This window comes from Streptomyces sp. NPDC044921 (assembly GCF_056432865.1).
In genome coordinates, this window is the sequence record NZ_JBWKIF010000020.1 from 57,672 (window position 1) to 115,342 (window position 57,671).

Annotated in this window: 45 protein-coding genes (2 of these 45 cut by a window edge); 13 read left to right on the plus strand and 32 right to left on the minus strand. The window is 72.1% G+C overall.

Translation table 11 applies throughout. The features are described from left to right. On the minus strand, nt 1-914 hold the start of the coding sequence (locus AC07DA_RS27545; RefSeq protein ID WP_479130889.1) for a DNA gyrase/topoisomerase IV subunit B. Its footprint begins 1,210 nt before the window's first position; only the first 914 of its 2,124 coding nucleotides appear in the window; the start codon lies at nt 912-914; its stop codon lies beyond the left edge, outside the window. A gap of 441 nt (nt 915-1,355) precedes the next feature. Here AC07DA_RS27545 and AC07DA_RS27550 point away from each other — a divergent pair, with 441 nt between their 5' ends. After that, nucleotides 1,356-1,586 (plus strand): DUF7455 domain-containing protein, encoded by a 231-nt coding sequence (locus AC07DA_RS27550; RefSeq protein WP_479130890.1) that lies wholly within the window; start codon nt 1,356-1,358, stop codon nt 1,584-1,586. A gap of 271 nt (nt 1,587-1,857) precedes the next feature. Here the strand turns inward: AC07DA_RS27550 and AC07DA_RS27555 are convergent, their stop codons facing one another. The 7 genes from AC07DA_RS27555 to AC07DA_RS27585 form a co-directional block, all read right to left on the minus strand. Continuing rightward, the gene (locus tag AC07DA_RS27555) at nt 1,858-2,688 is read right to left on the minus strand and encodes a S1 family serine peptidase (RefSeq protein ID WP_479130891.1); all 831 of its coding nucleotides are present in this window, start codon (nt 2,686-2,688) and stop codon (nt 1,858-1,860) included. 186 nt (nt 2,689-2,874) lie between these two features. Next, the gene (locus AC07DA_RS27560; protein WP_479130892.1) at nt 2,875-4,413 is read right to left on the minus strand and encodes an RNA polymerase sigma factor; all 1,539 of its coding nucleotides are present in this window, start codon (nt 4,411-4,413) and stop codon (nt 2,875-2,877) included. Nucleotides 4,414-4,840: 427 nt separating this feature from the next. Further along, on the minus strand, nt 4,841-5,728 hold the full coding sequence (locus AC07DA_RS27565) for a FadR/GntR family transcriptional regulator (protein WP_479130893.1): 888 nt from the start codon (nt 5,726-5,728) through the stop codon (nt 4,841-4,843). Between the two features lie 161 nt (nt 5,729-5,889). After that, nucleotides 5,890-8,040 (minus strand): ABC transporter ATP-binding protein, encoded by a 2,151-nt coding sequence (locus tag AC07DA_RS27570; protein WP_479130895.1) that lies wholly within the window; start codon nt 8,038-8,040, stop codon nt 5,890-5,892. Between the two features lie 247 nt (nt 8,041-8,287). After that, the gene (locus AC07DA_RS27575) at nt 8,288-9,046 is read right to left on the minus strand and encodes an NUDIX hydrolase (RefSeq protein WP_184589838.1); all 759 of its coding nucleotides are present in this window, start codon (nt 9,044-9,046) and stop codon (nt 8,288-8,290) included. A 131-nt stretch (nt 9,047-9,177) separates the two neighbouring features. Continuing rightward, entirely contained in the window at nt 9,178-11,097 is a 1,920-nt protein-coding gene (locus tag AC07DA_RS27580) for a glycogen debranching N-terminal domain-containing protein (protein WP_479130896.1), read from the minus strand. Between the two features lie 665 nt (nt 11,098-11,762). Next, on the minus strand, nt 11,763-13,517 hold the full coding sequence (locus tag AC07DA_RS27585; protein WP_479130897.1) for a DUF4192 domain-containing protein: 1,755 nt from the start codon (nt 13,515-13,517) through the stop codon (nt 11,763-11,765). Nucleotides 13,518-13,659: 142 nt separating this feature from the next. Here AC07DA_RS27585 and AC07DA_RS27590 point away from each other — a divergent pair, with 142 nt between their 5' ends. Both AC07DA_RS27590 and AC07DA_RS27595 read left to right on the plus strand, forming a co-directional pair. Further along, complete coding sequence (locus AC07DA_RS27590) at nt 13,660-15,825, plus strand: RecQ family ATP-dependent DNA helicase (protein WP_479130898.1); 2,166 nt, start codon at nt 13,660-13,662, stop codon at nt 15,823-15,825. Nucleotides 15,826-16,156: 331 nt separating this feature from the next. Continuing rightward, on the plus strand, nt 16,157-16,771 hold the full coding sequence (locus tag AC07DA_RS27595; protein WP_311688392.1) for a hypothetical protein: 615 nt from the start codon (nt 16,157-16,159) through the stop codon (nt 16,769-16,771). Nucleotides 16,772-17,215: 444 nt separating this feature from the next. Here the strand turns inward: AC07DA_RS27595 and AC07DA_RS27600 are convergent, their stop codons facing one another. The 3 genes from AC07DA_RS27600 to AC07DA_RS27610 form a co-directional block, all read right to left on the minus strand. Then, on the minus strand, nt 17,216-17,845 hold the full coding sequence (locus tag AC07DA_RS27600) for a hypothetical protein (protein WP_479130899.1): 630 nt from the start codon (nt 17,843-17,845) through the stop codon (nt 17,216-17,218). Between the two features lie 68 nt (nt 17,846-17,913). Next, a complete protein-coding gene (locus AC07DA_RS27605; RefSeq protein ID WP_479130900.1) occupies nt 17,914-18,615 on the minus strand; it encodes a ribonuclease HII in 702 nt (233 codons plus the stop codon). Nucleotides 18,616-18,696: 81 nt separating this feature from the next. After that, on the minus strand, nt 18,697-19,314 hold the full coding sequence (locus AC07DA_RS27610; RefSeq protein WP_479130901.1) for a TetR/AcrR family transcriptional regulator: 618 nt from the start codon (nt 19,312-19,314) through the stop codon (nt 18,697-18,699). A 186-nt stretch (nt 19,315-19,500) separates the two neighbouring features. Between AC07DA_RS27610 and AC07DA_RS27615 the strand changes: the two genes are divergently transcribed. Next, nucleotides 19,501-21,051, plus strand: coding sequence for an MFS transporter (locus AC07DA_RS27615; RefSeq protein ID WP_479130902.1), 1,551 nt, complete (start codon nt 19,501-19,503; stop codon nt 21,049-21,051). A 460-nt stretch (nt 21,052-21,511) separates the two neighbouring features. On the opposite strand, the gene AC07DA_RS27620 is transcribed toward AC07DA_RS27615, so the two are convergent. The 3 genes from AC07DA_RS27620 to AC07DA_RS27630 form a co-directional block, all read right to left on the minus strand. Beyond that, the gene (locus AC07DA_RS27620) at nt 21,512-22,417 is read right to left on the minus strand and encodes an ADP-ribosylglycohydrolase family protein (RefSeq protein ID WP_479130903.1); all 906 of its coding nucleotides are present in this window, start codon (nt 22,415-22,417) and stop codon (nt 21,512-21,514) included. A gap of 12 nt (nt 22,418-22,429) precedes the next feature. Beyond that, entirely contained in the window at nt 22,430-23,089 is a 660-nt protein-coding gene (locus AC07DA_RS27625; RefSeq protein ID WP_479130904.1) for a histidine phosphatase family protein, read from the minus strand. A gap of 168 nt (nt 23,090-23,257) precedes the next feature. Further along, nucleotides 23,258-23,863 carry a YdbC family protein gene (locus AC07DA_RS27630; protein ID WP_479130905.1) on the minus strand — a complete coding sequence of 202 codons (606 nt, stop codon included), beginning with the start codon at nt 23,861-23,863 and terminating at the stop codon, nt 23,258-23,260. A gap of 154 nt (nt 23,864-24,017) precedes the next feature. Here AC07DA_RS27630 and AC07DA_RS27635 point away from each other — a divergent pair, with 154 nt between their 5' ends. Continuing rightward, nucleotides 24,018-24,551: a TerD family protein gene (locus tag AC07DA_RS27635; RefSeq protein ID WP_479130906.1), complete on the plus strand. Its 534-nt coding sequence runs from the start codon at nt 24,018-24,020 to the stop codon at nt 24,549-24,551. A 118-nt stretch (nt 24,552-24,669) separates the two neighbouring features. Here the strand turns inward: AC07DA_RS27635 and AC07DA_RS27640 are convergent, their stop codons facing one another. Both AC07DA_RS27640 and nrdR read right to left on the minus strand, forming a co-directional pair. Next, nucleotides 24,670-27,561, minus strand: coding sequence for a vitamin B12-dependent ribonucleotide reductase (locus AC07DA_RS27640; RefSeq protein ID WP_479130907.1), 2,892 nt, complete (start codon nt 27,559-27,561; stop codon nt 24,670-24,672). 164 nt (nt 27,562-27,725) lie between these two features. Continuing rightward, nucleotides 27,726-28,286, minus strand: a complete 561-nt coding sequence (gene nrdR / locus AC07DA_RS27645; RefSeq protein WP_479130908.1) for a transcriptional regulator NrdR — start codon at nt 28,284-28,286, stop codon at nt 27,726-27,728. A 632-nt stretch (nt 28,287-28,918) separates the two neighbouring features. Between nrdR and lexA the strand changes: the two genes are divergently transcribed. Beyond that, nucleotides 28,919-29,698: a transcriptional repressor LexA gene (gene lexA / locus AC07DA_RS27650; RefSeq protein ID WP_171145262.1), complete on the plus strand. Its 780-nt coding sequence runs from the start codon at nt 28,919-28,921 to the stop codon at nt 29,696-29,698. 237 nt (nt 29,699-29,935) lie between these two features. Here the strand turns inward: lexA and AC07DA_RS27655 are convergent, their stop codons facing one another. The 4 genes from AC07DA_RS27655 to AC07DA_RS27670 form a co-directional block, all read right to left on the minus strand. Continuing rightward, nucleotides 29,936-31,915 (minus strand): ATP-dependent DNA helicase, encoded by a 1,980-nt coding sequence (locus tag AC07DA_RS27655; RefSeq protein WP_479130909.1) that lies wholly within the window; start codon nt 31,913-31,915, stop codon nt 29,936-29,938. A gap of 363 nt (nt 31,916-32,278) precedes the next feature. After that, nucleotides 32,279-33,169, minus strand: a complete 891-nt coding sequence (locus AC07DA_RS27660; RefSeq protein ID WP_479130910.1) for a GNAT family N-acetyltransferase — start codon at nt 33,167-33,169, stop codon at nt 32,279-32,281. 105 nt (nt 33,170-33,274) lie between these two features. Beyond that, nucleotides 33,275-35,380 carry an IucA/IucC family protein gene (locus AC07DA_RS27665; RefSeq protein WP_479130911.1) on the minus strand — a complete coding sequence of 702 codons (2,106 nt, stop codon included), beginning with the start codon at nt 35,378-35,380 and terminating at the stop codon, nt 33,275-33,277. Between the two features lie 115 nt (nt 35,381-35,495). Then, entirely contained in the window at nt 35,496-36,935 is a 1,440-nt protein-coding gene (locus AC07DA_RS27670) for an aminotransferase class III-fold pyridoxal phosphate-dependent enzyme (protein ID WP_479130957.1), read from the minus strand. A 455-nt stretch (nt 36,936-37,390) separates the two neighbouring features. Between AC07DA_RS27670 and AC07DA_RS27675 the strand changes: the two genes are divergently transcribed. Together AC07DA_RS27675 and AC07DA_RS27680 are read left to right on the plus strand one after the other, a co-directional pair. Next, nucleotides 37,391-38,614: a trypsin-like serine peptidase gene (locus tag AC07DA_RS27675; RefSeq protein ID WP_479130912.1), complete on the plus strand. Its 1,224-nt coding sequence runs from the start codon at nt 37,391-37,393 to the stop codon at nt 38,612-38,614. Nucleotides 38,615-38,847: 233 nt separating this feature from the next. Continuing rightward, entirely contained in the window at nt 38,848-40,053 is a 1,206-nt protein-coding gene (locus AC07DA_RS27680; RefSeq protein WP_479130913.1) for a trypsin-like serine peptidase, read from the plus strand. An 86-nt stretch (nt 40,054-40,139) separates the two neighbouring features. Here the strand turns inward: AC07DA_RS27680 and hflX are convergent, their stop codons facing one another. The 6 genes from hflX to miaA form a co-directional block, all read right to left on the minus strand. Next, nucleotides 40,140-41,633 carry a GTPase HflX gene (gene hflX / locus AC07DA_RS27685; RefSeq protein WP_365741095.1) on the minus strand — a complete coding sequence of 498 codons (1,494 nt, stop codon included), beginning with the start codon at nt 41,631-41,633 and terminating at the stop codon, nt 40,140-40,142. A 160-nt stretch (nt 41,634-41,793) separates the two neighbouring features. Next, complete coding sequence (locus AC07DA_RS27690; RefSeq protein WP_479130914.1) at nt 41,794-43,344, minus strand: M1 family metallopeptidase; 1,551 nt, start codon at nt 43,342-43,344, stop codon at nt 41,794-41,796. A 91-nt stretch (nt 43,345-43,435) separates the two neighbouring features. After that, nucleotides 43,436-45,643, minus strand: coding sequence for a RelA/SpoT family protein (locus tag AC07DA_RS27695; protein WP_479130915.1), 2,208 nt, complete (start codon nt 45,641-45,643; stop codon nt 43,436-43,438). Nucleotides 45,644-46,023: 380 nt separating this feature from the next. Continuing rightward, nucleotides 46,024-46,896, minus strand: coding sequence for a diaminopimelate epimerase (gene dapF, locus AC07DA_RS27700; RefSeq protein WP_479130916.1), 873 nt, complete (start codon nt 46,894-46,896; stop codon nt 46,024-46,026). Between the two features lie 100 nt (nt 46,897-46,996). Beyond that, nucleotides 46,997-47,527 (minus strand): hypothetical protein, encoded by a 531-nt coding sequence (locus AC07DA_RS27705; RefSeq protein ID WP_479130917.1) that lies wholly within the window; start codon nt 47,525-47,527, stop codon nt 46,997-46,999. A gap of 108 nt (nt 47,528-47,635) precedes the next feature. Continuing rightward, nucleotides 47,636-48,574, minus strand: a complete 939-nt coding sequence (gene miaA / locus AC07DA_RS27710; RefSeq protein WP_479130918.1) for a tRNA (adenosine(37)-N6)-dimethylallyltransferase MiaA — start codon at nt 48,572-48,574, stop codon at nt 47,636-47,638. A 182-nt stretch (nt 48,575-48,756) separates the two neighbouring features. Between miaA and AC07DA_RS27715 the strand changes: the two genes are divergently transcribed. Next, nucleotides 48,757-49,026: a hypothetical protein gene (locus tag AC07DA_RS27715; RefSeq protein ID WP_479130919.1), complete on the plus strand. Its 270-nt coding sequence runs from the start codon at nt 48,757-48,759 to the stop codon at nt 49,024-49,026. Nucleotides 49,027-49,052: 26 nt separating this feature from the next. After that, entirely contained in the window at nt 49,053-49,505 is a 453-nt protein-coding gene (locus tag AC07DA_RS27720; RefSeq protein WP_479130920.1) for an antitoxin, read from the plus strand. A 100-nt stretch (nt 49,506-49,605) separates the two neighbouring features. On the opposite strand, the gene AC07DA_RS27725 is transcribed toward AC07DA_RS27720, so the two are convergent. The 4 genes from AC07DA_RS27725 to AC07DA_RS27740 all read right to left on the minus strand — a co-directional run bounded on the left by AC07DA_RS27725 (nt 49,606) and on the right by AC07DA_RS27740 (nt 53,713). Further along, nucleotides 49,606-50,325: a class III extradiol dioxygenase subunit B-like domain-containing protein gene (locus AC07DA_RS27725; RefSeq protein ID WP_479130921.1), complete on the minus strand. Its 720-nt coding sequence runs from the start codon at nt 50,323-50,325 to the stop codon at nt 49,606-49,608. An 85-nt stretch (nt 50,326-50,410) separates the two neighbouring features. Then, nucleotides 50,411-51,937, minus strand: coding sequence for a tRNA (N6-isopentenyl adenosine(37)-C2)-methylthiotransferase MiaB (gene miaB / locus AC07DA_RS27730; protein ID WP_479130923.1), 1,527 nt, complete (start codon nt 51,935-51,937; stop codon nt 50,411-50,413). Nucleotides 51,938-52,013: 76 nt separating this feature from the next. After that, nucleotides 52,014-52,670 (minus strand): response regulator, encoded by a 657-nt coding sequence (locus AC07DA_RS27735; RefSeq protein WP_479130925.1) that lies wholly within the window; start codon nt 52,668-52,670, stop codon nt 52,014-52,016. Continuing rightward, nucleotides 52,670-53,713, minus strand: a complete 1,044-nt coding sequence (locus AC07DA_RS27740; protein WP_479130926.1) for a sensor histidine kinase — start codon at nt 53,711-53,713, stop codon at nt 52,670-52,672. Before AC07DA_RS27740 ends, AC07DA_RS27735 begins: the two co-directional genes overlap by 1 nt. Before the next feature lie 123 nt (nt 53,714-53,836). On the opposite strand from AC07DA_RS27740, the gene AC07DA_RS27745 reads away from it, so the two are divergent. Then, nucleotides 53,837-54,322: a cation:proton antiporter regulatory subunit gene (locus AC07DA_RS27745; protein WP_479130927.1), complete on the plus strand. Its 486-nt coding sequence runs from the start codon at nt 53,837-53,839 to the stop codon at nt 54,320-54,322. A 4-nt stretch (nt 54,323-54,326) separates the two neighbouring features. Beyond that, nucleotides 54,327-55,550, plus strand: a complete 1,224-nt coding sequence (locus AC07DA_RS27750; protein WP_479130928.1) for a cation:proton antiporter — start codon at nt 54,327-54,329, stop codon at nt 55,548-55,550. A gap of 95 nt (nt 55,551-55,645) precedes the next feature. Here the strand turns inward: AC07DA_RS27750 and AC07DA_RS27755 are convergent, their stop codons facing one another. Further along, a complete protein-coding gene (locus AC07DA_RS27755; protein ID WP_479130930.1) occupies nt 55,646-56,053 on the minus strand; it encodes a pyrophosphohydrolase domain-containing protein in 408 nt (135 codons plus the stop codon). A 95-nt stretch (nt 56,054-56,148) separates the two neighbouring features. On the opposite strand from AC07DA_RS27755, the gene AC07DA_RS27760 reads away from it, so the two are divergent. Then, nucleotides 56,149-57,150, plus strand: coding sequence for a TAXI family TRAP transporter solute-binding subunit (locus AC07DA_RS27760; RefSeq protein ID WP_479130931.1), 1,002 nt, complete (start codon nt 56,149-56,151; stop codon nt 57,148-57,150). Nucleotides 57,151-57,281: 131 nt separating this feature from the next. On the opposite strand, the gene AC07DA_RS27765 is transcribed toward AC07DA_RS27760, so the two are convergent. Continuing rightward, nucleotides 57,282-57,671, minus strand: the 3' end of a protein-coding gene (locus AC07DA_RS27765) for a sensor histidine kinase (RefSeq protein WP_479130932.1). 1,017 nt of this gene lie beyond the right edge of the window; only the last 390 of its 1,407 coding nucleotides appear in the window; its start codon lies beyond the right edge, outside the window; it ends in the stop codon at nt 57,282-57,284.

Consider the following 57,671-nt stretch of genomic DNA (forward strand, 5'->3'; position numbering starts at 1 on the left):
GTGACCTGGGTCGGGGTCATCTGGCCGTGCTCGTCCAGCACCGGGACGGTCTCCCTGAACGTGCCCTGACCGGAGAACCGGAGGACGTCGCAGACCGGCTTGTCGCTGGCCAGGTACTCGCAGAACTCGCTGATGCCGCCGTCGAAGCGGAAGGACTCCTCGCCCTTGCTGCCGCCCTGGCCGAGCCCGTACTCGTCACGGACCACGATGGTCAGGCCGGGCACCAGGAAGGCGGTCTGGCGGGCACGCTGGTGCAGCGTCTCCAGGTCGAGCTTGGCGTCCTTGAGAAAGATCTGGCGGTCCGCCCAGTACCGCACGCGCGTGCCGGTGCGGGACTTGGGGATCTTCTTCGCCTTGCGCAGGCCGCTCTTCGCCTCGAACTTCGCGTCCTGGCCGGTGCCGGCGAAGGCGCCGGGGACACCGCGCCGGAAGCTGATCGCGTGCGTGTGCCCCCCGCGGTCCACCTCGACGTCCAGCCGGGCGGACAGGGCGTTGACCACGGAGGCGCCGACGCCGTGCAGACCGCCGGAGGCGGCGTACGAGCCGCCTCCGAACTTGCCGCCGGCGTGCAGCTTGGTCATGACGACCTCGACGCCGGACAGGCCGGTCTTGGGCTCGACGTCGACCGGGATGCCCCGGCCGTTGTCCCGGACCTCGACCGAGCCGTCGTCGTGGAGGACGACCTCGATGTGGTCGCAGTAACCGCCGAGGGCCTCGTCGACGGAGTTGTCGATGATCTCCCAGAGGCAGTGCATCAGACCGCGGCTGTCGGTCGAGCCGATGTACATGCCAGGGCGCTTGCGTACGGCCTCGAGCCCCTCGAGGACGAGCAGGTGCCGCGCGGTGTAGTTGGAACCGTCCCGGTCTGCTCCTGCCAGCAGAGCTGTGGACGGCACGGACGTCTCGGCGGTCACGCGGTTCGCTCCTCGCTGAATTTCAGATGGGGCCCTCGTGGGTAAGGGCGCGGCTTCAGTCACCGGTGAGAGGGTACCCAGGCCTGGTAGAGCCCTTGTAACGCCACCCTCGCCGGAAACTCAGACTAGTCCACGGTCGCATGCCTGTTCGATCCTTCGATGGAGTGAAGTCCACATCACGTTCCCTTCCAGGCATGAACCATTTAGGCTCCGGGCACGTCCTCATGAACAACCGGCAACCCAGCCGGGAGGACCGACCACCGATACAACGCGAAGCCCCGTAAGACACATAGACACGCAATACGGCACATTCGCCGCCAACCGGCAGCAGACAGCCGCCTCGGAAGATTCTTTCGAGGAAAAGCCACGAGCGGGAACGTTTTGGGGCTGGTTGGATGTTGACCCTGGTACGACAGCTCGTCGAGCTAGAGAAGAGGCGACGTGACTACTGTTCTGACCCCTGCGAGCCAGTTGACGGCCGCTGATCGCTGCGACCGCTGCGGCGCCCAGGCGTACCTGCGCGTCGTCCTGCTCAGCGGCGGAGAGCTGCTCTTCTGCGCCCACCACGGGCGCAAGTTCGAGCCGGAACTCAAGAAGATCGCCGCTGAGATACAGGACGAGACGGAGCGGCTCACGGCCGTTCCCGCGAACGCCTCCGAAGAAGAGCGCTGACACTTCGCGTCCGACGACGAGCCAGCACGGCACAGGCCGGTGAGCGGGCGGCTGCCTCTCCCAGAGGCAGCCGCCCGTCCTCGTCCTGCCGCAGCCGCACGTGCCGCGTCGGACGCCCCACACACCTTTCCCGCCCGGCCCCGGGGCCGCTGCCCTTCGGGGCCCGGGTGCTGCTTCCAGGCCGGGCACCCGCCAATCCCGGGCCGGGCCGGTTTCCTTCCGGCCACCGTCTCCGGGACCCGGTCCGTCCCCTACCAGCCAGGGCGCCGCGTCAGTCCCAGCCGAGCGTCCGCATGATCTCGGACACCCGCATGTACACGCCGGGGCTGCCGGCCCGTCCGCAGCCGATCCCCCAGGAGACGAGGCCGATCAACCGGCCCTGAGCGACCAGCGGCCCTCCGCTGTCGCCCTGACAGGCGTCCCGGCCCCCTTCGGGCTCGCCCGCGCACACCATGCTCCTGGCGTCGTAGGTGCCGTCGGCACCGCCCGGGTAGGCCCTCTCGCACAGCGCGTCGGGGAGCACCCGCACGCGTGCCGCGCGCAGCGCGCTGGGGTACTCCCCGGCGCCCGAGACGTCACCCCACCCGTACACCGTCGCGGCCCCGCCGGGCGCGTACGCCGGGTCGCCGTGGGCCGCCATGCCGATGACCGAGTCGGCGGGCAGCGGCCGGGCCAGGGTGAGCACGGCGAAGTCCCCCCTGTTGCTTCCACCGTCGTAGGCGGGGTTCACCCACGAGGAACGCACGGCGATCTCCTGCCCGTCACGGTCCGAGAGCAGGTCCGTGCGTCCCGTTATGACCGTCAGGTCCTTCACCCGCTCCGGGGGGCCGCCCAGCACCGCGCTGTCCAGGCAGTGCGCCGCCGTGAGCACGGTGGTGCGTCCGACCGCCACGCCGCCGCAGAACTGTCCCGCGCGCGTACCCCCGAACCGGTCACGGCTGGACAGCGCCACGGTCCACGGACTCTGCGACACGTCGACCGGGAAACCGCCTATGACTCCCCGGTCGGCAGCCACGGAGGCGGTGGGACCCGATGACAGGGCGGCTGCCGCGGTGGCCAGGGCCAAGGGACGGATCAGGGCTCGGACCGGGCGACGACGCATACGTACTCCTCACTCCGTGATGTCGGTGAGACACCCAGGGTGATCCACCCGGCAGTGGCCCGCACCCGCGGAGAGCCGGCGCCGCGCACCCGTGGGGGCCTGCGCCCCGCACCCGCGGCCGGGCGGGCACGGCGAAGGCCCGGCCCCTGTGGGGGGAACCGGGCCTTCGGTGCCGAACGACCCCGATCAGTCGAGGTAGTCGCGCAGCACCTGCGAACGGGACGGGTGGCGCAGCTTCGACATCGTCTTGGACTCGATCTGGCGGATCCGCTCACGCGTGACGCCGTAGACCTTGCCGATCTCGTCGAGGGTCTTCGGCTGACCGTCGGTGAGACCGAAGCGCATCGAGACGACGCCCGCCTCGCGCTCGGACAGGGTGTCGAGGACGGAGTGCAGCTGCTCCTGGAGGAGCGTGAAGCTGACCGCGTCGGCCGGGACGACCGCCTCGGAGTCCTCGATGAGGTCACCGAACTCGCTGTCGCCGTCCTCGCCGAGCGGGGTGTGCAGCGAGATGGGCTCGCGGCCGTACTTCTGGACCTCGATGACCTTCTCCGGGGTCATGTCGAGCTCCTTGGCCAGCTCCTCCGGGGTGGGCTCGCGGCCCAGGTCCTGGAGCATCTGGCGCTGCACACGCGCGAGCTTGTTGATGACCTCGACCATGTGCACCGGGATACGGATGGTGCGGGCCTGGTCGGCCATCGCGCGGGTGATCGCCTGGCGGATCCACCAGGTGGCGTACGTGGAGAACTTGTAGCCCTTGGTGTAGTCGAACTTCTCGACCGCGCGGATCAGACCGAGGTTGCCCTCCTGGATGAGGTCCAGGAAGAGCATGCCGCGGCCGGTGTAGCGCTTGGCCAGGGAGACCACCAGGCGGAGGTTGGCCTCCAGCAGGTGGTTCTTGGCGCGGCGGCCGTCCTCGGCGATGATCTCCAGCTCGCGCTTGAGCTTCGGGGCCAGCTTGTCGGCGTTGGCCAGCTTGTCCTCGGCGAACAGACCCGCCTCGATGCGCTTGGCGAGCTCGACCTCCTGCTCGGCGTTGAGCAGGGGGACCTTGCCGATCTGCTTGAGGTAGTCCTTGACCGGGTCGGCGGTGGCACCGGCTGCGGCGACCTGCTGCGCGGGCGCGTCGTCCTCGTCCTCGTCGGAGAGCACGAAGCCCGCCGCCTCGGTGCCCTCGGGCTCCTCGCCGGCCTTGCCGGGGGCTGCCTCCTCGAGCACCTCCTCCTCGAGGAGCTCGATGTCGTCCTTCTTGGCGCTGGTCTTCTTCGCCGCCGTCTTCTTGGCGGGGGCCTTCTTCGCCGCCGTCTTCTTGGCGGTGGTCTTCTTCGCGGCCGCCTTCTTGGCGGGCGCCTCCTCCTCGGCGGCGGGCTCGGCGGCGGGCGCCGCCGGCGTGGCCGTGGCAGTGGTCTTCCGGGTGGTCACCGCCTTGGCCGCGACCGTCTTGGTGGCGGTGCGCTTGGCGGGACTCTTCGCTGCGACGCTCTTTCGGGTGCGCTTGGGCTCTGCGGCACTGACCATCAGCGTCACACCCTCTTCCTCGAGGATCTGGTTGAGGCTGCGCAGTACGTTCTTCCACTGAGTGGCCGGAATCTGGTCAGCTTCGAAGGCCCGACGCACGTCATCGCCGGCGATCTGCCCCTCAGCCTTTCCCCGCTCAATGAGCGCCATGACAGAGACGGACTCGGCGATCTCCGGCGGGAGCGTACGGGATGTGCTGGCCGACACGAACAACCTCTCGGAACGTTGGAAAACGGCTTCCGGCCCCGTCCACAGGGACAGGAGCCGACCGCCGGCTTGGGGATGGGCCGACGGCGCGGGCGGGGGCCGGGAAGATGCACAGCGCCGTGAACGGCGTCCGTATTCCCTCCGCGGCTGTCACCTCTTAGGTCATCGCGTTCTTCCCACGAGCGTTACGCCCAATCCGCGTGGCCCGAGTCACACCCCGTAAGGGAACAGAAGTGGTCAGACGCGGACAGATGAGGTCACCTCCGGCACCACCCCGGCCGCTCCGGTGGATCTACGGCCCCTTCGCGCCGTCGGACCCCGCGGGATCACCAAGGATCCCACGGGGTCCGACGGGAGGCGGATCACCGAGCGGGCGATGCCACAGGAGGGGGGTGGCACACCCGACCGCGCCGCCCGTGGAACGCGGTCAGTGCTCGCGGGGGGCGGGCACCACGCGTTCCACCTCGGGGTGGACCGTGAGCAGTTGCCGCATCGCCGCCTCGGCCCCGGCTCCGTCGCCCGTGGCGAGGGCGTCGCAGATGCGGCCGTGGTGCGCCAGGGACGCCTCGTTCGGCCGGTCACAGCCGGCGACCGGGCCCCCGGAGACCTGGAGGGCCGCGGAGACGATGCCGGAGAGGTGCTCCAGCATGCGGTTGCCCGCGATCTGGATCAGGAGCGAGTGGAACTCGGAGTCGGCGCGGGAGAAGGTGAGCGCATCACCCTGGGCCAGCGCGTGGCCCATGATCTCGACCATGTCCATGAGGCGCTGCTGCACGTCCTCGCGCCCGTGACCGGCGGCGAGGCGGGCGGCGAGCGGCTCGATCGTCCAGCGCAGCTCGCTCAGCTCGCGGCGCTGGTCGTCGCGCTGCGGCCCGAAGGCCCGCCACTCGATGATGTCCGGATCGAGGAGGTTCCAGTCACTGACGGGGCGCACGCGCGTGCCCACGTTCGGCCGGGCGCTCACCAGGCCCTTGGCCTCCAGGACGCGGAGCGACTCGCGGACGACGGTGCGGGAGACCTCGAAGCGCTGGCCGATCTCCTCGGGCACCAGCGGACGGTCGGCGCCCAGATCGCCGGAGACGATCATCTGACCCAGCTGCTGAACGAGTTGGCCGTGCAGCCCGCGCCCGCGGCTGCCCGCGGCGCGCCGGCCGACACGGCCCAGCTCCGGGTCCCCGCCGTCCCAGGCAGGGGCGCCGACACGGTCGACGGCGGGCGCCTCGGCGTAGGGGTAGCGGTCGAGTTCGCCCGGGCTCGTCAGGCCGGTGTCAGCGGAGCGGGCGGCGGTCATCATGGTGTGCGCAAGGGTACTCACGACTCCTTTGTCGGCGCCGTCTCCAACTCCCTTGAGGTCTTTGGTGAAAAGCACACGAAAGGGTGATCGCTCACCCCGTCGCAATTGACGCCTTATCGGAAAGAAATGGGCGTTCTGCGGGGAGTTGTGCGCATGGCCGGACTAAGGGTTACGGACAGTCGTCACCGGAAGCGGCTCCGCAGGCCGGTGACCAGGTAGGCACAGAGCAGGGTGGCCAGCGACAACGTCAGTGCACCGCCCACGGGTTGGGAAATGACCCGCAGCGCGGCCTCGAGATAGCGCTCTCCCCCGAAGGGCCAGCGCGGCAGCAGGGCCTCGCGCAGCCGCATGGGGAGCCCGGCCGCGGTTCGCACGGACGGACCATGGAGGAGCTGGTGTACGACGGGGACGACGAGCAGGGGCACGGCGGCCACGGCGGCCAGACCGGCCGTGGCGGACCGGAAGACGCCCGCGGCCAGCACCCCGGCCCAGGCACAGCCGACCACCAGTCCGATCCAACTCGCGCTGAGCGGGAGCCAGTCGGCGGGAACCCGGGCCAGCTCCCCTCCGTAGACGAGATAGAGCACTTCCGCGTCGCAACCGACGGTGAGGATGGCCAGCGCCAGCGCGGTGACCGAGGTGACGAGCAGTTTGGCGACCAGCAGCCCCAGCCGGCGGGGCACGGTGCCGCGGTCCGCCGCCAGGGCGGGGTGGCGGAACTCGTCCCCGAAGGCCAGCGCGCCGAGCAGGCCCGCGCCGAGCGCCGCGGGCGGCAGCGGCAGCTCCTGCGGCCAGGCGGCCAGCAGGCGCGGCTGCGGGGTGTGCCCGATGCGGGCGAGCACGACGGCGGTCACGGCGGACACGACGAGCACGACGGCCCCGGTGACGAATCCGGTGCCGATCCCGGCCGCACGCCGGATCTCGTACCGGAGGGGGCGAAGGGGACTGGGGGCGGGGCGGACGGAGATGGGGGGCGGCAGAGGGGGCAGGGAGTCCAGGGTGCGGAGGGTGCGGGCATCGAGGGCGGGAGTGGTGCTGGTGACGGGAGATGCGGTGGAGCCCGGCGGCCGGAGGCCGGAGCCGTCGGGCTCCACGCCGACGGAGGAAGGCAGCTGAGCGCGGGGTTCGCCGCGCCCGGCATCCCCGCCGACGCGTGGCTGCGACGGAACGCCCGGGCCGCCGGCCGCCTCGCCGACGTCCGTGGACGAAGAAGACGGCGGCGGTGCCGGCTGAGCCGCCGGGACCCCGTCTCGAGGATGCTCGGCCGAGACGGTGCCCGAGGACCCGTGGGGCTCACCGGCGTGCCGGTCCGGCCCGCAAAGGGCTGACGCCTCCTGGGCCTCTGGCTCCGGGGCTTCGGTGGGGGTGTCCCAGTCGAGGGTGGGACGCCGTGCCACGGTGACGGTTACGGGCTGCGCCGCGGTCCGGCTCGGCACCGCCGGAGCGGCTCCCGCACCGGGCCCCATGTCGCCGATCTCGTCGGCGAGTTGGTGGACCACGATGCCGTGACGGAACGCGGTCTCCCCGACGTCCGCGCAGCTGCTGCCGTACACGGAGAGGCGGTTGCCGCCCTCGCGTACGACTTCGACGGAGCGCTGCGCGGTGCGGGCCTGTTTGGTCAGGAGAGTGGCGAGACGGGCCGCGTGTGGGCTGCGCACGGCGACCCTGGGACGCAGCCGGGTCCGCGAGAACTCCGCGGCCTCCTGGTCGGCGACGAGCCTGCCCTGTTCCAGGGTGACGACGCGGTCGGCGGTACGGGCGGCCTCCTTGGGGTCGGCCGTGGTGAACAGGACCGTGCCGCCCTGTGCGGCGTGGGCCCGCAGCATGCCGTGCAGCCAGTTGCCCTCGCGCGCGGAGAGCCCGCTGGCGGGGTCGTCGAGGACGAGGGTGTGCGGGTCGGCCAGCAGGACGCAGGCCAGGCCGAGTCGGCGGTCCATGCCGCGCGAGAGGGTGCCGAGACGTTCCTCCCGCAGGCTCACGAGCCCGACCGCCTCGAGGACTTCGTCGGCTCGCCGGGCCGGCACCCCCGCCGCGGCGCACAGCATGCGCAGATGACCGCGGACCGTCCGGGCCGGGTGACCTGGTACGTCTCCGAGCAGGACGCCGACCTCACGTGAGGGGTGGGCGATGCGGTGCAGGGGCCGGCCCCTGAAGTAGGTGATTCCCCGGCCCTGTTGGAGTTCGAGCATGAGTCTGAGGACCGTCGTCTTGCCGGCGCCCGGCGCACCGAGCAGCGCGGTGACGCGACCCGCTCGCGCCTGGAAGGAGACGTCGTCGGCCGCGGGTGGGAGCTCTTTGCGGGGGTTGCTGGTCAGTCCGAAGGCCTCGATCACCCGCAGCAAGATAGCGCGCTATGTCCGTTTTTCCGGGCATCCGGTGGCCCCTCGCACGGTCCCTGGGACGGGGCTCGGTCCCAGGCGTGACGCCGACCACGCCTCGAATCACACCTCGACGCCCCCTCGCCCCGCCACCTCAGCACGCGGCGGCCTCGCCCGCCCCGGGACGGGTCTCGTTACCACGCGCGTCCCCGTCGGCGGCGGCGTGCAGCTCGCCCAGGTCCCGGCCCGGCCGGGCCCGAGATCACACCTCGGGGCGCAGCATCGGGGGGTTGAGCAGTGTCGCCCCACCCGCGCGGAACAACTGCGCCGGGCGGCCGCCCTGGCGGGTGGTGGTTCCGCCGGTGGGGACGAGGAAGCCCGGCGTGCCCGTCACCTTGCGGTGGAAGTTGCGCGGGTCGAGCGCCACGCCCCACACCGCCTCGTAGACACGGCGCAGCTCCCCGACGGTGAACTCGGGCGGGCAGAACGCCGTGGCCAGCGACGAGTACTCGATCTTCGAACGGGCACGTTCGACGCCGTCCGCCAGGATCTGCGCGTGGTCGAAGGCGAGCGGCGCGACCGGCTCGGCGTCCCGTCCGTAACCGCCCTGCTGCAGCAGTTCCTCCACCGGAGCCCAGCGCGCGTTGCTGGCGTCACCACCGGCCCTCGGCGCCGGCAGATCGGGCGCGAGGGCGAGATGGGCGACGCTGACGACCCGCATCCGGGGGTCGCGCTTGGGGTCCCCATAGGTGGCCAGCTGCTCCAGGTGAGCCCCGTTGTCCTGAGCCGGGACGGCGGGGTCGTGGACCCGCAGCCCGGTCTCCTCGGCCAGTTCGCGCGCCGCCGCCTGCGCCAGGTCCTCGTCGGCCCGCACGAAACCACCGGGGAGTGCCCATCGCCCCTGGAACGGCGGTTCACCCCTGCGTACCGCCAGCGCGCACAGGGCATGGCGGCGCACGGTCAGCACGACCAGGTCCACGGTGACGGCGAAGGGCGGAAACGCTGACGGGTCGTAGGGCATGCCGCGATCATAGTCGTCTGCCTGACGATAAACACTCCCTTCACCGGTCGCCTCGCCTACTGATCCGCTTCGGTCCGGAATGGTGCCGGCTGTCCGCGCCCGGTGATCCGAAGATGACAGGTCGTGGCAGGTCACACCCCCAGTTGCAGTCCGTCGGCCGCCTCTTCGACCATGGCGAGACCGAGTCGGCTGACCCGCACGGAGAACGGGGCACCGGCCACGCGCAGACCGGTGAAGCCGATCTCGCCGAGGGGCGCACTGCGCAGGGGACGCAGCGTCACCGTCCCGGCCGGGGCGTCGGGCCGGATGCCGGCGAGGGTGGTCAGCAGCAGCACCCCGGAGGCCGCCGCCGTGGCCGCGGGGCGGCAGGCCGCCGGGTGCGGGAGCGGGGCGCTGCCCTCCGTGCGCTGCTCCCCCGCGTACATCTCGGGCAGACGGTGGGCGAAGGACGCGGCGGCCGCGAGGGTGCCGCGCAGCAGCGCACTCGCCTCCTTCTCGTAGCCGGCGGCCGCCAGTCCCGCGACACCGACTGCGGTCTCCTGGACCCGTACGGCGCCCGCGCGGTGCCCGAACGGGTTGAAACCGGGTTCCTTCGCCCCCAGTCCGCGCAGGCCCCAGCCCGAATCCATGACCGGGCTGCCGAGCAGCCGGGCGAGGTGCTCGGTCTGCACCTTGTCGAGCAGTCCGGGGGCCATCACTCCCCCGCCCAGCAGGCCCGTGTCGAGAAGGTGGGCCGCGGCCGCGCTCAAGTGCGGCACCGGCCTGCCGTCCGGCGCCCGGGCCGCCGCAGGCCGTCCGCCTCCCAGGTCGTCCACCCAGAAGTCCCGGCGGAACGCGGTCCGTAGGGCCTGCGCCCACTGCCGGAGTCCCGCCCCTCCCCTGCGTCCGCAGGCGTCGAGCAGATCGGCACCGAGCAGCGCGGCCCGGTGCGCGTGTGCCTGTGTCTCACAGCGGGTGACGCCGCCAGGGTGCGGGTCGCGCACGTAAGGGTCGTCGCCCACGTGGGTCCGCAGCCAGTTCAGGCACCGCTCCGCGGCGGGCAGCAGGGCTTCCGTCTCCTGCTCGGAGAGGCCCCAGCGGCGGGCCTCGGCCAGCAGGACCGGGAAGAGCAGCGTGGCCTCCGTGCCGGTGCAGTGCGGTGGCAGGAGCGGGCCGGCGTCCCGTCTCGGTCCGGGGATCATCCCGGCCTGCGGACCCGGGCCGGTGAGCTGGGTGCGGGCGAGGATGCGCAGTGTTCCCGCGGCCAAGCCGGTGCCGAGGGGCAGGACCATGCGGGCAGCGAGGAGCGCGTCGGCCGGGGCCATGCCGCAGCGCCAGGGTGCCCCTGCCGCGAGGTGGGTGTCGGCGGGGTGGGCGGTGTCACGCAGCAGGAGGGCCTGGAGGTCCTCGATGCTCGTCCGCAGCAGGGCAGGTGCTGTGGGGTCGTCGCCTTCGACGTGCGCCGCGGCGAGAGGGCTGGTCGCCGCACGCCCCGCGGCGCGGAGGGGGCCCGCGCCGTCCGGCCGCACCCGCAGTTCCACGCTTCTGCTGCCGCCCGCCGGCAGGTCCAGCTCCCAGCGCAAGAGCCCGGCCGAGGCGAGTGCGTCCGAGGGAGGCGGTTCCGCGGTGACGGACGCGTTGCCGGTGGCGCAGGTCCAGCGCAGGCCGGAGTCGTGCACGCTGGCGGGAAGTTCGGGACCCGCCCGGCCGGAGGCGAGCGCCCCGAGATCGGCGAGGTCCGTACCCAGGGCCACTTCGACCGGCAGGCGCAGTGGGCGGGAAGCCGCGCTGTGCAAGGTGATCCGCTCGGTGCCGTCCGCATGGCGGTTGCGTTCCACCAGCACGTCCGGGTCCGGGCCCGACTGCGGGGACGTGCGGAGCGTGCCCACGAAGCGGGCACGGTCGGCGGCGACCATCCGGGCTTGCACCGGGAGGGGTTCGCGTCCCGCCACGCGGATCTCGCAACGGGAGAGCACGCGTCGGCCGGCGCGGTAGAAGCCCTCCAGTCCCCGTCCGGTCAGCTGTCCTTGCTCCGTCGAGATGGCCAGGCCGGGAAGGGCGACGCAGATCATCGCCGTGTGGACGGGCGGTAGGTCGGCCGACCAACGGGGTCCGGGAGCGGGTCGCTGGGGTTCGCGGGCGGGCCGCTGGGGTCCGGGGATCGTCGCGTCCCGGGCAGGCGGGGGAGGCACGTGTCCCGCATGCGTCGGGGCCTGTCCTTGGGCCAGCGGTTTTGAAGGGGACGTGTGTGGCGCCGGGGGCGGAGGTGATGTCTGTGGTGTCGTCGGGAGCCTGGGTGATGAGGTGAGGACGGCATCGCCAGGGGACCGAGGCCCGAAGCCGTCGCCACGGGCCCCTGCGCGCGGGGGTACGCCGACGTCCCCCGGCTGCGGTGCACCCGGCCCTGGCTGGCGCCCGGAAGTTGACTCGCGCCCGGAACCTGGCGTGCGCCCAGAGGGCGACTCTGACTCGGCGGTCGGACGCGGCGGGCCGGGAAGGTGTCGGTCGTCGGCGGCGGAGGGCGGAGTCGGCTGGTGCATGAGAAGGCTTCCTCTGCGCTCTGTGCGCCTCGATCGGGTCCGGTGCCGGAGGGCTCCGAGGCGGAGGGCTCCGACTGGGCGGGGGCGATGCGGCGTCACGGCCGGTCCGGGCGTTCCGCCACTCAGGTGAACGGTGAGGACGTCTCCGGGGTCACGCCCGGGCCCCGGCCCCTTGTCCGGCCGGGCCCCCCGGGCCCTCACTCCTCGCCCTCCGCGCCCTGGCCGGGACGCGGGCCGTCCTGTCCCGTGTCCCGGCTGGGCAGGACCGCGTTGTGCGATCCGTGGGCACGCGAGCTGCCCGAGCGCGCGGTGCCGGACCGCCCGGTGTTCGGTGACGTCGTGTGGCCGGGGCGCACGGGAGCTTCGCCGGCACCGGCAGGGCGCGTGGGGTCCGTCGGCGTACGCCGGTGGGACGTTCGCGGGCTCGGGGCCCGGTCGGCTGCGCGGGAACGGCCGGAGGCCGTACCGGCGGAACGGGGGCGGGGGCGTCGACGAGGGCTCGCCGTTGCGGGCGAGGGGACTGAGTCGGTCCGGGAGGGTGCTACTTCCGCCACCGCGTCGACCGCTCGAGCCTCCGAGACGTCCTCCCGTGCTCGCGGGTCCTCGGCCCGGGCACCGGCTCCGGCGGCCACCGCCCGCCCGCGACCCGCGCGCTCCGATCGCAGGCAGCGTCGGATCGACTCCGGTTCGAGCCCTTCGTTGCAGGCCTGGTGCAGGAGGCGTGCGAAGAGGTAGTCGGGATCCGCTCCCAGGGCCATGGCGAGGGCTTCCCGTGCCTCCAGTTCGTCGCCGGTGGACCAGGCGACCCAGCCGGCGAGGGTGAGAGGTGCGGCGGCGTGTTCGCCGTAGGGGCCGACACAGCGGCGGGCCAGGGTGCGCCAGAGGCGCAGGGCGTGTGCGGCCTCGTCGCCCTCCATCCACTCGGCCGCCCGGTCACGGGTCGAGCGGTCCTGGAGGCCGAGGATCAGCCGGGCGGCCTCGCCATGTCCGATCAGTTCGTCGTCGCGGAGGTCCGCCAGCAGCGTGCCGGAGACAGGCTGTGCCCCGGCCAGGCGGTCCAGCATCCGTTCCGCGAGGCTGAGTGTCTCGTCGGCCACCTCGTGGCGGCCGGCCTCGTCCAGGAGGCGCGGGACGAGCGCCATGCTGGCGGCGTCCAGCGCGGCCTCCTGCTCCAGGGCGGCCGCGTTCTCCCAGGGCTGCAGCCGGGCCCGCAGCTCCCGCAGCGTGCCGCGGACCTGGATCCCGGCGTAGGCGGCCGCGGCGGCGAGTACGGAGGTGCCGGGCAGCCCCATGGGCGCTCCCTCGGGCGAGCAGCAGACCGGGTTGTCACAGCAGTACGACCAGTAACGCCCTTCCGAGATGCACAGGGCTTCGACCACCACCACGCCGAGCGAACCGCATTCGACGCGCAGCCTCTGGGCCAGTGGCCTGAGCCGCTCCATGACCTGGCGGCCGGTCCGGCCCTCCTCCGGCTCCTGGCACAGGAAGGCCACCATCGATTCGGGGCGGGCTCCTCTGCGCTCGCTGCCCTCCACCAGGCCGTGTGCCAGCTGCCGGGCGGCCGCCGGCCAGTCGTCCGCGTGGGCGGGGATACCGAGCCGGGCCCGGCCCCCGAACCGTCCGTGGCCGTCCTTGTCGTGCAGGGCGACGAGGACGATGCTGTCCTCCGGCCGGTAGCCGAGCAGGTAGGGCAGGGCGTCGGCCAGTTCGGCCGGCGTGCGCAGGGTGACCTGGTGCTCGCTGCCGTGGCCGCCGTATGCCTGGGGCCCTGGGACGTGCAGGCCTGCACCGTCACACGCCCGATTGTCCCCGTCGCCCGTCCGTCGCTCTCCGTCGCCGGCCCGCTTCTCCTGTCCGCTCTCCCGTCCGCCCGCTGCGTGAGCGCGATGCTCCCCGGACGGGCCGATGTCGCCGTTTTCGGGGGATCCAGTCGTTTCGCCGTGGTTCGTCATGCGAAGACGATCTCGCGGATCTTCAGGCTCCGCTTCGCCCTGTGGATAAGTTCAATCAGGGACACGTCACCCAGGACGACGCGGCGACCGCTGTCCACAGGCACCGCGCCCGCTGTCACCGCCGTCCTGTTGTATGGGACGCATGGAGCACACGAGCAACGCGGATCTCAAGGCTGCGGCCGACGCCGTCCTCGCCCGTCTCGTCGGGGACGCATCGGGGGCGGCCCGGCTGCGCGAGGACCAGTGGCGGGCCATCGAGGCGCTGGTCGCCGAAAGACGCCGTGCCCTGGTCGTCCAGCGCACGGGGTGGGGCAAGTCCGCGGTGTACTTCGTGGCGACCTCGCTGCTGCGGGCACAGGGCAGCGGTCCGACGGTGATCGTGTCCCCGCTGCTCGCGCTCATGCGGAACCAGGTCGAGGCGGCGGCCCGCGCCGGGATCCACGCCCGGACCATCAACTCCTCCAACACCGAGGAATGGGAAGCCGTTCAGGAGGAGATCACCGCCGGCCAGGTCGACGTCCTGCTGGTCAGCCCCGAACGGCTCAACAGCCCGGACTTCCGGGACCAGGTGCTGCCCCGGCTCGCGGCCGCCACCGGGCTCCTGGTCGTGGACGAGGCACACTGCATCTCCGACTGGGGCCACGACTTCCGGCCCGACTACCGGCGGCTGCGCACGATGCTCACCGACCTGCCGCCCGGTGTGCCGGTGCTCGCGACCACCGCCACGGCCAACGCGCGCGTGACGGCCGACGTCGCGGAGCAGCTCGGCACCGGTGGCGGCTCGGACGCCCTCGTGCTGCGCGGGCCGCTGGACCGGGACAGCCTGAGTCTGAGCGTGCTGCGGCTGCCGGACGCCGCGCACCGGATGGCGTGGCTCGCCGAGCACCTCGACGACCTGCCGGGTTCGGGGATCATCTACACGCTCACGGTGGCCGCGGCCGAGGAGGTCACCGCCTTCCTCCGGCAGCGCGGCCACACGGTCGCCTCCTACACGGGCAAGACGGAGAACGCCGATCGCCAGCAGGCCGAGGAGGACCTGCTCGCCAACAAGGTGAAGGCGCTGGTCGCCACCTCGGCGCTCGGCATGGGTTTCGACAAGCCCGACCTGGGCTTCGTGGTGCACCTCGGCTCGCCCTCCTCCCCCATCGCCTACTACCAGCAAGTGGGACGTGCGGGACGCGGTGTCGAGCACGCCGAGGTGCTCCTGCTGCCCGGCAAGGAGGACGAGGCGATCTGGAAGTACTTCGCGTCGCTCGCCTTCCCTTCCGAGGACCTGGTGCGCCGCACGCTCGACGTCCTCGCCCGCGCGGAGAAGCCGCTGTCGCTGCCTGCCCTGGAGCCTCTGGTGGAGCTGCGCCGCTCCCGCCTGGAGACGATGCTCAAGGTCCTGGACGTGGACGGCGCGGTGAAGCGGGTCAAGGGGGGCTGGATCGCGACCGGGCAGCCGTGGACGTACGACGCCGAGCGGTACGCGTGGGTGGCGCGTCAGCGCGAGGCCGAGCAACAGGCCATGCGCGCGTACGCGTCGACGACCGACTGCCGCATGGAGTTCCTGCAGCGCCAGCTGGACGACGAGGCCGCCAAGCCGTGCGGCCGCTGTGACAACTGCGCGGGTGCGCGCTTCACCGCCGACATGTCCGCGGAGGCGCTCGACGCCGCGCGCGTGGACCTGGGGCGTGCTGGTGTGGAGGTGGAGCCTCGCCGGATGTGGCCGACCGGCCTGCCGGCGATCGGGGTGGACCTCAAGGGGCGCATCCCAGCGGGTGAACAGGCCGCACCGGGGCGGGCGTTGGGCCGCCTGTCGGACATCGGCTGGGGCAACCGCCTGCGGCCCATGCTCGCTCCCCAGGCTCCCGACGAACCGGTACCGGACGACGTGGCGAAAGCCGTGGTCGACGTCCTGGCCGACTGGGCCAGAGGTCCCGGCGGCTGGGCTTCGGGGTCCTCGGACGCCCCGCCGCGGCCGGTCGGCGTGGTCACCGTGGCGTCCCGCACCCGGCCCCGGCTGATCCACTCCCTGGGAGCACGTATCGCGGAGGTCGGCCGGCTGCCGCTGCTGGGCTCGGTCGAGTACACCGGTGACACCCACCCGGGCCCCCGCAGCAACAGCGCCCAGCGACTGAAGGCACTCGACGGCACCCTCACCGTGCCGCCCGCGCTGGCTTCCGCCCTCGCCGGAGCCCAGGGCCCGGTCCTGCTGGTGGACGACTACACGGAGACCGGCTGGACCCTCGCCGTCGCGGCCCGCCTGCTCCGGCGATCCGGCGCGCAGGGGGTGTTGCCGCTGGTTCTGGCCGTGCAGGGCTGACGCCCGTCCGCTCCCGGCCCACGCACACGACACCGGCCCCGTGCCTCCTCGCGCACACCTCTGGACGCCGCACGCCCCGTGGCGTACGAACGTGTCGTGCTCGAACGCCCCATGCGTGGCTCGGTGGCACACGGGGTGGGGATATTAGCCGCGCACCATCTGATAACGGTCGGCTGCCTCAATTGCTCGTTGCCGCATTCAAGTTCGACAGGAAGAATTGAGGTCCGCTCCCCGCACGGCTCGTCCGCCGCCCGGAAGGGCTTCCCTGCGGTGCGCGCTCCCAGGAATCCGACCCCGCCCGCAGTGTGGGCGCGTAGCCGAAGGGAGGACCGTGACCTTCGGATTCGCTCCGGCCTCGGCAGCGGCGTCGACATCCGCCGCTTCCGCCAACCGCCTGCTCGAACCCGCGGAATGGGCCGCAGCGGGGATCCCCCTGCTGCGCAGCCCCCGCGAGGTGGTCAGCGGACTGCACGCCCGGCACCATCCGCAGCCGGCGACCGCCGTCATCGCCGTGCTCGACCCGGACGAGCGGCTGCGGGCGAGTGCCTCGTTCGTCCGCCGCCCGGCCCCGGCGGACGGCTGGATGTTCCGCAACGTGCTGCTGGCCCAGCTGCGCCGCATCATCCCGCACGACCTGCGGCGCCGCACACCGGTGCGCACGGCGGTGCTGCTCTACTGCCGTGAGGGCGACGCGCGGTGGACGGAGGAGGACGGTGCGTGGATGTGGGGGCTGCGGGACGCGTGCACCCTGCACGGGCTGCGGTGCGGGGCGTACATCACACTGACCCGTGACGGCTGGCAGGTCCTCGGCGAAGACCGCGGCGGTCGCCGCCCGCACTCCGCCTCGGCGCCTGAGCCGTTCGCCACGTCGGAGGCTCCGCCACCGCAGCCGCGGACCGGTGGCGCGGCCTCGGAGATACTGCGCCGCGCTGCGGCGGCTCGCTGAGGCCTCGGCCGGCACTCACGCACGCCTCCGGGCCGCGCCCAGGGCGCGGCTCATCACGACTCCCGTGCCTGCCCCGCTCCGAGAGGGCGAGGCACTCCTCTGCCGACACGCCGACGCACGGGCACGGGCACGGGCACGGGCACGGGCACGGGCACGGGCACGGGCACGGGCACGGGCACGGCGAACCGGCGATACAGCCCGCGGGAAACCCCTCCGCACAAACCTGCGGGGACTCTTCGGCAACCTGCGGGAGCCCCTGCTGCACAACCCGCGGGAGCGTCCCCGCGCGGCCCGCGCAAAACCTGCCCGTGCGTGCGTCAGTACTCACTCTCGACGCCGAGGCGTCCCGCGCCCAGCGCAGGCTGAACCGCCCACCGTGCGAGATCCGCCGAAGCGGCCTGGCGAAGTCAGCCGTCGTCGCCCTGGCGGGCGCCGCGGCGCGGCTCAGACGCCCGCGCCGAGCACCGCGTTGATCCGCTGCGGGTCTCCGCAGACGATCAGCAGGGCGTGGGCCCGGGAGTGGGCCAGCGCGAGCGCGCTCGCCGCCGCGGCCTCGGAACCGCCGTTGACGGCGACGACGACCACCGGGCGCGACGCGGCGCGGGCCGCGACGGTGCCGTCCGCGTAGAAGACGTCGTCACGGGCGTCGTGCTGGGCCCAGTAGGAGGCTTCACCGAAGGACAGCTCGTGGGTGGCCCACGGGTGCTGCTCACCGGTCGTGATCACCAGGATGTCACCGGGGGCACGACCGGAGTCCAGCAGCAGGTCCACGGCCTCCTCGGCGGCGTCGAGCGCGCCTTCCACGGAAGCCGGGATCAGCTGGATCTGCGGTGTGGCCGGGGCGGCGGCACCGGTGTCGGGGCCCGGCGAAGCGGGCTTCGCGGCCACGTCACGCGGGGTTCGCTGCACCGGCGGCGCGGGCCGGAGAGGTCCGGGACGACCGGGACGCGACGGAGCCGCGGGACGGGGGCCGGGTACGGGACGGGGGGTCGGCGCGGTGCGGCCGCTGGCCGGAGTGGCGCGGGGACCCTGGGCGCTCTCGTGAATCTGAGGCTCCTCGGGAATGAGAGGCATGGGTTGATATTTATCAAACGTTGGTACGACCCGCGTCGGCGGGTGGCGCATGCGTGCGGACGAAACGGTCAGAAATCGAAGCCCAGCTGACCCTCGATTTCCGGAACACTTCCGTCCGTCCAGCTGCGGACCTTCTTGAGGTGCCGCCACTGGGGCAGCGCATCAAGATACGCCCACGACAACCGGTGGTAGGGGGTGGGGCCCCGCTCCGCCAGTGCGGCCTTGTGCACGGGTGACGGATACCCGGCGTTGTCCGCAAAACCGAAGTCTGCATGGTCGATACCCAGTTCGGCCATCATTTTGTCGCGCTGAACCTTGGCGATCACCGAGGCCGCGGCGACCGCCACGCACGACTGGTCGCCATTGATGACCGTACGGACCCGCCAGGGAGCGCCGAGATAGTCGTGCTTGCCGTCGAGGATGACGGCGTCGGGGCGGACCGGCAGGGCGTTCAGAGCACGCTCGGCCGCGAGCCGCAGAGCGGCGGTCATGCCCAGATCGTCTATCTCCTCGGGAGAGGCGTGCCCCAAGGCGTACGACGTCACCCACGTCCGCAGCGTCTCGGCGAGTTCGGTGCGTCGCTTGATGGTGAGCAGCTTCGAGTCCGTGAGGCCCTCGGGCGGTCGGCGCAGCCCGGTGATCGCCGCGCAGACGGTGACGGGGCCGGCCCACGCGCCGCGCCCCACCTCGTCGACACCTGCAACGATCTTTGCGCCGGTCGTGGCCCGAAGGGAGCGCTCGACGGTGTGAGTAGGCGGTTCGTACGGCATGGCGCCCCTACATTACGCCGCCCCCGACCGCCCGCGACACCCTGGCCCGCCCTACGGCGCCAGGACCCTCACCGACTCGTGTCAGGAACCGTCCGGCCGCAGCAGCGGAACCATCAACTGGTCGATCATCTCCTCGACTTCATCGTCCCGCCATTCGCAGGAGCACATCTTGGAGCGATACATCATCATGGCCGGGATGGCGTCGCAGACGTACCCGTTCGCAGCGTCGGGACGCACCTCTCCTCTCGCGATGCCGCGCTCGATCACTTCCCGCAGCATCTTGAGGGTGGGCTCCACGACACCTTCGAAGATGACTGCGTGGAAGCGCTCGGCCTGACTGGTATCGCACTCGTGAATCACCGCGCGAAGCGCGAAACCGGGGCGGGAGAACATCGCGTCGCGGGCCCGCAGACACAGCGCCAGGAGGTCCTCGCGCACGCTCCCCTCGTCGGGCGTCTCGTCGAACCGGGGCAGTCCGGCCCGCAGGGCGTCGGCGACGAGGTCCTCTTTGGAGGGCCAGCGGCGGTACACCGCGGCCTTTCCGGTCTGAGCGCCGGCGGCGACGCCTTCCATCGTCAGACCGTTCCAGCCGACGGTGCTGAGTTGGTCCAGCGCGGCGTCGAGGATCGCGCGTTCGAGCACGGCACCGCGGCGGCGGGCCGTCTGAGCGGGGGCGTCCGCCCAGCTCGGGGTAACCATCGGACTGTCTCCAACGAGCAGAGGGAGCGGGGATTCCGGGGATGCGGAGCGCGCCGGACGGCACCACGGGGGATGTACCGAACGACGCGACCTTAAGTGAACGCTTGCGTTCACTGTCGGGGACTCACTACCGTTGACGCGACAGTGAACGCGAGCGTTCACTAAGGCACTCGTGGGGGACCCATAGTGACAACCTCTCCATTGCTCAAGGACCAGAAGAAACCGGGTGCGGCCCGCCGGGAGGGACACCCCGGCATCGCGCTCACGGTCATCGCGGCCTGCCAACTCATGGTGGTACTCGACGCGACGATTGTGAACATCGCGCTCCCGCACATTCAAGACGCGCTCGAGTTCAGCACCACCGACCTCACCTGGGTCGTCAGTTCCTACACGCTCACCTTCGGCGGTCTGCTGCTCCTCGGCGGCCGCGCCGGCGACATCCTCGGCCGCCGCCGGGTCTTCATGGCCGGCATCCTGCTGTTCACCCTCGCCTCGCTGCTCGGCGGGCTCGCCCAGGAACCCTGGCAGCTGCTGGCCGCGCGCGTCCTGCAGGGTATGGGTGGCGCGATCGCGTCGCCCACTTCGCTGGCCCTCATCACCACCACGTTCCCCGAGGGACCGGAGCGCAACCGGGCCTTCGGCGTCTTCGCCGCCGTCTCCGCCGGCGGTGGCGCCATCGGCCTGCTCGCGGGCGGCATGCTCACCGAGTGGCTCGACTGGCGCTGGGTGCTCTTCGTGAACGTGCCGATCGGCATTTTGATCGCGGTCCTCACTCCGCTCTACATCGGCGAGTCCGAACGGCACTCCGGCCGCTTCGACATCGCGGGCGCGGTGACCTCGACCGCCGGCATGGCATCCCTCGTCTACGGCTTCATACGCGCGGCGGACGAGGGCTGGCGGGACAGCCTCACCATCGGCTCCTTCGGTGCCGCGGTGGTCCTGCTGGTGGCGTTCGCGATCGTCGAGTCGCGGGCCAAGGAGCCCATCACCCCGCTGCGGATGTTCGCCGACCGGAACCGCTCGGGGACCTACGTCATCATGCTGAGCCTGGCCGCGGCGATGTTCGGGATGTTCTTCTACATCGTGCTGTTCGTGCAGAACGTGCTCGGTTACACGCCCATCGAGGCGGGGCTGGCCTTCCTGCCGGTGACGGTCGTGATCGCGCTGGGCGCCGGGCTGTCCCAGCGGTTCCTGCCCGTGCTGGGTCCCAAGCCGTTCATGGTCGTGGGATCCGCGCTCGCGATGATCGGCCTGGCCTGGCAGGCACTCATCAGCTCGGACAGCTCGTACGTCGGGGGCATCCTCGGCCCGATGCTGGTGTTCGGCTTCGGCATGGGGCTGAACTTCGTGACGTTGACGCTCACCGCCGTCTCCGGTGTCGCCCAGCACGAGGCGGGCGCCGCGTCCGGGCTGCTCAACGCCACGCAGCAGGTGGGCGGAGCGCTGGGCCTGTCCATCCTGACGACGGTCTTCGGCACGGCGACCAAGAACGAGGCCGAGAAGCAACTCCCGCAGTTCATGGCCGAGGGCTCCGCGCAGCAGAAGGCGGAGTTCGCCAGCACCCACCAGCTGCCGGCACCGTGGGGGCACGAGGTACTGGCCCAGGGCATCTCCGCGGCTTTCATCCCGGCCGCCGCGATGGCCGTCCTGGCCGTCGTCACGGCCTGGCTGGTGATCCAGGTCCGCAAGAGCGACCTGGAGGCACTGTCCGGATCGGCCGGACCGGGGGTCGGCTGACGCGGGGCCGCCCGGGGCCGGTCCCGACGGCTCGCCGGCAGGACCGGTCCCGGCCTGCCGGAAGCCGTTGAGCCGGTTCGCGTCCGCACCCTTCCGGAGCCTGCGGACGACGGCGCTCCAGCAGCGAAGCAGAACCACGGGCAACACCTTCATGATCACCCCCCCCTTGCGCGCGAGCACCGACTCCCGGCTGAGCGCCTTGACATCACGCGCAGCGGTTGTGGGAGCAACGAGCGGGTGGTCACGGAGAGTTCCCGATGCGTACGGAGAGTTCTCAGCAGTCTGTGTACGGAGACCCAGCGGTCACCCGCGGCCGCCGCGCTCGGAGGGGGAGAGCCCTCACTCACCGACGCTTATGTGCAACCGGGCGAGCGGGCCCCTGCCTGCACACCCAGAGCACGGAACGGAGGACGGCGCATGACCCGCGGCCGGGCGAACGACGCGGCTTGGCCGAGGTCGCCTAGACCGACGTGGGCACCCAGTCCGGAAGGGCCTCGGTCCGCTCCACCCACGCCGCGGGTGGCCTCCCCGCCTTGCCCGAGGCGATGACGCCGCCGACGATGGCGCAGGTCGTGTCGACGTCACCACCGGCCTGGGCGGTGGTCCAGAACGCCTTCTCATAGTCGCCGAGAGCCCTCGCGGCCGACCAGAGGGCGAACGGCACGGTGTCGTGGGCCGTCGTCCGACGCCCGCAGCCCAGCACCGCCGCGACCGTGGCGGCGTCGCCGTAGTCGAGCATGTCCCGGGCCCGGCGCAGCCCCGCACCGACCGCGCTCTTGGGGACCAGGTCGATCACCCCGTCGAGGAGCGCTTCGGCGCCGGGCGGCCCACTCGGCGCCGCGGCGAACGCGGCGGCCGCGGCGACGGCCATGGCGCCGACGACGGCTTCGCGATGCTGGTGGGTGGTGTAGGCGGAGATCTCCGCCTGGTGGGTCGCCTGCTCGGGGTCGTCCGCGTACCAGGCGCCGAGCGGGGCGATCCGCATCGCCGCGCCGTTGCCCCAGGACCCCTGGCCGTTGAAGAGGGCGGCGGCGAGCTCACGCCAGTCTCCGCCCTCCCGGACCAGCCGCAGGAGGCGGTTGACCGCGGGGCCGTAGCCCCGGTCGAAGTCGTGGTGCTCGGCGAAGGACCGGGCGAGCGCGTCCTGGTCGATGCGGTGGTGCGCGGCCAGCACGGCGACGACGGAGGCCGCCATCTCCGTGTCGTCGGTCCACTGCCAGGGGCCGGGCGGGATCTCGCGGCGCTTGAGCAGCGGGTAGTTCACCGGCACGAAGTACTGGGAGCCCAGGGCGTCCCCGACGGACAGCCCGCGCAGGGCGGACAGGGCGCGGTCCAGGCGCACGTCGGGGGTGAAGTCGGAGGTCATCGCCCTGCCACTCTATCCGGAGATCCCGTACGGCTCGGGATCCCGCCAGCGATCGAACGGCCGGTCCAGCGTGTACTTGCCGTCGTCTCCCAGAACGAGCATCCGCACCTCGCCGTTCCCCGGATTGGAGAGCGACTCGAATTCCGCGACCGTCCAGTGGAACCAGCGCATGCAGAACAGCCGCATGGCCAGCCCGTGCGTCACGATGAGGACGTTCGGCGGATGGTCGGGATCCTCGAAACTGCGGAACAGGCTCTCCAGGAAGCCGCCCACCCGGTCGTAGACGTCGGCACCGGACTCACCCTGGGCGAAGCGGTAGAAGAAGTGGCCGTAGGCGTCCCGGTAGGCCTTCTGCAGGCGTACGTCGTCGCGGTCCTGCCAGTTTCCCCAGTCCTGCTCGCGCAGCCGGGGTTCCTCCCGTACTCGTAGGAGGGCGGGGTCGAGACGGAAGGCGCGCAGCGTCTCGTGGGTGCGCCGGTACGGGGAGACGTAGACGCTCACGCGTTCGCCGCCGAACAGCTCGCGCAGCTGCTCGCCCGTCGCCTCCGCCTGCCGCCGACCGCGGTCGGTCAGGGCCAGGGCGTGGTCGGGTTCGCGTTCGTACACGGAGTCATCAACATTGCCCGTTGACTCGCCGTGCCGGACAAGGACGATGCGCCGTGGTCGTGCCATGCCGAAACCCTAGATCGGGTGGGGGCCCGCCGAGCACCCGGGCGGTCCGCATACAGCGTAGGTCACACGGATTCTCCACCTGCACGCGCGCGGGGCCGCTGCATCGCCCTGGGGCGTCGCCGCGGCTCACGCCGGCCGCGCGCGGTGGCCGGGGCGAGGACCAGTGCGTCAGACGGTCCAGCTCGGCTCCATGTCCACGACGGCACCCGTCATCGCCGCCACGTCCGCTTCCGTCTGGGCCCGCAGGGCGAGCCGCTCCACCCGCTCGGTGCGGTACTTGCCGTGTTCGGCGGCGGACCTCCACATCGACAGCACCAGGTACTCGTTGCCCGGTGCCTCGCCGAACAGCCCGCGCACCATGCCGGGCGAGCCGGCCATCGCCGGGTTCCACACCTTCTCCTGCATCAGCACGAAGTGCTCGGCCCGTTCCTCGTGGACGCGGCAGAGCGCGACGCGCAGCAGATCGGCGTCCGTGAAGCGGGGCTCGAAGCCGGTCTTCACGTCGAAGCGGTAGTCGAAGAGCCTGACCCGGGCGTCCTTGAAGGTGCCCGACTGGGCCGACGCGAGCCGGTCGTGGGATCGCGCCATGAACGAGTCGTAGAAGGCGCGGCTCTCCCAGAACGCGAAGATGTGCGCCACGTCCGGCCGCCCCCGGCTCCAGCCACCCCCCTGCGCGCGAAACCCCGGCTCCCCCAGAAGCCCCGCCCACTTCCGCTGCCCCCGCTCGAACCCGCGGCGGTCCACCACGGTGCAGCGAATCCACTTGACCAGCACCGCGCCATGGTAAGGCCAGGAGCGTGGCACCGGTCACTCCCGGCCGGACCGCTCCGCCCCGCGCGCACCCGCGCGCGTGGCAGGATGGACAAACAGTCGTGAGCGCCCGTCAGTTGGGGTGGACGGGCGGGTCGGTACGGGGAAGGGGACGCCGGTGGACGGGCTCAACAAGGGGTTGCGCAAGGTCGAGATCGCGGTGCGGTGGGATCCCAGTCCGGCGGGACAGCCCTCCACCGACCTGGATCTGGTCGCGGCGACGTATCCGGCGGACGATCCGTACGGCGAGCCCGCCTACGTGGTGCACTTCGACAGCCGCTCCCCCGACGGCACGATCTATCTCAACCGGGACAGCAAGGACGGTCAGGGCTTCGGCTTCGACGAGGTCATGATGCTGGAGCTGGAACGGCTCGACCCCCGCTACGCGCGCGTGCTGGTCGGCGTCGTCATCCAGCAGCGCCCGGCGGAGCGCACCTTCGTCAGCGTCGTCAACCCCGGGCTGCGCATCCGCGAGGGGTACGACGTCCTGGCCGAGGACGACTTCGCCGGTGTCCTGGGGGCCACGGCGGCCACGGTCGCGGAGTTCGTCCGGGAGGGCACCGGGCCCTGGCGCTTCCGTCCCGGTCTGCGCGGCTTCGAGGGCGACCCCGTGACGTTCACCAGGACGATGGGCACGGCGGGCCGGCCCTGAGACAAGTCCTGCGGCGCGTCCCCACGGACGTTCCGTGGGGACGGGGGCGAGGAGGAACGACGAAAGGGGCACCAGCCCGCGGGCGGTGCCCCTCCGTCATCGGCTCAGGCGTCCGGCGTCAGCTGCAGCCGCTGGTCGAGCCGCAGCCCTCGCAGATGTAGCAGGAACCGGCGCGCTGCATCTTCGTCCCGCAGGAGAAGCACAGCGGGGCGTCGGCCTGGATGCCCAGCTGCATCTCGACCAGTTCGGCACTGGTGTGGGCCTGCTGCGGGGCGGGCTTGGCCGCCTCGTCGTTCTTGGGCGCCGTGACGGCCTTCAGCTCCTGGGCCCGCGGCGCCGACTGGGCCAGGCCCTCGACGTCGACCTCGTCCTCGGACGGCTCGTAGGAACCGGTCTCCAGGTGACGCTGGCGCTCCTCGGCGGAGTGGATGCCGAGGGCGGAACGCGTCTCGAAGGGCAGGAAGTCCAGCGCCAGGCGGCGGAAGATGTAGTCGACGATCGACTGCGCCATCCGCACGTCCGGGTCGTCCGTCATACCGGCCGGCTCGAAGCGCATGTTCGTGAACTTCGAGACGTACGTCTCCAGCGGCACGCCGTACTGGAGGCCGACCGAGACGGCGATGGAGAAGGCGTCCATCATGCCCGCGAGGGTCGAGCCCTGCTTGGACATCTTCAGGAAGACCTCGCCGAGACCGTCGTCCGGGTAGGAGTTGGCCGTCATGTAGCCCTCGGCGCCGCCGACGGTGAAGGACGTGGTGATGCCGGGACGTCCCTTCGGGAGGCGCTTGCGGACCGGGCGGTACTCGACGACCTTCTCGACCGCGGTGCGGATCGTCTCCTCGGCCTTCTCGGTGATCTCCGCCTTCTCCTTCTCCTTGGTCTTGGCGGAGAGGGGCTGGCCCACCTTGCAGTTGTCGCGGTAGATCGCGAGGGCCTTGACGCCGAGCTTCCAGGCCTCGAAGTAGATCTCCTCGACCTCCTCGACGGTCGCCGTCTCCGGCATGTTGACCGTCTTGGAGATGGCGCCGGAGATCCACGGCTGGATCGCGGCCATCATGCGGACGTGGCCCATCGGGGAGATGGCCCGCTCGCCCATGGCGCAGTCGAACACCTCGTAGTGCTCGGGCTTGAGGCCCGGGGCGTCGATCACGTTGCCGTTCTCGGCGATGTGGGCGACGATCGCCTCGATCTGCTCCTCGAGGTAGCCGAGGCGGCGCAGGGCCTGCGGCACGGTGCCGTTGACGATCTGCATCGAACCGCCGCCGACCAGCTTCTTGAACTTGACCAGCGCGAGGTCGGGCTCGACACCGGTGGTGTCGCAGGACATCGCCAGGCCGATGGTGCCGGTCGGGGCGAGCACGGACGCCTGGGAGTTACGGAAACCGTTCTTCTCGCCCAGGCGCAGCACGTCGCCCCAGGCCTCGCTGGCGGCGGCCCACACCGGGGTGTCCAGGTCGTCCATGCGGACGGCCTTGTCGTTGGCGTCGGAGTGCTGCTTCATGACGCGCTTGTGGGCGTCGGCGTTGCGGGCGTAGCCGTCGTACGGGCCGACCACCGCGGCGAGCTCGGCGGAGCGGCGGTAGGCCGTGCCGGTCATCAGGGAGGTGATGGCGCCGGCGAGGGCGCGGCCGCCGTCGGAGTCGTAGGCGTGACCGGTGGCCATCAGCAGGGCGCCGAGGTTGGCGTAGCCGATGCCGAGCTGGCGGAACGCGCGCGTGTTCTCGCCGATCTTCTGGGTCGGGAAGTCCGCGAAGCAGATGGAGATGTCCATCGCGGTGATGACGAGCTCCACGACCTTCTGGAAGCGCTCGGCCTCGAAGGACTGGTTGCCCTTGCCGTCGTCCTTGAGGAACTTCATCAGGTTCAGCGAGGCCAGGTTGCAGGACGTGTTGTCCAGGTGCATGTACTCGCTGCACGGGTTCGACGCGGTGATCCGGCCGGACTCGGGGCAGGTGTGCCAGTTGTTGATGGTGTCGTCGTACTGGATACCGGGGTCGGCGCAGGCCCAGGCGGCCTCGGCGATCTTGCGGAAGAGCTGCTTGGCGTCGACCTCCTCGATGACCTCGCCGGTCATGCGGGCACGCAGGCCGAACTTGCCGCCCTCGTCGACCGCCTTCATGAACTCGTCGTTCACACGGACCGAGTTGTTGGCGTTCTGGTACTGGACGGACGTGATGTCGTCGCCGCCCAGGTCCATGTCGAAGCCCGCGTCGCGCAGGACGCGGATCTTCTCCTCTTCCTTGACCTTGGTCTCGATGAAGTCCTCGATGTCCGGGTGGTCGACGTCGAGGACGACCATCTTGGCGGCGCGACGGGTGGCACCACCGGACTTGATCGTTCCTGCGGAGGCGTCCGCGCCGCGCATGAAGGAGACCGGACCGGAAGCGTTGCCGCCGGAGGACAGCAGTTCCTTGGAGGAACGGATCCGGGAGAGGTTCAGGCCGGCGCCGGAGCCGCCCTTGAAGATCATGCCCTCTTCCTTGTACCAGTCGAGGATCGACTCCATGGAGTCGTCGACGGACAGGATGAAACAGGCGGACACCTGCTGCGGCTGCTTGGTGCCGACGTTGAACCAGACGGGGCTGTTGAAGCTGAAGATCTGGTGCAGGAGGGCGTACGCCAGCTCGTGCTCGAAGATCTCGGCGTCGGCGGGCGAGGCGAAGTACTTGTGGTCCTCACCGGCCTTCCGGTACGTCTTCACGATGCGGTCGATCAGCTGCTTGAGGCTGGTCTCGCGCTGCGGAGTGCCGACGGCACCCCGGAAGTACTTGCTGGTGACGATGTTGACCGCGTTCACCGACCAGAAGTCGGGGAACTCGACGCCGCGCTGCTCGAAGTTGACCGAGCCGTCGCGCCAGTTGGTCATGACGACGTCACGGCTCTCCCAGGCCACCTCGTCGTAGGGGTGGACCCCAGGGGTGGTGTGGATGCGCTCGATACGCAGGCCCTTGCTCGCCTTGGGGCTCTTGGCGCGGGAACTCCGTGCCGGACCGCTCGCCGTCTCTGTCATGCCGCCTCCCTGTACGGGCGAAAACGCCCTGAAGTGCCCCGTTGTTCCCGGTGCACGGTGTTCTGTCTGATGCTGCGGGCGCCCACTCACGTCACCCGCAACAGGTCTTCACATCGCCGCCGCCCGGCCGGTCCCGGAGCTGCCTTCCGGGTCCGGCCCGCCGGTCAGTCGGCGGCGCCTGCGGGCTCGGGGACCTGTGCCGTCCCACCGGGCCCGCGGTCGTCTTCCTGGCTCCCCGCACCCGCGTCCTCGCGGTCGCCGTCGTCCGCGTCGGGGCGTCCCGCCCCCTCCCTGAGCTCCGCGATGGCCGCCTCGAAGTCCTCGAGCGAGTCGAAGGCCCGGTAGACGGAGGCGAAGCGCAGGTAGGCGACGAGGTCGAGCTCCTGCAACGGGCCGAGTATGGCCAGCCCCACGTCGTGGGTGGTCAGCTCGGCGCTTCCGGTGGCCCGCACCGCCTCCTCGACGCGCTGGCCCAGCTGGGCCAGCGCGTCCTCGGTGACGGGCCGTCCCTGGCATGCCTTGCGCACGCCATTGATGATCTTCGTGCGACTGAAGGGTTCGGTGACGCCGGACCGCTTGACCACCATGAGCGAGCACGTCTCCACGGTCGTGAAACGACGGGAGCAGTCCGGACACTGGCGGCGCCTGCGGATCGACGTGCCGTCGTCGGTCGTACGACTGTCGACGACCCGGCTGTCGGGGTGCCTGCAGAAGGGGCAGTGCATGATCTCCCAACCCTCCTCACAGCAGACTCAATAGCCTCGCTGGACGTCTGGCGCCCCACGAAGCAGCCCCAAGCATAGGCGATGACCATGGCCGCGAAGACCGGGGGGACCACAACTTGTGGGCTGCTGCTGCAATCCAACCACTAGATATGGGGATTGGCTCATACATCCAGGCCGTACGGGCGTGTCGCGCCCGTAGCGGCAGGTGACGCGCGGCGGGCAGACTCACACCGGCCTCACACGCCCCCGCGACACCGTCACCCAGGGCCTCGGCGCGTGCTCCCGGCGAGACGCTGCCGCATCGTACGTGCACGGCCGTATCGCTACGCCACATGCGGAGATACGGTGGGCGCCGCGAGGAGGGGACGTGGGACTCCCGCACAGATGAGGGCTGCTCCCGGGTCAAGGGAATGCCGGATGGCAGACTGGGGCAACAGTCCACGAGGCGATCACCCCGGCGGTGAAGAGTACAGCAATGGGCCCTTTTGCCCGCCAGGTGGCCCGGCCGCCAATACACCCGGACACATGATCGCGTCCGGCAATTCACGTTTTTTCACTCGAACGTGTGTTTGGCGCAACCTTTCGAAACCAACTACCGTTGTCCAGCAGGGAGACCATCGAGAGGGGCCGACGTGACCACCACCGCAGACAGTGCCACCATCACTGCCCAGGACCGCTCCCAGGGCCGACTGGAGCCGGTGCATGCGATGAACGAAGCCACGAACCCTGAGGGGCACAAGCGCTCCCTGCCGGGCCGACCTCCCGGCATCCGGGCCGACAGCTCGGGACTCACCGACCGCCAGCGCCGCGTGATCGAGGTCATCAGGGACTCGGTGCAGCGGCGCGGCTACCCACCGTCCATGCGCGAGATCGGCCAGGCCGTCGGCCTCTCCAGCACCTCCTCGGTCGCGCACCAGCTCATGGCGCTGGAGCGCAAGGGCTTCCTGCGCCGCGACCCGCACCGCCCGCGCGCCTACGAGGTACGCGGCTCGGACCAGGCCGCCTCGGTGCAGCCCACGGACACCGCCGGCAAGCCGGCCGCGTCGTACGTCCCGCTGGTCGGCCGCATCGCCGCCGGTGGCCCGATCCTCGCCGAGGAGTCCGTCGAGGACGTCTTCCCCCTGCCCCGACAGCTCGTCGGTGACGGTGAGCTGTTCGTCCTCAAGGTCGTCGGTGACTCGATGATCGAGGCCGCGATCTGCGACGGCGACTGGGTCACGGTCCGCCGTCAGCCGGTCGCCGAGAACGGCGACATCGTGGCCGCCATGCTGGACGGAGAAGCCACGGTCAAGCGCTTCAAGCGCGAGGACGGCCATGTCTGGCTCCTGCCGCACAACGCGGCGTACGAGCCGATCCCCGGCGACGACGCGACCATCCTCGGCAAGGTGGTGGCCGTCCTGCGCCGCGTCTGACAGCGCACGCCGCGTCGGGCGGGCCCAACAGGCCCGCCCTCTGACCGGACCCCGGAACCTCTGCGCCGGTTCCGGGGTCCTGCGCTGTCGCGGGTCGGTTGGGGCTGCCCGATGCCCGGGGCTCGGTGAGGTCCGGGCCTGCGGCCAAGTCTGAGGCCCGTGGCGAGGTCAGGGCCCGGCGTTCCGCTCAACCAGGGGGCCGGGGCGCGGCTCCTGGCCGCGAACCGGCCCCGGGGGTCATCCCGCTGTTTCCGTCTGCCTCGCCGCCGCGTCGATCGCCGCCAGTGACTTGCGCACCTGGTTGCGGTCCGTCGTGTACCAGAAGTCGGGAAGCGACGCCTTCAGGTACCCGCCGTACCGGGCCGTGGCCAGCCGCTGGTCCAGGACGGCGACCACACCGCGGTCGCCCGACGCCCGAACGAGACGGCCGGCGCCCTGCGCCATCAGGAGAGCGGCGTGCGTGGCGGCGACCGCCATGAAGCCGTTGCCGCCCGCCTCCTCCACGGCCTTCTGGCGAGCGCTCATCAGGGGGTCGTCCGGGCGCGGGAACGGAATCTTGTCCATGACGACCAACTGACAGCTGGGTCCGGGGACATCCACGCCCTGCCACAGGGAGAGCGTGCCGAACAGGCAGGTCTTCGGATCCGCCGCGAAGTTCTTGATGAGCTCGCCGAGCGTCTCCTCGCCCTGGAGGAGGATCGGGAACTCGGGGATCCGCGAACGCAGCTCCTCGGCGGCCAGCTGGGCGCCCCTCATGGAGGAGAACAGGCCGAGGGTACGGCCACCGGCCGCCTGGATGAGCTCCGTGAGTTCGTCGAGCATGTCCGCGCGGTCGCCGTCCCTCGCGGGGCGCGCCAGGTGTTTGGCGACGTACAGGATGCCCTGCTTGGGGTAGTCGAAGGGCGAACCCACGTCGATGCCCTTCCACTGCGGGAGATCGTCGCCCTCCGTGCCCTCCGGGGCGAGGCCCAGCGAGGCTCCCACGCCGTTGAAGTCGCCGCCCAGCTTCAGCGTCGCCGACGTCAGGATCACGGAGCGGTCCGCGAAGAGCTTCTCCCGCAGCAGCCCCGAGACGGACATGGGCGCGACGCGCAGTGAGGCACCGAACCGGTCGTGGCGCTCGTACCAGACCACGTCCCATTCGGATCCGTTGGTGATCCGCTCCGCGACGTCGTGGACGTTCTCCACGGCTGCAAGGGCCTGCTTGCGCACCGCGTCCTCGTCCTGGACGGACTTGTCCCGGGTCGCACCGATCGCGGAGATGACGGTGCGGCACGCGTCGCGCAGCGCCATCAGCGCGTACCCGAGGTCCTCGGGAATCTCCTCCAGGCGGCCCGGAAGGGCCAGCTCCATGAGCCGCTCGAAGCCCTCGGCGGCGGTCTGCAACTGGTCCGCGGCCTTCTCGTTGACGAGCTTCGCGGCGCGGCGCACCGCACGGTTGACCTGGCCGGGAGTGAGTTCGCCGGTGGCGACGCCGGTGACCCTCGACACCAGTTCGTGCGCCTCGTCGACGATCAGCACCTCGTGCTGCGGGAGCACCGGGGCGCCCTCGATGGCGTCGATCGCGAGCAGGGCGTGGTTGGTGACGACGACGTCGGAGAGCTTGGCCCGCTCGCGCGCCATCTCGGCGAAGCACTCCGCACCGTAGGCACACTTCGAGGCGCCCAGGCACTCCCTCGACGAGACCGACACCTGCCCCCAGGCGCGGTCGGAGATGCCGGGTGTGAGGTCGTCGCGGTCGCCGGTCTCGGTCTCGTCGGCCCAGTCACGGACCCGCAGCAGGTCCTGCCCCAGCTTGCTGGTGGGTGCGGCCGCCTCGAACTGGTCGAAGAGACCGTCCTCCTCGTCCTGCGGAACGCCCTCGTGCAGGCGGTGCAGACAGAGGTAGTTGGACCGGCCCTTGAGCATGGCGAACTCCGGGCGGCGGCGCAGCAGCGGGTGCAGCGACTCGACGGTTCTCGGCAGGTCGCGCTCGACGAGCTGACGCTGCAGCGCCAGGGTGGCGGTCGCGACGACCACTCGCTCCCCGTGCGCGAGCGCGGGCACCAGGTACCCCAGCGACTTGCCGGTGCCGGTGCCGGCCTGGACCAGCAGGTGGGAACCGTCGTCGATCGCTTCCGCGACGGCTTCGGCCATGGCCACCTGGCCGGGGCGCTCCGTACCGCCGACGGCGGCGACGGCAGCATGCAGGAGTTCGGGGAGTGAGGGCTTCGTCATAGCGCGACCACCCTACGGCCCAGCACTGACAAACGGGTGATCAAGGCGAGGGCGGGGGGCGTGATCAAGACCGTGGACTCCTCGGTGGGGAGGGTGCAGAGCGGATGGGGTGATATACGAGCGGCTCGAAACGGCTCGCCGTGCGCCGGAGGTGCGGCGGGGACGAGCGGTGTGGTGACGGACGTCGGCAGCCCGCCAGGCAGGACCGTGCGGCGGCGGACGCCGGCAGCCCGGCAGCCGGAAACCGTGTGGCGGCGGACGCCGGCACTCCGGCCCAGCGAACAGCTCGCCAGAAATCTGCGGCCGCCGGGAACCACGGCGACGGACGCCGCGTTCAATGAGTGATGGCGCGGTGACACAGCGCTACAAGAGGTGCCGGAGGGACCGGTCCCGCACCATGAGGGCGGCCCGCTTGGCGGGCAGGTCCACCTCGGCGGAGAACCGGAAGCCTGCGGACAGGAAGGCCGCGACGGAGGGGGTGTTACGCATGTCGGGTTCCGCGATGACCCGCGCGCAGGAGAGGCGCCGCGCGAGAACGAGATCGGCCGCGGCCCTGAGCAGCGTGCTCCCGAGACCACGCCCGCGATCGGTGACCGCACCGACCAGAAGGTGGATCCCCGTGTCATGGGGCCGGGCGGGGTAGTGGCGGGCCAGCGGGTCCAGGTCCGCCCGGTAGATCTCCCAGTAGCTCATCGGTGTCCCGTCCAGCACGCCGACGCACGGCACGCTGCGTCCGTCACCGGCGAGCTGGGCCCGCAAGTGGTCCTCGGTCACGCTCGGCGGTCCTGACAACTCCCAGAATTCCGCAGCGGCGGGGTCGTTCATCCAGCGGCTGATGAGCGGGAGGTCGCGTTCGACACGCACGGGGACGAGGTGGAACAGACCCACGGGCGTGCCGACCGGGCCCCAGTCGGCCACGCGGTCGAGCAGGTCGTCGTACGGCATGCCGGAGCCGAATCGGGGAGCCGCGGTGAGAGGTGCGGCGGAGGCTGCCGGGTCCTGGCCTCCACCGCGCCCCGCCCCACCGGGTTCGTTCGCGCCGTCCGCGATCAGGGCCAGGAATTCGTCCGACAGCCGAAGATCCATCGTGTCCCCGGTGTCCAGGGTGTCCCCGGTGTCCTCGGTGTCCTTGGCGTCGTCCATGCCCCTCCCGCTTTTGGACTCGTTGCCCACGTCGGCATCGGCTCCAGTGGGAAAGGCGGCTCGGGCGGAGACAGCGGTAGCCGTCGGGGCGGACGGATCGGCGGAAGGCACCGAACGCTCCTCTCAGAAAGGCGGATGGGGCGTGTCCTCAGCGGTGAAGAAGGCCGGTCATGACGGAAGGAGTACGCGTGCTCAGGAAGGCGAAGGTACGCATGATCAGCAGTGCAGGGGGTTGGCGATGGTGACGTAGACGGACTGGGTGTCGACCGGGCCGACGAGTTCGTCGAGGCCGTGCAGGCGGGTGAGCAGGTTGGCCTTGCACCGCAGTACGGGTGAGTCGAGCAGCCGGGCGGGCAGTGAGGTGCGCAGTCGGGCCGGGCCGGAGGCGACGGTCCCCAGGAAGCGGCGGAAGGCGGCGAGCAGCAGCCGCTCGTCGGCCAGCCCTTGGGAGCCGAATGCGCCGACGAGACCCAGCACGTTGTTGACGCCCAGGTAGTAGGCGAGGCGCTCGTCGGCGACCTCGTCACGGACGAAGGTGTCGCTCCGCTCGCCGATGCCGGGCAACCGGGCGTCGAGTTCCGCGCGCCGGGACTCGCGGAAGTAGTAGCCCTGGTTGTCGCGGTAGCGGCCGCCCGTGGGCCAGCCGTCGGCGTCCAGCAGGAGCAGCGTGTTCTGCTGGTGGGCCTCCAGGGCGATGCCGGCCTCTCCGTCCAGCCACAGGACGGGGCGTACGACGTGTTCCAGGTAGCGCAGGAACCACTCGACGGCGACAGCTCCGCGCGGCCGGCCGGTCCGGCGGGCGATGCGGGTGACGAGTTCGGCAAGCCGGGAGTCCGGGACCCTGCCTGGGCCCTCGGAGCGGTGGGAAGCGGTGTCCGGCACGGCCGGGGACCACGGGCGCGGTGAGACGAGTCCCGCGACGCAGGAGACATCGTCGGAGGGGCGGAACGGGTTGTGGCGGATGACCACGTCCAGTCCGGTCAGCGGTGTGCCGTCCGGTCCGTCGACGGCGAGCCAGGCCGGGTCGCGCACGGTGTCGAAATTCGGATGCGCGGCACGCCACTGCTGCCCCAGGTCACCTCGGAGCAGACGGTGAACCTCGACACCGCGGTGGAGTTCCTTGCGGAGGTTGTCTCGACGGGAGTTGGTGATGCGCAGCCCCAGGGACAGTTTGAGCATCGCGGGAGCATCGGAGCGGTAGACGGTGCGTACGGAGGAGGTGGGGTGCCAGGGCGACCCGTGGGGCCCGAGGTCGCGGAGATGTCCGCCCTCCAGCAGGGCGGCGATCTCCGGCCGGTGACGGATCTCGCGCCCCTGCCAGGGGTGCAGGGGCAGTAGGGCGTGGCCGTCCGGCAGCGGCAGTCCTGGCCCGGCCAGGCGGGTGATGAGTGAAGGGGCCGAGACGGGGCGGCCGCGTTCGGTCCAGCAGGAGTCGGTGGCGAGAAGGGAGGTGGTGACGGAAATCCAGTGGAGGGAGAAGGATCCGCGCAGTTCGGGTGAGTAGTGTCGTACTTCGGCCTCGGAGAGACCTTCGCGGCTCTTCGGCGTCGGGTGCAGGGGGTGTCCGAGGACGAGTGCCTGTTCCGCGGCCAGGAACAAGTCACCGGCGTCGGCCGGGCGTTCACGACGGTCCTCGACGAACGTCACGATCCGGCGGACGGAGTCGGCGACGCCCGCGACGAGAGCGAGGCCGTGGCCGTCATCACCGCTCGACGCGACAGCGCCTGCCTCGGTGTCGCGGCTGCCGCATGGGGCCGGGCCGCTGGTCTGACTCTCCCTGGTGAGCAGCGCGGCGACCGTCACGGCGTCGACCGGTGGGGCGTCGACCGGTGGGGCGTCGACCGGTGGGGCGTCGACGGGCGCGTCGGCCAGACGAGGGAGGCCGAAGCGGTGCCAACCCGCCGGCGACCAGTAGCGGACCGGGACGAGGAGGGCCGTGCCGCTCGCGGGAAGGGGGATGCGGAGGACGCCGTCTGCGGGGGCAGGCTGGTCGGTCTCACGGACCCAGCAGCGCAGCAGGGTCTCCACGGACGCTGCTTGAGCGACGAGGTGGGGGTCGGGATCGCGCAGGGGGTCGGGGACAGGTTCACCGCTGCCCCTTCCCTGTTCACCGCCGCTCCTCCCCCGTTCACCACCGCGCCTCTCCAGGTCGGGCCCCGCTCCCCGAAGCCGCTGACCAGGCATCGCCGCTGTCGGCGATGTCGGTGATGTCGGTGATGTCTCTGGTGTCTTTGCTGCCGCCGACGTCCCGGACGGCTGCACGGCGGCGAGGGCTCCTGCACAGGTCGTGGCGTGGTCGTCGGCGGCGGGTGTGGTGTTCAAGGCGGGCACCTCGATGGGGGGCGGGCCGTATGGACCGGGGGTGGGCGGGACCGGGGTCGGGCGTGGCGAGGGCGCTGCCCTCGAACGGGCGGGGTGAGCGCGAGGACTCGCAGCGTCAAGGCGCACGACGGGGACGCGAGGGGCGGCCTCGCTGCCGTGCCGTGCCCTCCTGGCGCTGCGCCGCCGCCCCGATAGCGTCGGTCAGGCGGTCCAGCACAGCGGCCGCCTGCTCGTCGGTGATCGTCAGGGGCGGCAACAGCCGTACGACGCTCGCCTGTCGGCCGCCGAGGCCCACGATGAGGCCGCGCCGCAGGCACTCCTGCTGGACCACGGCGGCCAGCTCCGGGGCAGCCGGGTAAGGAGCGGCCGGTTCTTCGGCGAGGGGACGTTCCACCGATGAACGTCCCCTCGCCGGTGACGGCTCCGCCTCGCCACCCCCTGAAGGGCCAGCCCCCCGCCCTGTCGGCCGCACCGTGCCTACCGCCCCGGGCAGCCCTGAGTCCGTCTCCCCCGCCGGGTCCACCAGCTCGACCCCGATCATCAGCCCTCTCCCGCGCACCTCACCGACACACCCGAACTCCGCGCGGAGGGCCCGCAGTCGCTGCACCATGCGGGCGCCGAGGGCCGACGCGCGTTCGGCGAGGAGGTGTTCCCGGACGTGGGCGAGGGTCGCCGTGCCCGCGGCCATCGCGAGCTGGTTGCCCCGGAAGGTGCCGCTCTGGGCGCCGGGTTCCCCGGTGTCGAGGTCGTCGCGGTAGACCACGACGGCCAGGGGCAGACTGCCGCCGATGGCCTCGGAGAGGATCATCACGTCCGGGGTCACGCCGCTGTGCTCCACCGCCCAGAAGGTGCCGGTGCGACCGACGCCCGTCTGGATCTCGTCGGCGATCAGCGGGACGGACCGGTCGGCTGTGAGCTGCCGTACGCGGCGCAACCAGGCGTCCGGCGCGGGGAACACCCCGCCGTCGCCCTGGACGGGTTCGACGATCACCCCGGCAGGGGGTGCGGCAGCACCGGTGCGGAAGAGGTCGGCGCAGTCCTGCGGATGGGCCGCACGGACGATCGCTGCCTCGTCACCGGCGGGGCCGGGCGTCCGCCCGGTCGCCGCGCGCACCAGCTCGTAGGCCGTCCGCACGGCGTCGCCGCCGGTCGGGCCGCAGAAGCGCACGCGGGCGCGGCCGGCGAGTCCGGGGGGCAGGGTGCGGAAGAGTTCGGTGACGAAGGCGTCCTTGACGGGTGTCGCCAGGTCGAGGGCGTTCAGGGGCGCACCGGAGTCGAGGACCTTGCGGATGGCGTCCAGGACGACGGGGTGGTTGTGCCCGAGCACCAGGGCTCCCGCGCCCGAGAGGCAGTCCAGGTAGCGGCGGCCGTCGGCGCCCTCGACCGTCATGCCTCGCGCGCGCACCGGCACGATGGGCAGCGCACGGGCGTACGTCCGGGCCGCGGAGTCCCGGGCGGACTGACGGGCGGACGGGCGGACGGGCCGGCGGCGCGGGGCTCCCTCCCGTGCGAGGCACGCTCCCCGGGCGGCGTCGGGCAGGGCCTCGTCTCCCACTCCCCTGGTGCCGTCGTCGTCCACGCAGGGGCCGGTACCGTCCTCCCCGGACCCGCCGTCGCCCGCTCCCCGGGCGGTGCCGTCCACGGGACCACCGGGAAGGGTCCTTGCCGGTGCATGCCCCACAGCGGCCTCCTCTGACGCACTACCCCCAAGGGCGGATTCCGCCACGGCTTCCCTGACCTCCCACTGGGCACGGGCACCAGGGACCGCGCACAGACAGCAGACCCCCCACCGCTACCAACCGCGGACCGCTCACCGGGTTACGGGTTGCCTCAAGATCCTTTCCGTGACGGAACTGTTGCTGTTCCGTCGGGCCTCCCCCACAGCCACCGCATAGTGTGTGGTGCCGTTCCCGGACGCCGGTCGTCGGCCCGAAGTCCTCGTGCAGCAGCGAAAACAGGGCCGGGTCACCGGTTTCGTCCTTGTTCGTCACCATCAGGGGGAGTCACATCATGCGATCCATCCGGCCGTCGTCCACCGCACGCCGAGGGGGGAGGGCGCGCCGCAGGAACTCCCCCGTGCTGGCCGCCGTGGCCCTCGCCTCGGCGCTCGCGCTCACCGCCACCGCCTGCGAGTCGGGGGACGCCGCGGCGGGCGGGGAGGCCTCCGCGTCCGCCACCGCCTCGGACGACGGCAAGCTGCGGATCCCGGACGACATCAGGGACCGGCTCCGCGAGCACGGGATCGACATCGACAAGTGGAAGAACGGCGCCTGGAAGAACTGGGACCGGGACGACTGGCTGCGCGAGGCCCACGAGTACGTCAACCCGATCATCGAAGGGCTCTGGAACCCGGACCGGATGCGGGAGGCGGAGGAGCCCGACCAGGGTGTCGGCGAGAGCGACCTCTCCGGTGACCAGGGCGTCACCGATCCCACGCCGAGGCCGGTGCGGGCGCAGGCCGTGGCACCGTCGTACCACGCCGCCGCGCCCACGGCCGGGAAGGTGTTCTTCGACTCCCCCAAGGGCTCGGCCGTCTGCTCGGCGACGGTGGTGAAGGACCCGGCGCACCCGGGCAAGTCCAACCTGGTGTGGACGGCGGGCCACTGCGTGCACGCGGGCAAGAAGGGCGGCTGGTACCGCAACATCGCGTTCGTGCCGTCGTACAACGACGACGGCCGGTCGGCCCGGGAACTGGAGAACGCCACGCGCCAGGACGTCGCTCCCTACGGCGTCTGGTGGGGCGACTGGGCCCAGACCTCGGACCAGTGGATCGAGCAGGGCGGTTCGACGGGCGGCGACGGCGCGCCGTACGACTTCGCCGTCATCCATGTGACGCCGGAGAAGGGCAGCGGCGGCAAGTCGCTGGAGGAGACGGTCGGTTCGGCGTTGCCGGTCGACTTCGGGGCTCCCGCCGTGCCGCAGGTGGAGAGTGTCACGGCGATCGGCTACCCGGCGGCGCCGCCGTACGACGGGCAGAAGCTGTACCGGTGCCAGGACCGGCCGGGACGGCTGTCGGTCACGGCGTCGGACCCGACGATGTACCGGATCGGCTGCACCATGACCGGCGGCTCCTCGGGCGGCGGTTGGGTGGCGACCGGCTCGGACGGCCGGCCCGCCCTGGTGTCCAACACCTCGATCGGCCCGGTGACGTCGGGCTGGCTGGCCGGGCCGCGCCTGGGCGACGTGGCCAAGGGCGTGTTCGACTCGGTCAGCGAGAAGTTCGCGGGCCGGTAGGCCGCATCCGGCGGAGGCGCGGGCCGGGCCGGCGTGCCGGACGAGCACCCGGCACTCGGGCCCGCGCTCGCGGAATCCTTCACCGCCTCACCCCGGTTCGCCCTCAAGTCCACGGGCACGGGGGGCGCGCCGGGTGCCCGGCGTCCGCACGCACGACTCGCACACATCGGCACCGCCCACCGCCGCTAGCACCCGGCACCACATTCGTACGCACCAACGGGGGTCATCTCACCATGCGTTCCACACCCACGTCCGCGCCGAGGCGCGGGCGGCGCACCGTCCTCGCCGCCACCGGGCTCGTCGCCGCCCTGGCGCTCACCGCCACCGCCTGTGGCAACTCGGCGGGCTCGGCGAGCGACAAGCCCGCCGCCGCCCCCTCGCAGGCGGCGGACGCGCACGCCGGCGGCAAGGTCGAGATCCCGGCCGATCTCGCGGGCAGGCTCAAGAAGCACGGGATCGACGTCGACCAGTGGAGGAACGGCGGCTGGAAGGACTGGGACAAGGACCAGTGGCTCAGTGAGGCCAAGGACTTCGTCAACCCGGTGATCGAGGGCCTGTGGAAGCCGGAGCGCATGAAGTCCGCCGAGGAGGCCGACAAGACCGTCACGACGAAGGACGCGTCGGCCGGGCAGGGCGTCAGCGATCCGGACCCGGCGCCCGTCGACGCGCAGGCCGAGAAGACGCCGTACCACCGCAACGCGGCCCCGGTCGGCAAGGTCTTCTTCGACTCCCCCGACGGCCCGGCGGTCTGCTCCGGCACGGTCGTCAAGGACGTCAACCACCCGGGCAGGTCGAACCTGGTGTGGACGGCGGGCCACTGCGTGCACGCCGGTGGCAACGGCGGCTGGTACCGGAACATCGTGTTCGTCCCGGCGTACAACGACCTCGGCAAGTCCGAAGCGGAGCTGGGCAACGCGAACCCGGCGGAGATCGCCCCGTACGGCAACTGGTGGGCGGACTGGGCCGCGACCTCGAACCAGTGGATCCAGGGCGGTTCGGAGACGGGCGGTGACGGGGCCGCGTACGACTACGCCGTGCTGCATGTGAAGCCCGAGCGGGGCGCGAAGTCCCTGGAGGAGACGGTCGGCGCCGCGCTGGACGTGGACTTCTCCGCCCCGTCCGCGAGAGAGGCCGGCACGATGGGCGCCTGGGGCTACCCCGCGGCACCGCCCTACAACGGCCTGAAGATGTTCAAGTGCGTCGACGTGCCCGGCCGGTTCTCGCTCAGCCCGGGCCTGCCGACGATGTACCGCATCGGCTGCACCATGACCGGCGGTTCGTCCGGCGGTGGCTGGTTCTGGGTGCTGAACGGCACGTCGGTGCTGGTCTCCAACACCTCGATCGGTCCGGCCGACAACAGCTGGCTGGCGGGTCCGCGGCTGGGCCGGGACGCCGAGGCGCTCTACCAGAACATGAGCAGGACCTACGGCGGCCGCTGATCCGCGGACACGAAGGAGGCCCGTCCCCGAGCGACTCGGGGACGGGCCTCTTCAGTGACCGCTCGGGCAGGCGGGTCGGCGGCCGGTCAGGCGAGCGGCGCCGGGACGTACGGCGTGAGCTCCGCCGCCAGTTCCTCGTGCACCCGCACCTTGAGCAGCGTGCCCTCCGGGGTGTGCTCCTCGGAGATCACATCGCCCTCGTCGTGGGCGCGGGCGACCAGCTTGCCGTGCGTGTACGGCACGAGCGCCTCGATCTCGACCGAGGGACGCGGCAGCTCGTTGTCGATGAGCGCGAGCAGCTCCTCGATGCCCTGGCCGGTGCGGGCCGAGACGGCCATGGACCGCTTCTCGACGCGCAGCAGCCGCTGCAGGGTCAGCGGGTCGGCCGCGTCGGCCTTGTTGATCACGACGATCTCGGGCACGCCGGTGGCTCCGACGTCCCTGATCACCTCGCGCACGGCGGCCAGCTGCTCCTCCGGGTTCGGATGCGAACCGTCCACCACGTGCAGGATCAGGTCGGACTCGCCGACCTCCTCCATCGTGGAGCGGAACGCCTCGACCAGGTGGTGCGGCAGGTGGCGGACGAAACCGACCGTGTCGGCCAGCGTGTACAGCCGTCCGCTCGGGGTCTCGGCCCGGCGCACGGTCGGGTCGAGGGTCGCGAACAGCGCGTTCTCGACCAGCACGCCCGCGCCCGTGAGGCGGTTGAGCAGCGAGGACTTTCCGGCGTTGGTGTAGCCCGCGATGGCCACGGACGGCACCTTGTGGCGCTTGCGCTCCTGGCGCTTGATCTCGCGGCCGGTCTTCATCTCCGCGATCTCCCGGCGCATCTTCGCCATCTTCTCGCGGATCCGCCGCCGGTCCGTCTCGATCTTGGTCTCACCGGGACCACGGGTGGCGAGGCCGCCGCCCTTGCCGCCGCCCATCTGCCGGGACAGCGACTGACCCCAGCCGCGGAGCCTCGGCAGCATGTACTGCATCTGCGCGAGCGCGACCTGCGCCTTGCCCTCCCGGGACTTGGCGTGCTGGGCGAAGATGTCGAGGATCAGGGCCGTACGGTCGATGACCTTGACCTTGACGACGTCTTCGAGGTGGATGAGCTGGCCCGGGCTGAGCTCACCGTCGCAGATGACGGTGTCGGCGCCGGACTCAAGGACGATGTCCCGCAGCTCCTCGGCCTTGCCGGAGCCGATGTACGTGGCCGCGTCGGGCTTGTCGCGGCGCTGGATGACGCCGTCGAGCACGAGTGCGCCCGCCGTCTCGGCGAGGGCGGCGAGCTCCGCGAGGGAGTTCTCCGCGTCCTGGGCGGTGCCCGAGGTCCAGACGCCGACGAGCACGACCCGCTCCAGGCGGAGCTGGCGGTACTCGACCTCGGTGACGTCCTCGAGCTCGGTGGACAGGCCCGCCACGCGGCGCAGGGCCGCGCGCTCGGAGCGGTCGAACTGGTCGCCGTCCCGCTCTCCGTCGATCTCGTGGCTCCAGGCGACGTCCTCTTCCATCAGGGCATCGGCCCGAAGACCCTCGGGGTGGCTGTGCGCGAAGCGCTTGGTGTCCTGGGAAGGGGAAGAAGAGGAGGTCATTGGATCCTTACGTAGCTGGGAAACCGATGTCGGCGACGGAGAGCCGGAGCTGGTCCGTCACTGTGCACAACGCATGGGCGCTCCGGGAGATTCCCGGCACACGCGCCGTGCCGCGCCGACCTGACGATGGTCGCACGGCACGGGGCGTCTCGTCACCGTGTTATCGAGCGTCTGCGGGTTCCACCGGTGCAGTCCGTTCCGTGGGCGCGGCCGGTTCGGCAGCACCGGCCGGCTTGGTGGGTGCCTCCGGCTTCCAGTCCGGGTGACCGGGCATCGGTGGGGTCTTCTCGCCATACAGCCAGCCCTGGAAGAAGCCGTCCAGGTCGCGTCCGGAGATCTCGGCGGCGAGCCGCACGAAGTCCTGCGTGCTCGCCGTGCCGTCCTGGTGGCGGCTGACCCACGCGCGCTGCAGGCGTTCGAACGCCGGGCGGCCGATCTCCTGGCGCAGGGCGTAGAGGACGAGGGCGGCGCCGTCGTAGACGTTGGGGCGGAAGATGTCGGTCTTCTGGCCGGGTCCGGGTGCCTTGGGGGCGGCGGGCGGTCCGCCGGCCGCCCGCCAGCGGTCGGAGGCGCCGTACGCGAGCCTCATCCGGTCGCGCATCGGCTTGCCGGCCTGTTCCTCGGCGTAGAGCGCCTCGTACCAGGTGGCGTGTCCCTCGTTGAGCCACAGGTCGGACCAGGTGCGCGGGGTGACGCTGTCGCCGAACCACTGGTGGGCCAGCTCGTGGACCATGATCGATTCGACGTACCAGACGGGGTAGACGGGCTCGGTGAACAGCTCCCGTTCGAAGAGGGAGAGCGTCTGGGTCTCCAGTGCGAAGCCGGTGGAGGCGTCGGCCGCGAGGACGCCGTACGTCTCCAAGGGGTAGCGGCCGACCTTGTCCTCCATCCAGGCGATCTGCGCCGGTGTCTTCTCCAGCCAGGGCTCCAGTGCCTCGCGGTACCGCGTGGGGACGACGTCCCGGACGGGCAGGCCGTGCGGGCCGGTGCGGTGCAGCACCGTGGAGCGGCCGATGGAGACCTGGGTGAGTTCGGTGGCCATGGGGTGCCGGGTGCGGTACGTCCACGTGGTCGTTCCGCCGGACCGTTCCACACCGGCGGGCAGACCGTTGGCCACGGCCGTGTGGCCCTCGGGCGCGGTGACCCGGATGGTGAACATGGCCTTGTCGGAGGGGTGGTCGTTGCACGGGAAGACCAGGTGCGCGGCGTCGGCCTGGTTGGCCATGGCGAGGCCGTCCCCGGTGCGTACCCAGCCGCCCTCGCGGCCCTCGGCGGGCACGGGGTCGCTGGTGTGGCGCACGGTGATGCGCATCCAGTTGTCGTCCGAGACGGAGTCCTCGGGGGTGATCACCAGGTCCTCGCCGACGGTGCGGAACGCGGCGGGGTCTCCGTCGACCTCGACGGAGTCGACCCTTCCGTGGGCGAAGTCGAGGTTGATCCGGTCCAGGTCCGCGGTGGTCCACGCGTCGATGGTGGTGACGGCGCGCAGCGGCTCGCTGTTGGTGCCGGGGTAGGTGAAGGACAGGTCGTACGAGGCGACGTCGTAGCCGGGGTTGCCCAGGTAGGGGAAGAGGCGGTCGCCGACGCCGAGCGGGACGGCGGGGGCACTGGCGGCGACGAGGCACACGGAGACGGCCGAGGCCAGCAGGGCGGCGGACGTCCGCCGGCCGCGGCCGGTGCGGCGGCAGCGGGTGTGGGGGGTGAGGGGCATGCCTCACGGCTATCAGCGCGCGCCCGTACGGCACGGGCGACGCGCGTCCGGCCCACCCGAACCGGGGACCGGGGCCTGCGCCGCCTGCCGCTCAGGCGCCCTGCGGCTGCGGCTGGGCCCGGCTCACGTCGTACACCCCGGCCACGTTCCGCATGGCGCGCATCAGGGCGGGGAGGTGGGCCGCGTCCGGGAGCTGCACGGTGTAGGTGTGCCGGACCTGCTGCTGGGTCGGGGGCTCCACGGTCGCGGAGACGATCTCGGCGCCTTCGTGGGCCATGGCCTCGGTGAGGTCGGCGAGAAGGTGGGGACGGACGAACGATTCGGCGACCAGCGTGACCCGGCACTCGGTGGCCTCGCCCCAGCGCACCCCGACCTCCTCACGCCCCGCGTCCTTCATGCGCGCCACCGCGGCGCACTCGGCGCGGTGCACCGTGACGGCTCCCCCGCGTACGGCGAAGCCGGTGATCTCGTCGGGCGGTACGGGCGTACAGCACCGGGCGAGGCGTACGGTCGCGCCCGGCCGGTCGGTGAGCACGTCGCCACCGGCGGGGCGGGCACCGGGCTGCTCGGGGGTGGGGGCGGCCGGAGCGTTCGCGCCGGGCGGGCCGGCCGGCCGGGGCCCGCCCGCACGGTCGCCGGAGGGCCGGTCGGCCCCGGCGGCCCGGGCCGCGCTCTCCTGGGCCTCGGCCTGTGCCGGGTGGGCGGCCAGCCACCGCTGGATGGCGATGCGGGCCGTCGGTGTGTGGGCGTGCTCCAGCCACTCCCGGGAGGGCTCGGAGGCCGGGTCCTGTCCCATGAGCAGCTCGACGGTGTCGCCGTCCCGCAGCACGGTGGACAGCGTCGCCAGGCGGCCGTTGACGCGGGCGCCGATGCAGGCGTGCGCGTCCTCCCCGTACTGCGCGTACGCGGCGTCCACGCAGGTGGCGCCCTCGGGCAGGCCCAGCGTGCCGCCGTCGGGCCGGAAGACGGTGATCTCACGGTCCTGGGCGAGGTCCTCGCGCAGGGTGGACCAGAAGTGGTCGGGGTCGGGCGCCGCCTCCTGCCAGTCGAGGAGCCGGGAGAGCCAGCCGGGGCGGGTGGGGTCGACGCGCTCGCCGTCGGCCGGGTCGTCGGGGGCGGGTGCGTACGGGTTGCCGAGGGCGACGACACCGGCCTCGGCGACCTTATGCATCTGGTGGGTGCGGATGAGGACTTCGACGACCTGGCCGTCCTCGCGGGCGACGGCCGTGTGCAGCGACTGGTACAGGTTGAACTTCGGGACGGCGATGAAGTCCTTGAACTCCGAGACCACCGGCGTCATGCAGGTGTGGAGCTCGCCCAGGACCCCGTAGCAGTCGGCGTCCTCGTTGACCAGGACCAGCAGGCGGCCGAAGTCGGAACCGCGCAGCCGGCCGCGTTTGCGGGAGACGCGGTGCACGGAGACGAAGTGACGGGGGCGGATGAGGACTTCGGCCGTGATTCCCGCCTCGCGCAGCACGGTGCGCACCTCGTCGGCGACCTCGGCGAGCGGGTCGTCGGCGCGGTCGGCGTTGCGGACGATCAGCTCCCTGGTGTGCGCGTACTCCTCGGGGTGCAGGATCGCGAAGACCAGGTCCTCCAGTTCGGTCTTGAGCGCCTGGACGCCGAGCCGTTCGGCGAGCGGGATGAGCACGTCACGTGTCACCTTCGCGATGCGCTCCTGTTTCTCGGGGCGCATCACGCCGAGCGTGCGCATGTTGTGCAGCCGGTCGGCGAGTTTGATCGACATGACGCGGACGTCGTTGCCGGTGGCCACGAGCATCTTGCGGAACGTCTCGGGCTCGGCGGCGGCGCCGTAGTCGACCTTTTCCAGCTTGGTGACGCCGTCGACGAGGTAGCGGACCTCCTCGCCGAACTGCTCGCGCACCTGGTCGAGCGTGACATCCGTGTCCTCGACGGTGTCGTGGAGCAGGGACGCGGTCAACGTCGTGGTCTCCGCGCCGAGTTCGGCGAGGATCAGGGTCACCGCGAGCGGGTGCGTGATGTACGGCTCACCGCTCTTGCGCATCTGGCCGCGGTGCGAGGACTCGGCCAGGACGTAGGCGCGGCGGAGGGGTTCGAGGTCCGCGTCGGGGTGGTGGGCGCGGTGGGCCTCGACGACGTGGCCGATGGCGTCGGGCAGCCGGTCGCGGGCGGCGGGTCCGAGCAGCGCGGCTCTGCCGAGGCGGCGCAGGTCGATCCGGGGGCGGGCCTTTCTGCGCGGCGCTGCGGGCGTCACCGGCGCCGACACCGCGCCCGGCATCGGGCCTGGGGTCACGGGATTCGTGGCCTCCGCACTCATGGGCACCTCCGGCTGCGTCAACCGGCGGACGGGGTGCCCCAGAGCGGACACGGCTCAGGAGGCGGCTTCGGTCCCCCGTCCGGGCCGGTGCTTGATGCTATCGAGCCCACCACGCGTGGCCGACCGCCTCTCGCCGAGCGTGAAACTGATCACCCATTCGAGGGACGAATGCGAGGTTTGTACCCTTGTGCAGGCTGCCCGAGGTGATCGTGTTCCCGCCAAGTGGCCGGTTCCGTACGGCGGTTTCGGGTCGAGGGCTTCCGGGGCGGCGGCTTCGGGTCGGTGGCTTTCCGGGTCGGTGGCTTCCGGGTGGGTGGCTTCCGGGTCGAGGGTCGGCAGGACGCGTCGCGGGGCGGGGCCGTCCGGACGGCTGCGCCGGTTCACCCCCGCGGAACGGCCTCCAGCCAGCCCGCGTCGATCTCGCCCTCGGCCACGATCACCGCCGGGCCGGTCATCTCGATCTCGCCGTCGGGCCGCTCGGTGATCACGAGGGTGCCGCCGGGCACGTCCACGGTGTACGTCACCGGCGTGCCGGTGAGCGCAGGGTCGGTGCCGTCGCGGCGGGCGGTGGCCACGGCGACCGCGCACGCGCCCGTACCGCAGGAGCGGGTCTCGCCGGAGCCGCGCTCGTGCACGCGCATCGCGACGTGCCGGGGGCCCTGGTCGACGACGAACTCGACGTTCACCCCGTCCGGGTAGACGGAGGCCGGGGTGAAGGGCGGCGGGGCGTGCAGGTCTCCGGCGTGCGCCAGGTCGTCGACGAAGGCGACCGCGTGCGGGTTGCCCATGTTCACGTTCCGCGCGGGCCAGCTGCGCTCACCGACGCTCACGGTGACACCGTCCTCGGGGAGCAGCGCCTTGCCCATGCCGACGGTGATGTCGCCGTCCTTGGCGATGTGCACGGTCTTCACACCGCCGCGGGTGGCGACCGCGAGGTCCCCCTCGGTCACGTGCCCGGCGCGCTGGAGGTAGCGCGCGAAGACCCGCACGCCGTTGCCGCACATCTCCGCGACCGAACCGTCGCCGTTGCGGTAGTCCATGAACCACTCCGCCTCGGCGGCCATGCTCCGGGCCTCGGGGTGCGCCGCGGACCGCACCACGTGCAGCAGCCCGTCACCGCCGATGCCCGCGCGGCGGTCGCACAGGGCGGCGACGGCGGCCGGGGGCAGGTCGATGGTGTTCTCGGGGTCCGGGACGATCACGAAGTCGTTCTCGGTGCCGTGACCCTTGAGGAAGGCGATCCGCGTGCTCATGCCCCGATCGTACGGCGCGCTCCACCAGGAGGGGCCGGGGTGGTGGTCGCGCGCGGGTGCGGGAGACCCGTCGCGCGGTCCGCTTCCCCGACGAGGCTCCTCAGCGGAGCCGCGCCACCCGCCACACGGCCAGGACGACCACCGCGGCCACCACCACCGTGTAGGCGAGGACGACCCGCCAGTCCGGTCTGCGGCCGGAGCCCTTGGCCGGGAGGCCGGGCCAGGTGTAGCCGACGCGGCGGGCCGCCATCATGCCCCAGCCGGCGGCGCAGGAGCAGATCAGCAGGCCGAGCATGGCGATCACGGCCCCGCTGTCGCCGAAGTCGAAGGCGAGCGGGAAGGCGAACATCAGGGAGCCGAGCGCCGCGAGCCCCACGATGGGCGCGAGCTGCCAGAGGCGCAGCCGGCGCTGCGGGCGCAGCTCGACCTCGACCTCGCCCGCGAACATGTCGCCGGGCTCGGGGCCGTCGTCCGTCACACCCGGAGTCTCGTCGGGACCGTCGGAGCTGAGACGGTCCGTCTCCTGCTCCGGTCCTTCCTCGTGCTCCGGTCCGTCCTCGTGCTCCGGCACATCCCGCTCGGCGGTGATGTGATCGGTGCTTCGTGCGGTGTCGCGAGGGCCGGCCTCCATCGCCACGCGCCCTCCCAACTAGGACTCAACTCGGTCGATCGAAGCTCGATGATGGCACGCCGCCGAAGGACCGGATGACGGCCTGGGCGTCCCGATGCCATGACGTGATCAGGCTGTAACCGGTCGTTCGACCAAGGACAGCGCGAGCTGCGGAAGTTCCGCCAGATCGGCCGCGGCCCCACTCAACCAGTGCACCCGGGGATCGCGCCTGAACCATGAATCCTGACGGCGCGCGAAGCGCTTGGTGGCACGCACGGTCTCCGCCCGCGCTTCCTCCAGGGTGCACTCCCCGGCGAGAGCCGTGAGGACCTGCTGGTAGCCGAGCGCGCGCGAGGCCGTACGCCCTTCGCGCAACCCCTGCGCCTCCAGCGCGCGCACCTCGTCCACGAGTCCGGCGTCCCACATCCGGTCGACCCGGCGCGCGATGCGCTCGTCCAGTTCCGGGCGGGCCACGTCGACGCCGATCTGGAGCGTGTCGTAGACCGAGTCGTGGCCGGGGAGGTTGGCGGTGAAGGGCTTGCCGGTGATCTCGATGACCTCCAGGGCCCGCACGACCCGGCGTCCGTTGCTCGGCAGGATGGCGCGGGCCGCCTCGGGGTCGGCGGCGGCCAGGCGGGCGTGCAGCGCGCCCGAGCCGCGCAGGGCCAGCTCCTCCTCCAGGCGGGCGCGGACCTCCGGGTCGGTGCCGGGGAACTCCAGGTTGTCCACGGCCCCGCGGACGTACAGTCCCGAGCCGCCGACCAGGACCGGCCAGCGGCCCTCGGCGAGCAGCGCGTCGATCCGCTCACGGGCCAGGCGCTGGTACTCGGCGACGGACGCCGTGACGGTCACGTCCCAGATGTCCAGGAGGTGGTGCGGGACGCCGCCGCGCTCCTCGGGCGTCAGCTTGGCGGTGCCGATGTCCATCCCTCGGTAGAGCTGCATGGAGTCGGCGTTGACGACCTCACCGCCGAGTCGCTGGGCCAGGAAAACGCCCAGATCGGACTTTCCGGCCGCAGTTGGGCCGACGACGGCGATGACGCGCGGGGCGGGGGGTGCACTGCTCACCGACCCAGTCTCGCAAACCTCGCGACTCCCTCTCGAACGAGTTACGTGACGCCACGGCCCCGGGGTCGTTGCCCGTTGCGAGGTTCCTGCCGCCGGATCACGGAGGCGGTGGCCCGGGCCGCGCAAACGGACGCACCGGGCGACGCGGGATTTCGCCCGCACGAGTAACGTATGGAGTGGATATGGGCGTATTTGCACGACTTCTCCGGCGGTCCAAGGCCACGGAGGAGGCGCCTGCCGCCGAGGCCGCGAGCGAGGCGGCGAAGGCCGGATCCGAGACGGAGGAGAGGGAGGCGACGGCCGAGGCGAAGGCGGCCGAGGGAGCACCGCAGACCGCCGAGCCCGCGGCGAAGGGTGCCGAGAGCACCGAGGGCGAAGGCGTCGACATCCCCAAGCAGCAGTCCACCGACAAGGCGGCCGACAACGAGGCCGGCGAGGGCGCCCGTACGTGACCGCCCCGCGCGAGGGAAGGTGAACCATGGGACTCCTGGACAACGTGAAGGCCAAGCTGGGCCCCGCGAAGGGCAAGGTCTCGCACCTCGCGCAGAAGCACGAGGACCGGATCCAGCACGGTCTCGACAAGGCCGCGCAGGTCGTCGACAAGAGGACCAAGGGCAAGTACAGCGACAGGATCCAGTCGGGCACGGGCAAGGCCAAGGGCGCCATGGGCCGACTCGCGCACCAGGGCGACGGCGGACCGGCCGCGGGCGGCACGACACCGCCGCCGGACGCGGCGGCCTCCCCTCCCGGTGGGGCCACGCCACCGCCGAGTGCGGCCACCCCGCCTCCGGCGGGGGCGACTCCGCCTCCGGCCGGGGCGACTCCGCCTCCCGGTGGGGCGACCCCGCCCCCGGACGCGGGCCGTACGGCACCGCCGCGGGACGCGGGCGGCACCACGCCGCCGGACGACGCGCCACCGCCCGTTTCCTGACCCGCGCGTCGCACGCCGCGGGGCACAGCGCCGGACGGCCGTGGAGCACGAGCTCCCGGCCGTCCGGCGTTTCCCGTGCCCGCGCCGGTCGTGACGCGGTCTAGGACCAGGTGGCGACCGCGTACCCCACGCCGTACGGCGCGTCCTCGAACAGCAGTGATCCCCCGAGTCCGGCGCCCTCGGCCGCGCCGGCCAGGACCTGCCAGGGGGCCCGGCCGGAGACCTTCAGTTCGCGGGCGAGTCCGGTGTCCAGTGCCAGCAGGGCCGGCAGGTCCGCCGCGCCGAGCGCACGCGTCACCTCGGCGTCGAAGGGGGCCGCCCGCTCGTCGAGATAGCCCGGAGCCTTGAGCGTCCGGCACGCGCTCGCGTCACCCATCACCAGCAGCGCGACCCGCTCGGCACCGGCGGCGAGGTCCCGTCCGGTCCGGGCGCAGTCCTCGGGGTCGAGCCGCTCCCCCACGCCGACCGCCTCGACCGGGGCGTCGGACCACCCGGTCCGCTCCAGCAGCCAGGCGGCCACCGCCAGCGAGTACGGCAGCCGCCGTGCCGCGGCTCCGCTCCCGTCCCCGGCTCGTCCCAGCCGTACGTCGAGATCGACGCCGAAGCCCCGGAACGACCCCCGGGTGCCCTCCGGGTAGGTCTCGGGCCCCGGGGCGTCCACCGGCCCGACGACCACCAGCCGGTCCGGACGGGCCGCCGCGAGCACGCCCAGCGCGTCCGAGCAGGCGGCTCGCGCGGCGTCCAGCTCGGGGGCGGCCCCCGCGGCGACCTCGGGAACCAGCAGGGGCGGGCAGGGACAGACAGCGGCGGCGACAAGCATGATCGGCAGGGTAACCCTCAGTCGACGCGATTCCGCACGGGGCGGCCACCCCCCGGTCGCACCCCGCCCGCGGTCACGGCCGGGCTCAGTCGCAGCCGCACCCGCTCGCCGCCACGGGCAGCGGCTCCGGGACGCCGATCTTGGGCAGGCCGAGCAGGACGCCCGCCGGCTGGGAGACCTTCGACGCCTTCTCGGCGGTGCGCTTCTCCCAGGCGTCACCCGCGCGCGTGCGGCGCACATCGAGGACGGGACCCTCGGCGAGCAGGTGGTGCGGGGCGGCGTAGGTGATCTCGACCGTCACGACGTCGCCCGGGCGGACCTCCTGGTCCGGCTTCGAGAAGTGGACGAGGCGGTTGTCGGGGGCGCGGCCGGACAGGCGGTGGGTGGTGTCGTCCTTGCGGCCCTCGCCCTCGGCGACCATCAGCTCCAGCGTGCGGCCGACCTGCTTCTTGTTCTCCTCCCAGGAGATCTCCTCCTGGAGGGCGACCAGACGCTCGTAGCGCTCCTGGACGACCTTCTTGGGGATCTGGCCGTCCATCTCGGCGGCCGGGGTGCCGGGACGCTTGGAGTACTGGAAGGTGAAGGCCTGGGCGAAGCGGGCCTCGCGGACCACGTGCAGCGTCTGCTCGAAGTCCTCCTCGGTCTCGCCGGGGAAGCCCACGATGATGTCCGTGCTGATCGCGGCGTGCGGGATGGCGGCGCGGACCTTCTCGATGATCCCGAGGAAGCGCTCCTGGCGGTAGGAGCGGCGCATCGCCTTCAGGACGGGGTCGGAGCCGGACTGCAGCGGCATGTGCAGCTGCGGCATCACGTTCGGCGTCTCGGCCATGGCGGCGATGACGTCGTCGGTGAAGTCGCGCGGGTGCGGCGAGGTGAAGCGGACGCGCTCCAGCCCCTCGATCTTCCCGCAGGCGCGCAGCAGCTTGCTGAAGGCCTCGCGGTCGCCGATGTCCGAGCCGTACGCGTTGACGTTCTGCCCGAGCAGGGTGACCTCGGAGACGCCCTCGGCGACCAGGGCCTCGATCTCGGCGAGGATGTCGCCGGGGCGGCGGTCCTTCTCCTTGCCGCGCAGGGCCGGGACGATGCAGAAGGTGCAGGTGTTGTTGCAGCCGACGGAGATGGACACCCAGGCCGCGTAGGCGCTCTCGCGGCGCGTCGGGAGGGTCGAGGGGAACGCCTCCAGGGACTCGGCGATCTCGACCTGCGCCTCCTCCTGTACGCGGGCGCGCTCCAGCAGGACGGGGAGCTTGCCGATGTTGTGCGTGCCGAAGACGACGTCCACCCAGGGCGCCTTCTTCACGATCGTGTCGCGGTCCTTCTGCGCCAGGCAGCCGCCGACCGCGATCTGCATGCCGGGGCGGGCGGCCTTCTTCGGCGCGAGGTGGCCGAGGTTGCCGTACAGCTTGTTGTCGGCGTTCTCCCGCACGGCGCACGTGTTGAAGACGACGACGTCGGCCTCGCCGTCGGATCCCTCGGGGGCGCGGACGTAGCCCGCGTCCTCCAGCAGGCCGGCCAATCGCTCGGAGTCGTGGACGTTCATCTGGCACCCGTAGGTGCGTACCTCGTATGTGCGCGTGCCGCCCACTGACTGGCTCCGGTCGATGCTGCTCATGGGGACAAGAGTAGGCGGTCGGCGCACGTGGGTCGGCCGCCTGTGGACAACCCCGCCCCGGGACGGGGCCCGGGGCTCACGGCTCGATGAGCCCGGCCCTGATGGCGTACCGGGTCAGCTCCAGGCGGTCGCGCATGCCCAGCTTCTGCAGGAGGTTGGCGCGGTGGCGTTCGACGGTCTTGGCGCTGATGAAGAGGAGTTCGCCGATCTCCTTGGACGTGTGGCCCTCGGCGACCAGCTTCAGGATCTCCTCCTCCCGCTCGGTGATGGCCCGCTCCGGCAGGCCGTCGCCCCGGTGGAGGCGCTCCAGGTAGGAACGGACCAGGGCGCGCTCGGCGCCCGGGTAGATGAACGGCTCGTCGCGCACGGCCGCCCGGCACGCCTCGACCAGGTCTCGGTCGGCGACCGACTTGAGGACGTAACCGCTGGCCCCGGCCCGGAGCGCCTCGAAGAAGTACTCCTCGTTGTCGTACATCGTCAGGATGAGGATGTGCAGGCCGGGCAGCCGGCGGGAGAGTTCCCGGGCCGCCTGGAGGCCGGTCATGCGGGGCATGGCCACGTCGAGGACGGCCAGGTCCACGGCGGTCTCCCGGGCCTTCGCAACGGCCTCGGCGCCGTCTCCGGCCTCGGCGACGACCGTCAGGTCCGGCTCGCCGTCCAGGATGAGCCGCACGCCCCGGCGCACGAGGGTGTGGTCGTCGGCGAGCAGGACGCGGATGGGGGTGGTGGCCATCAGCGCGCTCCTTCCCCGGCCGGCAGGCGCAACCGCACCTCGGTGCCGCCGTCCGGGGCCGGTCCGACGGTGAGGGCGGCCCCGGCCAGCAGGGCGCGTTCGCGCATGCCGGTGATGCCGGCGCCCTCGGGGGCGGCGCCGACGCCCGTGCCGTTGTCGCGGACGAGGAGTTCGGCACCGCCCGGGACGCGCTCCAGGCGGAGTTCGGCGCGGTCGGCGCCGGCGTGCCGGGCGGTGTTGGTCAGGCCCTCCTGGGCCACCCGGTAGACGACGAGTTCCGCGGCGGGGGTCAGGGCGGGGAGGTCGCCGGTGACGTGGTGGCGCACGGTCAGCCCGTGCGTGGTGAACTCCGCGGCGAGCGAGCGCAGGGCACTGGCCAGGCCCAGCTCCTCCAGGACTGCCGGGCGCAGCCGCCGGGCGATCCGGCGGATCTCGTCCAGGCCGGCCCGGGTCGCCTCCTGTGCCTGGCCGACCTCGTCGCGCAGGTCCTCGGGCGCCCGGTCGGCGACGCGCTTGAGCTGGAGCAGCACGGCGGTCAGGGTCTGCCCGACCTCGTCGTGGAGCTCCCGCGCGATGCGGTGCCGTTCGCTCTCCTGCGCGGACAGCGCACGGGCGGCGCCCGCGGCCCGCTCGGCCTCCAGCCGGTCGAGCATCGTGTTGTACGTCGCGATCAGCCCGGCCGTCTCCGCCGGGCCGCCGACCACCGGGCGGGAACCTGGACGCAGCAGGTCCGCGGTGGCCATGGCGCGGTCCAGCCGCTGCAGGGGCACCAGCCCGAAGCGCAGGACGAGCGCGTTGCCGGCCAGCAGCAGGGTCAGGCCGCCGAGCAGGACGAGCGCCTCGCCGGCCAGGACGGGCGTGGAGACGGTGACCGGGCCGAGCAGCAGCGCCGTGGCCACGACCAGGCCGGCCGCGTTGAGCGAGAAGATCCGCCAGAACAGCGACACGTTCCTGGCTCCGCTCCTTCCGCGGCTCGCGTCCGACACCTCCCCGTGCAGTCTCTCCGGCGACCGGCTGCTGCGTATATCCGTCACGACACCCATGTCGCCACCGTACGGCCGGATGGCAGCATGCGGACGTGGCCCGTCCGTTGACCGACACCGCTCACGGCACCGCTCAGGACACGGACACGGGCAAGAACGACCGGACGAACAAGGGGAAGAAACGTGTCAGCTCCGCGCCTGAGGGCGACGCCGCTGCCGGGCATCGGGGTCCAGTACGACCTGGAGACCCGCGAACACCGCCATCTGTCGGTGGTCGCGCACCGCGACGGAACGCGCACGGTGAACGTGTACCGGTCCGACGACCCCGACTCCTGCGCCCAGTCCCTGCGGCTGACCAGCTCCGAGGCGGGTTCGCTGATCGACGCCCTGAAGCCGTCCCACCACAGCCCCAGCCTGCTGTACACCACGGACCTCGGACTCGTCGCCGAGCGGATCGAGGTGGCCGCGACCTCCCGCTGGAACGGCCGGGTGCTGGGCGACACCCGGATGCGGACGGACACGGGCGCCTCGGTGGTCGCGGTGCTGCGCCGGGCCGAGGCCATCCCGTCGCCTGCGCCGGACTTCCGGCTGGCGGGCGGGGACACGCTGATCGTCGTCGGCACGCGTGAGGGCGTCGACGCCGCCGCGGCGATACTCGGGCGGGAGTGAGCCGGTGCACTCCGCGGTGCTGCTGATCGAATTCGGTTCCATCATCCTCGGCCTCGGCCTGCTCGGCCGGTTCGCCGCCCGTTTCCAGCTGTCCCCGATACCGCTGTACCTCCTGGCCGGGCTGGCCTTCGGCGAGGGCGGTCTGCTGCCCCTGGGCGCGAGCGAGGAGTTCGTCGCCACGGGCGCGGAGATCGGCGTCATCCTGCTGCTGCTGATGCTGGGCCTGGAGTACACGGCGAGCGATCTGGTCTCCAACCTCAAGACGCACTATCCGTCCGGTCTGGTCGACTGCGCGCTCAACGCCCTGCCCGGGGCCGCGGTGGCGCTGCTGCTCGGCTGGGGCCCGGTGGCCGCGGTCGTGCTGGCCGGTGTCACCTGGATCTCGTCGTCCGGCGTGATCGCGAAGGTGCTCGGCGACCTGGGCCGGGTCGGCAACCGGGAGACGCCGGTGATCCTCAGCGTGCTGGTGCTGGAGGACCTGGCGATGGCGGTGTACCTGCCGATCGTCACGGCGCTGGTGGCGGGCGCCGGGCTGCTGGCGGGGAGCGTGACCCTGGCGATCGCGCTGGGCGCGGCGGGGCTCGTGCTGTTCCTGGCCGTGCGCTACGGCAGGGTCATCTCGCGGTTCGTCTCCAGCGACGACCCGGAGAAGCTGCTGCTGGTGGTGCTGGGCCTGACCATCCTGGTCGCGGGCGTCGCGCAGCAGCTTCAGGTGTCGGCGGCGGTGGGGGCCTTCCTGGTGGGCATCGCCCTGTCCGGCGAGGTGGCGGAGGGCGCGCACACGCTGCTGAGCCCCCTGCGCGACCTGTTCGCGGCCGTCTTCTTCGTCTTCTTCGGGCTGCACACCGACCCGTCGAGCATTCCGCCCGTCCTGCTGCCGGCCCTCGGCCTGGCCGTCGTCACCGCGCTGACGAAGATCGCCACCGGCTACTGGGCGGCCCGGCGGGCCGGCATCTCCGTCAAGGGCCGCTGGCGGGCGGGCGGCGCGCTGGTCGCCCGCGGCGAGTTCTCGATCGTCATCGCGGGCCTCGCGGTCGCCGCCGGCATCGAGCCGTCCCTCGGGCCGCTGGCCACGGCGTACGTCCTGATCCTGGTCGTCCTCGGACCGCTCACCGCGCGCTACACCGAGCCCGTGGCGACCTGGTGGGGCCGGCGCCGCGAGCGCGACCGGCCGGGGCAGGAGCCGGCGCCCAGGGCCGCGGAGGCGGAGGCGCCGGTCGCCGACTGAGGGAGCGGTACCGAGGGAGCGGTACCCGGGGAGGGAGCGGTGGGAGGGATGCGGGTCGGGGCCCGGCCGGTCCCTCCGCGGCCTGGCGCCGGACCTCAGTCGCCCCCGCCCGGCAGCCACCCCTGCTTCCGCAGCACCCCTCGCACATCCGGCGCCTCGTAGTGCTCCCCCTTGAGGACCTTGCCGTCGGCGCGGCGGGAGACCGACCCGTCCGGCCCGAGCTTGGTCATGTTGGAGCGGTGGATCTCGGCGAGCACCGCGTCGAGGTCGATGCCGTGGACCAGCGCCGTGCCGTAGGCGACGTAGACCACGTCCGCCAGTTCGTGCGCGAGCCGGTCCAGCGGGCCCGTCACCGCCACCTCGGCGACCTCCGCCGCCTCCTCGGCGAGGAGTTCGCCGCGGTGGGCGGCGAGCTCCGGGGGTACCTCCGTCGGGGTGCTGCGGGCGTCCAGGCCGAAGGCGCGGTGGAATTCACGGACGAGGTCGGCGGGCGAGGAGCTCATGGGGGCGACTGTAGTGGCCGCCACCGGCACTCCCCGCCCGCTCCTGTGACCTCTGCCCTGGTCACGGGGGCACCCCGGCTGGCAGGATCGCCCGCATGTCCAGGACCTTCCCCCGTATCGGCAGGCGCCGGGCCCTGCAGGGCGGTACCGCCGCCCTCGTGGTCCTCGGGCTGCTGCTGTGGTGGCTGCGTCCCTGGGCCGAGGAACCGCCCGCCGGGCAGATCGACTTCGGCACCGGCACGCGCGCCGGGGTCTACCACGAGTACGGCAAACTCCTGCGCCACGAGATCGCCAAGGACATGCCCGACCTGCGTGTGCGGCTGCTGACCAGTGCCGGTTCGCAGGAGAACGTCGCGGACGTGGCGACCGGCGAGGCCGACTTCGCGATCGCCGCGGCCGACGCCGTCGCCACGTACAAACTCGACAACAGCACGGGCGCCGACCGGCTGCGCGGCGTCGCGCGCCTGTACGACGACTACGTCCAGCTCGTCGTGCCGCCGGACTCGGACATCCGCTCCGTGGCGGACCTGCGCGGCAAGCGCGTGGCCATAGGGCTCCCCGATTCCGGAGTGCGGCTGATCGCGAACGGGGTGCTGAAGGCCGCCGGCATCGACCCGGAGAAGGACATCGAGCCGTCGTCGGACGGCATCGACACCGGCCCCCGGCGGCTGGGGCACGGCCTCGACGCGTTCTTCTGGTCGGGCGGGCTGCCCACGGACGGACTCAGGCGGCTGGCGGACAAGTCGGCGTCGGCCTTCCGGTTCGTGCCGATCGACGCCGCTCTGGTGGCCAAGCTGCACGATCAGGGCGGTGCGACGCGGTACTACCGCGCCACCAAGATGCCCGAGTCGGCCTACCCCACCATCCAGCGGGGCGACCCGGTGCCGACCCTGGCGGTGTCCAACCTCCTGGTCACGCGCAGCGACGTGGATGCCCGGCTCACCGAGTGGCTCACCCGCGAGGTGATCGACAGCCGCGACGGCATCGGCGCGACCGTCCACTCCGCCCAGCTGGTCGACGTCCGCACGGCGATCTACACCGATCCGCTGCAACTGCACGTCGGGGCGCAGCGCTACTACCAGTCGGTCAAGCCGTAGGCCTCGGCCTCGCTACCGGCAGCCGGTCAGGTCGTAGTGCCGACCGCGCTGACACCAGCCGGTCAGGTCGTAGCCGACCGCGCTGCCACCAGCCGGTCACGCCGTAGGCCCAGCCTCGCCACCACAGCCGGTCACGCCGTAGGCGCCGACCGCGGCACGCGCACGGTCACCTTCAGGCCGTGCGGCTCGTGGTGGTCGTAGCTGATCGAGCCGCCGCCCGCCGCGAGCAGCGCCCGGGAGATGGACAGCCCCAGGCCCGAGCCCTTGATGTTCTGGTGCCGGCCGCTGCGCCAGAAGCGGTCGCCGATGCGGGCCAGCTCCTCGTCGGTGAGGCCGGGGCCGTGGTCGGTGACGACGACGGTGGTGGTGTCCCCGTCGGGGGCGACGGTCACCCGGACCGTCTCTCCCTCGGGAGTGAACTTCACCGCGTTGTCGATGACCGCGTCCAGGGCGCTGGACAGGGCGACCGGGTCGGCCCAGGCGGTCGTGGGAGGGCAGTCGCCGACCAGGCGCACGCCCTT

What these genes read in the sequence shown, in the direction of transcription:
- AC07DA_RS27555 (WP_479130891.1), bottom strand. Translation starts at nt 2,688, where the DNA reads ATGCGTCGTCGCCCGGTCCGAGCCCTGATCCGTCCCTTGGCCCTGGCC.
- AC07DA_RS27575 (WP_184589838.1), bottom strand. Translation starts at nt 9,046, where the DNA reads ATGCCCTACGACCCGTCAGCGTTTCCGCCCTTCGCCGTCACCGTGGAC.
- AC07DA_RS27580 (WP_479130896.1), bottom strand. Translation starts at nt 11,097, where the DNA reads ATGATCTGCGTCGCCCTTCCCGGCCTGGCCATCTCGACGGAGCAAGGA.
- AC07DA_RS27585 (WP_479130897.1), bottom strand. Translation starts at nt 13,517, where the DNA reads ATGACGAACCACGGCGAAACGACTGGATCCCCCGAAAACGGCGACATC.
- AC07DA_RS27590 (WP_479130898.1), top strand. Translation starts at nt 13,660, where the DNA reads ATGGAGCACACGAGCAACGCGGATCTCAAGGCTGCGGCCGACGCCGTC.
- AC07DA_RS27600 (WP_479130899.1), bottom strand. Translation starts at nt 17,845, where the DNA reads ATGCCTCTCATTCCCGAGGAGCCTCAGATTCACGAGAGCGCCCAGGGT.
- AC07DA_RS27605 (WP_479130900.1), bottom strand. Translation starts at nt 18,615, where the DNA reads ATGCCGTACGAACCGCCTACTCACACCGTCGAGCGCTCCCTTCGGGCC.
- AC07DA_RS27610 (WP_479130901.1), bottom strand. Translation starts at nt 19,314, where the DNA reads ATGGTTACCCCGAGCTGGGCGGACGCCCCCGCTCAGACGGCCCGCCGC.
- AC07DA_RS27620 (WP_479130903.1), bottom strand. Translation starts at nt 22,417, where the DNA reads ATGACCTCCGACTTCACCCCCGACGTGCGCCTGGACCGCGCCCTGTCC.
- AC07DA_RS27625 (WP_479130904.1), bottom strand. Translation starts at nt 23,089, where the DNA reads ATGGCACGACCACGGCGCATCGTCCTTGTCCGGCACGGCGAGTCAACG.
- AC07DA_RS27640 (WP_479130907.1), bottom strand. Translation starts at nt 27,561, where the DNA reads ATGACAGAGACGGCGAGCGGTCCGGCACGGAGTTCCCGCGCCAAGAGC.
- nrdR (WP_479130908.1), bottom strand. Translation starts at nt 28,286, where the DNA reads ATGCACTGCCCCTTCTGCAGGCACCCCGACAGCCGGGTCGTCGACAGT.
- AC07DA_RS27655 (WP_479130909.1), bottom strand. Translation starts at nt 31,915, where the DNA reads ATGACGAAGCCCTCACTCCCCGAACTCCTGCATGCTGCCGTCGCCGCC.
- AC07DA_RS27675 (WP_479130912.1), top strand. Translation starts at nt 37,391, where the DNA reads ATGCGATCCATCCGGCCGTCGTCCACCGCACGCCGAGGGGGGAGGGCG.
- AC07DA_RS27680 (WP_479130913.1), top strand. Translation starts at nt 38,848, where the DNA reads ATGCGTTCCACACCCACGTCCGCGCCGAGGCGCGGGCGGCGCACCGTC.
- hflX (WP_365741095.1), bottom strand. Translation starts at nt 41,633, where the DNA reads ATGACCTCCTCTTCTTCCCCTTCCCAGGACACCAAGCGCTTCGCGCAC.
- AC07DA_RS27690 (WP_479130914.1), bottom strand. Translation starts at nt 43,344, where the DNA reads ATGCCCCTCACCCCCCACACCCGCTGCCGCCGCACCGGCCGCGGCCGG.
- AC07DA_RS27695 (WP_479130915.1), bottom strand. Translation starts at nt 45,643, where the DNA reads ATGAGTGCGGAGGCCACGAATCCCGTGACCCCAGGCCCGATGCCGGGC.
- dapF (WP_479130916.1), bottom strand. Translation starts at nt 46,896, where the DNA reads ATGAGCACGCGGATCGCCTTCCTCAAGGGTCACGGCACCGAGAACGAC.
- AC07DA_RS27705 (WP_479130917.1), bottom strand. Translation starts at nt 47,527, where the DNA reads ATGGAGGCCGGCCCTCGCGACACCGCACGAAGCACCGATCACATCACC.
- AC07DA_RS27715 (WP_479130919.1), top strand. Translation starts at nt 48,757, where the DNA reads ATGGGCGTATTTGCACGACTTCTCCGGCGGTCCAAGGCCACGGAGGAG.
- AC07DA_RS27720 (WP_479130920.1), top strand. Translation starts at nt 49,053, where the DNA reads ATGGGACTCCTGGACAACGTGAAGGCCAAGCTGGGCCCCGCGAAGGGC.
- AC07DA_RS27725 (WP_479130921.1), bottom strand. Translation starts at nt 50,325, where the DNA reads ATGCTTGTCGCCGCCGCTGTCTGTCCCTGCCCGCCCCTGCTGGTTCCC.
- miaB (WP_479130923.1), bottom strand. Translation starts at nt 51,937, where the DNA reads ATGAGCAGCATCGACCGGAGCCAGTCAGTGGGCGGCACGCGCACATAC.
- AC07DA_RS27735 (WP_479130925.1), bottom strand. Translation starts at nt 52,670, where the DNA reads ATGGCCACCACCCCCATCCGCGTCCTGCTCGCCGACGACCACACCCTC.
- AC07DA_RS27740 (WP_479130926.1), bottom strand. Translation starts at nt 53,713, where the DNA reads ATGGGTGTCGTGACGGATATACGCAGCAGCCGGTCGCCGGAGAGACTG.
- AC07DA_RS27755 (WP_479130930.1), bottom strand. Translation starts at nt 56,053, where the DNA reads ATGAGCTCCTCGCCCGCCGACCTCGTCCGTGAATTCCACCGCGCCTTC.
- AC07DA_RS27760 (WP_479130931.1), top strand. Translation starts at nt 56,149, where the DNA reads ATGTCCAGGACCTTCCCCCGTATCGGCAGGCGCCGGGCCCTGCAGGGC.